Below are 52696 nucleotides of genomic sequence, written 5' to 3'. Positions count from 1 at the left end.
GGTCCGGGCAGCCTGGGCTTTTGACCTCCCGCGCTCCACGGCAGTGGCTATCTTGCTTCGCAGGTCTTCTGAGTAACCGTTCATGCAGCGATGTTCTCACCAGTCCATCTCTACCGCAACATGCTGTAAGGATGGGTTTACAAACACCCTTGCTCCGGGAACCGCCGATTTATGGAACTGGTCTTCAGGAGTCCGCGAAACGGTCGTTTTGTGGAAATTGTTGTAGGCCCAGCAATCTAATAGAGGCCGGCATCGTACTGGCGGCGCTCATGCCGGGCTTCTTACTGCTTGCCACAAAGTTACACTACTCCTTAAATAACGCGCCGTTATCAAAGGTATTAGGGTGGCGGGATGGAGGAAGCAGCGGGACCGCTTCTCGTAGGCCGCAAAGGGGATAAGCCTTAGAAGATAGTAGTGCCGGAGGCATAAGCCGCAGGACCTTTCTTGGAACCGGCGGGAAAGTGGCCGCCGGATTCTTGCTCGTACCCGTGGCTACGCTGCCGAAGCTGTGCGGCGGCTCTTCTCTATCCGGGCCTCCTTTTACGCTGGGCTTGGCTTCCGGGGACCCCAGGCCAGATGGCGTGGTGCTGTGGACCCGGCTGGCTCCCGAGCCCTTGAACGCCTCGGGCGGCGGAGGGATGCCACAGGTGGAGGTCCCTGTGAGATGGGAGATCGCCCACGACGAGGGTTTCCAGCGGATCGCCCGGCGGGGGACGGCTAGCGCCGCTCCGGATCTCGCCCACTCCGTACACGCCGAGGTGGAGGGACTCGAACCTGCAAGGTGGTACTACTACCGGTTCAAGGCCGGCGAGGAGATCAGCCCGACCGGCCGCACAAAAACGGCTCCCGCCCCAGGCTCCGGCGACTCCGGTCTCTCCTTTGCCTACGCCTCCTGCCAGGACTGGCAAGACGGGCACTACCCCTCATACGGCGGGATGGTTAGGGAGGATCTGGACTTCGTGGTTCACCTGGGCGACTATATCTACGAACGAAAAGATACGCGCACCCTAGAAGACTTCCGCAACCTGCACGCCCTGTACAAGAGCGCCCCGGAACTTAGGGAGGCCCACGCCTCGTTCCCATTCATCGCCGTGTTTGACGACCACGAGGTAGACAATGACTGGGCCGGAGAGACCTCCGAAAAAGACGAGCCCTCAGACGAGTTTCTCAAGCTCAGAGAAGCTGCCCTACAGGCCTACTACGAGCACATGCCCTTGCGGCCCTCCGCGATGCCCCGCGGCCCCCGGATGCGCATACACCGCCGCCACGCCTTCGGAGAGCTAGCGGAGTTCAACGTGCTAGACACCCGCCAGCACAGGACCGATCAGGCAGACGGCCGGCTCATCGCCCTGCGCCAGCCGGCGAGCCGGGACGAGACCCGGACCATGACCGGCTCCCGGCAAGAGAAGTGGCTCTTCGACGGCCTCGCCCGCTCGGAGAAACGCTGGAACGTGATCGCCCAGCAGACTATGATGGCCCGGTATGACTACCAGCCCGGAGAAGGAGAACGCATAAACCACGACCAGTGGGACGGCTACACCGCCGCCCGCGACCGGCTGCTGGATTTCGTGGGCCGGAGCCGTCCGTCAAACCCGTTAGTCATCTCCGGCGACTGGCACGCGAGCTTCGTAAACGACCTCAAAGCTGACTTCGACAACCCGGACTCCGAGACGCTCGCCGCCGAGTTCGTCGGGACGTCTATAAGCTCCGGTTGTCCGTGGGCCGGCCAGGTCCAAGCAGCCCTTTCGGAGAACCCGCATGTCAGGTTCTTTGACGGGGATCACCGCGGCTACGTGCGCTGCACCGTGGATAAGAGACTCTGGCGAACCGACTACCGTATCGTAGAGAATCCTGAGGCCCCGGCTACCACCCTGACCTCCTGGATGGTCGAAGACGGTCACCCCGGGGCCCAACCTGCCTAGAGATTGTTATGAACACCATAGACTTACTAAGAAATTCCTTACTAATAGAAAATGATGAAAGAAGGCTGCCAGCAGTTGCTAACAAGAGTTGCTAATGAGAAGCGCAAGTTCTAACTAGCAGGGGCGAAGACAACGCAGGGCCTACCGACACCTACTTTCAGCGCTTCGCTTTTTGAGAATGAACGCTCTGGGCGTCTCATACGTATTACGGGTACACGACCTGAACCTTCGTCATCGACCGGAGAGAGAACGTGACCGAGAAAACGCACCATGCCGTATTGGAGGAGCGGTATGTGTTGTTGGAGCGCCTGGGCTCTGGGGCTACGGCAGAGGTTTACCGGGCAACTGACCGGCTTCTGGGCCGGCAGGTAGCGCTAAAGATTCTGCGGGAGGAGTACTCTAGCGAATCCGACTGTGCGCAACGCTTTAAGGACGAGGCGCGCAGCGCGGCCTCGCTGTCGCACCCGAACATCGTACAGATCTACGAGCTCGGCTCCTCGCAAGCAGGGCGTCCCTTCTTCGCCATGGAGTACGCCGGGGGCGGAACGTTGAAGGACAGGCTGCGTGAAGGCGGCGCGCTGGTTCCGAAAGACGCGGCGGCGACGGCGGCCGGGATCGCCCGCGCTTTGCAGGCGGCGCACGCCCAAGGCGTCATCCACCGCGACATCAAGCCCCAGAACACGCTACTGACGAGTACGGGAGGCGTGAAGGTAGCGGACTTCGGCATAGCCTGCTCTCCCGCCTCCACGACGGAGGCCCGGGGCATACACGGAACTGTGAGATACATGTCCCCTGAGCAGGCAAAGGGTGAGGCGGTTAGTAAAAGTAGCGACCTGTACTCTCTGGGCGCGGTCCTCTACGAGATGCTCACCGACACGCCCCCCTTTTGTGGCGATTCACAGACCGCCGTCGCGCTCGGGCACATAAACGAGCCGCCTGTGGCCCCGAGCGAGCTTAACCCTAGCGTCCCGGATGCCTTGAACGACCTGACCCTGAGACTGCTCGCCAAATCCGTCACGGAGCGTCCTGCAGAGGCCGCAGCGGTCGCGGAAGAGCTGGAAGCTCGGGGAGCCGCAATCGAAGCGGCCGCCGTATCCGGGTCCCGACCCGCCTCGGGGCTGTCCCGGGTCTATCGCGCCGGCTCCCGACTATTTACAGCAATCCCGGAGAAGATAGTGGGGACTTTACTGGCTCGGAAGGAGCCACCCGCCCCGAACGCCGTCCGGCTTAGGGCCCGCCGAGTCAGACGCAGGCGGTTTCTCGCCGCAATCTCGCTCACCGCACTACTTGCTGCAGCAGGTTGGGGCCTTTACGGGGGTGATCTGAGGGCGATGTACGCGGAGGCCGACTCCCAAAATAGTCCAAATAGCGGCGCTTCGGGCTCTACGAACCCCACGACTTCATCTGGCGAGGGTATTGACTCTGCGCAGTCCACCCGGGTGCTGGTCCACAGCGCAGATACCGGAAATATCTCGGCGAACAGCACTTACCTGGACATCCCGGTGGCAAACGGCAACCCCGAGGCCTCCATTACGATCACGCAGAACTGGAACCCCGACGGCGATGGTGCCGGAGGCGGCGTCTACAACGATCACCCGGTGGGGGTCTGGTACGACGCTGGCAGAGAGCGGTGGGCGATCTTCAACCAGGACCGTGCGGCGATGCCCGAAGGAGCCTCATTCAACGTGGTCGTCTACACCGACGCCGCGAAGACCGAATAGAGTCAACAACGCATAAGGGCATACCGGAGAGTACAAGACCACAGAGCCCTCCTGCAGATGCCTCTGGATAGAAGAGAGTGGAAAATTAACCCGTTCCGACCACAGCGTTGAACACGACCCTCTCACAGTACGTAACCCCTCTATAGAAGTCTATGCGAAGGGGGAGTCAGAGTCCAGCATAATTAAAAGGGAAGTAAACAACAGGGGTTGGCTGCTCGTGTCCGGAACCGCCCCCGGCGGATCGCTCGAGGCGGGCTCTATGATTCGAGGGCCGGAAAAGAAAAAGAAACGCTGCACAACAACATGGAAAGGATCTCTATAGTGAACGCACTAAGCGTACGCTCCAGGCTATCCGGCATGTCGAGGCCGGTCCTGGCGCTAATGGCTATCGTCCTCGTAGCAGGATTGCTCCTTGGGGCCACCTCGAACGCGGCTGCACAAAGCGGCTACGGAAGCGCTTCGGGTGGCACCACCTACGCCCTGAACACCTCGGGCGAGCTTGTGGGCTTCGACCGTAGCACCTCGTCCCAGATCGACTCGCGCGTGGCGGTCTCTGGTCTCGCGCAGGGCGAGAGCCTGGTAGGCATAGACTTCCGTCCGGCTACCGGGGAGCTCTACGGGGTCGGCTCCACCAGCCAGCTATACACCATAGACCCGGCCTCCGGGGCCGCGACCGCCGTCGCGCCCTTGAGTGTCGCGCTCCAGGGCAACGTCTTTGGCGTGGACTTCAACCCCTCGGCGGATGCCCTCAGGATCGTAAGCGACACCTCGCAGAACCTGCGCGTTGACGTAGAGACCGGAGAGACCACCGTAGACGGGACCCTAGCCTATGCTCCGGGCGACCCGAACGCCGGTGTGAGCCCGAACGTGGTTGACGGCGCCTACGCCAACAACCTCCCGGATGTCGAGAATACCGCCCTCTACGACTTCGACCTCGCAACGGGCAACTATGTCCAGCAGGACCCGCCAAACGACGGGGTGCTAAACACCATCGGTCCCCTGAGCCCCGGCTTCACCACGCTCACGGGCTTTGACATCACCTCGCTCGGTGGCTCGGACAGGGGCTTCGCCGCAATACAGAGCGCCGAGGGCCAGCCTTCCGTGCTCTACAGCGTCGACGTCGTGTCTGGTGCGACCAGCCAGATCGGCACCATCGGCGGGGGCGAATACGTCTCCGATCTCGCCATCCCAACGACGCAGATGGACGAGATGGACGCTCTACCGGACACGGGAGGTCCTTCTGTGGGGGCTCTGGCTACAGTGGCTCTCTTTGGCGGACTCGCGTTGCTAGCCGCCGGGTTCTCCGCCCGCGCGCTGGTGCGGCGTAACAGCGCCTAAACGCACTAAAGGGCAGAAAACCCGACGAGAGGCTGACAAGTCAGCGACGGTCGGTCAATGATGGGCGGGGACTCCGGCTCCCGCCCATCTGTCCTCTACGGCTCTTCCACTGCCGGAGGATGTGTTGAAGTCTAGCTTTATAATCTTTATAGCTTTCTTGAAGCTCGCAAAGTCTGAGCATGGCCCACCCAGTCGGTTAACATGGGTCCGACCGTTGCTCTTCGGGACAGAGGATATCTTCAAGGCTAGCGCCGCATCAGCAAAAATGGTAAGGCGAGGCCCGTTTTGGATGCTGGGAGGGTCAGGAGATTTACCCTTGGGAGGTCGGTGCATGGTCAGAGTCCCCACAATCTGCAGTCCCCGGTGTGTATGGTGGTAGATGAGCGATCCAGGTGCCGGTGGGGGGTCCATAGGTTCCATACGCCGTCTCGGTTCGCGGCTACGGCGGCGAAACGGGGACCAGGACGAGGACGAAACACGATTGCGCGAAGCCTACAGGGAGCACTCACGGGAGCTCTTTCGCCTGGCGCTACGCTCGCTCGCCGACCGAAGTCTTGCCGAAGAGATTGTTCAGGAGACCTTCATCCGGTACTGGCGAAACAGGGAGCGCTTCGACGCCCGAAGAGGCTCTCTAAGGACGTGGCTGTTTGCCATAGCGCGCAACCTGATCGTGGACGCCGCCCGTGCGAGAGCGGTGCGCCCTTCTGGTCCGGGAGACGAACCGCAGGAATTGCAGTCGGCCGCCGGCGGACCAAATGCAGAGTTGGAAAGCGCGAGTTCGGAAGGTGAGGATCAGGTGGAGACCGTAGTTCTCAGGCTGCGTCTTGAGGAAGCACTATCCAAGCTCAGCGAGGACCACCGGACGGTCATAGTGGAGGTCCATTACCGGGGCCGCGGCTACGCGGAGCTCGCCGAGGAGCTTGGGGTACCGGCCGGGACCCTGCGCAGCCGGATGTACTATGCCCTGAAGATCCTGCGTCTGGCCCTCGAAGAGACAGAACAGCCGGAGAGCTCTCAATGACGGATAACTACCATCGGTACTACAAGGAGCTACTGGGGGCCTACGCACTAGGGCATCTGGAAGGCGAGGAGGAGCGGGAGCTACAAAGCCACCTCGCCCACTGCGAGAGCTGCCGGAAAGAGGCCGAGGAACTAGGGCAGGTCGCCGCCACGCTCGTCCAAGATCGTGACTCGGCACACCCCGAAGTCGAGCATACTCTGGATCAGACTCCCCCGCCCGCTCTCGAAGACAGGGTCGTAGCCGTCGCGACGGGCAAGCGGGCGGGAGAGAACGATCACCCGCGCCATAGGCACCATGGACGTCGTAGACGGCTTAGCGCCCCGAGTCTCATCGCCGCCTCCGTAGCCGTAGTATTGCTTGCAGTAGCAGGTATATGGGCCATACCCACGGCACCGGAAGAGCCAGGCCTCGGCGACGTGGAGCCCATCTCCTTCACCACGGAGCCCCAGGGAATCTCGGCTGACGGAGAGGTAGTGGCCCACACCTGGGGTACCGAGGTGATACTGGAGATGGAGGGCTTAGAAGAAGACGAGAGGTACACGGTAGAGGTGCTTGGCGAGGACGGCACGCGCGCCTCAGCCGGCACGCTGATTGGCGATGCTGAGCAGCCTGTGGAGTGCAACCTAAACGGGGCGGTGCTCCGGGAGAACGCCGAGGCGGTCTCCGTGAGGGACTCCGGAGGAGCCTTGGTACTCCGCTCGGATCTTGACGGACCTTAACTCTGGATTGTCTTCTCGACCATACCTACAGTGCTCACTTCAATAAGATTATAGCGTTTTGCGTTGCTATGCCTGTATGTCTGTACAGGAAACCAGAGACGGCAGCATGGGCCTAATCCAGAGATTATTGATCGGCCCATTTGAGCTGAAACTCGATCTCCTCTTCGCCGCCCTCCCTCTCATGCTCGATGTTGAACTCGGCTCGGGCGGGAACGTAGATCCTTTCTCCGGCTACCTGGATCTCGAACTGCTCGCCGGATTCTAGTGAGTCGGCCAACCTACGCAGCTTCGCTACGAACTCGGAGGTAGAGTAGATCTTCTCAATATCCCTATCCTGCTTCTCACCCATCAAGCCTCCCTAGTTCGTTAAACAATTGCTACGTAAGGCCTTACTCTTACGGGACCTCAGCCAGTCGGTCCGCGTACGAGTAGCCTCTTTACCATGAGCGTACCCATAAACATACAGCAGCCTAGCAGTATCAGGCTCGCGGCAGCCACAGGCAGTAGTGGCACCCCTCCTGTAGCCGGAGTCTGTACTCTTCCATCCTCTGAGTCGTACTGTTGCCCGGTGACAGTCTGGTCATCGTTATCGAAGTCGCCGCCACCGCCATTGTCGGAATCATCGTCGTTGTCGGTATCCGAGCCATTATCTGTAGAGCTGAAAGAGCCATTGTCGGAATCGTTATCGGAGTCGTCCTGCGCCAGCACCGCCGGAGCGGCGAACACTATGAATGCCAGCGAAACGAGCGCTGGAATAAATAGAAACCTTGATGGCACCACCCGGCTCTTCCGCTTCTACTACGGTCGCTATGGTCGGTAGTGGTATCCGGCATGTCGTAAAAGGACCTCATGCCAACCTCACCTCCTCCTAAACTTCACCGCTGCTTGCTCGCTAAGCTACCAAGTATCCAGCACATTGCTCGTGGTGTCTATATCTCATGTATCACTATTGACCACGGTGTACACCCTGCATACCATGAAACCGGCCGAGGTTGGACGCGGTGAGATCGCAGAGAGCTATAGACTTGCAGGGGCAGCGGAGGGGGAGCCATGATCGAGAGCCGGCAGCAGTTCTTAAGGCGTTTCGTCAGGATGGGGAGTGCGGGGCTTCTAGCACTCGTGCTCATCGGCGCCGTGGGGTGCGGCGGCGAAGAAGATGATGACGATGAGGAAGAGGACGACTAGGAGGATTTTAGAGGAGCTCCTCTATCTGGACGGGTCATTCCCGGTGGAAGAGCGCACCGCGTAGCAACTAGTTAGCCTCCGGCGCTACGTGCTTCTTGAGCTTCCAAGACGTCTTATCGCGTAGACGGCAGCCGGTATGGAGAGTCCCGCTAGCATCAGGCAGAAGGCTAGAAGAACGGAAGACACTCCGCCGGTCTCCGGAAGATCCGATTCACCCACGCTACTCTGCGCCTGCTCGGGGAGTGGCATATTGGAGACGTTGAACGGCAGCTCCGAGTTGCCGCTCTCCTGGGCTCCAAACTGCGAGTTTACGGCGAGAAGGCGGTCGTCGTAGGTGGCGATGGTAGTCGGGTACATGAAGGCGTCCTCTGTGAAGGCGTCGCCAGCCGTACCGCTCAAGTAGTCGGAAGAGAGCTCTATGGGAACGATCAGCTCCTGCTCGTTTTGGACCACGTACAGGGTACGGCCATCGAGCAAGATGCCATCACCACTGGTGAGGTCGGCTCCTCCGGTATCTATCTGGATAACCTCTTTGGTGGCCGTGTCTATGCGGTACAAGTTATGGTGCTCGACTGCACAGTGATGAGATACCGCCGGTCCGGGGTCGCGGCGATGCCGTTTAGGACATGATTCGTAGTTTGCTTAACGCTTTCTTTCGTTGTCTAATGTTTGGTGGGGAATGGAAACCATCGCGTATTAGGGGGCCTGATGGCCGATGTTACCGAGGGTTCGACAGGGGGGACTACTGACGTAGCTCGCGAGAACCCGCCGACTACTCTAAGAGGCAAGCTCAAGATCGTGGGCCCAGGGCTTATCCTCGCAGCTGGTGGTGTGGGGGCTGGAGACATGGTTACCTCTTTGGTTGCAGGCACACGCTACGGGACAGCGCTTCTCTGGACGATCATTCTCGGAGCGCTTATCAAGCTTTCGCTGGTCGAGGGGCTCGGTCGCTGGTACATGGCGACGGGCACTACCATCCTCGAAGGCTGGCACTCAATCAGCCGCTGGGCGAGTGGTTACTTCGTTGTTTATCTCTTCCTGGTCATATTTTTCTATGGCGCTGCCGTTACCTCGGCGGCCGCGCTCGCCGCCGATGCGATGATACCCGGCGTGTTGCCTATCTATGGCTGGGCCATAATCCATGGTGTGGCGGGTTTTCTGATTCTCTTAATAGGTCGCTACGGACTCTTCGAGCGTCTAATGGAGACCTTTATCGTGCTGATGTTCATAACCGTAGTAGGGCTCGCGGTATTCTTACTCCCGGGGCTCCCACAAAATCTCGCAGCAGGTTTTGTGCCCACACTACCGGAGGGCTCTCTGGTCTACGCCTTGGGCGTCGTGGGCGGCGTGAGCGGGACGTACTCGATTGCTGCCTACACGTACTGGGTACGCGAGCGCAGCTGGAGAAGCTCATCGTGGATACCGGTGATGAGGGTAGACTCGGGCGTTGGCTACATAGTGACTGCTTTGTTCATGATCTCCATGCTAATCATAGGCGCGAGCTTTCTCTTTGGAACCGGTACTAACATCAGCGGTGAAGAGGGTCTTGTGGCTGTCTCCGATCCGCTAGAGGCGCAGTTCGGCGCACTAGCGAAATGGCTCTTTCTCATCGGGTTCTGGGCAGCCGTGAGCAGTTCGATACTCGGGGGCTGGAACGCCGCGGCCTACCTCTTCGCCGACTACGTCAGGACCGTGCGCCGGGTCCCCGAGGATCAGGCACAGGAGTACCTCTCTGAGAAGAGCATCTACTTCCGCGGCTTCCTCTTGTGGTGCACCTTCCCGCCCATGCTGTTGTTCGCCTTTGGAGAACCTGTACTTTTGGTAATCATCTACGCCGCCCTGGGCGCTCTACTATTGCCGTTTATGGCCGTCACGCTGCTCTGGCTCTTGAACCGCGGCAATATAGCGCGCGAGTATCGGAACAAGATCGTCTCGAACGCCCTAATGACACTCGCGGTGTTGCTATTCATCGTGCTCGCGGTAAGGGAGATAGTGGGTCTATTCTGAGAAGCTCCCCAAGGATGTATTCGTGATCCACGGGTTGATGCGAGCAAGCTCTGGAGAAAGCGAGTAACGTAATTTATGGAGCAGTATGATGGTCAACGTCCGGATTTTGGAGGCCGTTCAACAGTACTGGGGACGAAAGGTGCGGTAGCCTGCGAGCACCCGCGAGCCGCCCTCGCCGGTATCCGCGTTCTAGATGCTGGGGGTAACGCTGCCGACGCCTGTGTGGCGATGGCAGCCACGATGGCGGTGGTCGCGCCTATGACCACCGGGATGGGCGGAGACGCCTTCCTCCTTTTCCACGAGTCGGAGACCGGGCGGGTCATCGGGGCAAACGGCTCCGGTCGGGCCCCACGATCAGCGACGGTCGAGAAGCTCAAGAGCCGGGGCGTGGAACATATGCCCGAGCGCGGCGCCCTCACCGTGACCGTGCCGGGCGCCGTGAGGCTGTGGGGGGATGCAGCATCTTCCCTTGGACGCCTATCCCTTTCTAAGCTACTAGAGCCTGCCCGGGAGGCGGCCGAGGAAGGAAATCCGGTCTCGGAGGTAGTCGCCCGCTACTGGAAAGAGGACGAGGAGCTGCTAGGACGCGACGAAGCCGCAGTGAAGACGTTCCTTCCCCGGGGCCGGGCGCCAGAGAGCGGCGAGATGTTCCATCAGCCTGATCTGGCCCGCACGATCCGGGCCGTGATGGAAGGCGGAGCCGACGCCTTCTACGAGGGCGAAGTCGCCGCAAACATCGCACGCTCCGTGCAGAGAGCTGGAGGCTATCTGGCTGAGGAGGACCTCGCCTCCCACGAGACCACCTGGGTGGAACCCATCTCCACCGACTACCGGGGCGTGAAGGTGCACGAGATACCGCCACCCGGGCAGGGGATAGCGGCTCTTGAGATGCTGAACATCCTGGAGGGATACGAACTACGGGAGCTCCACCCGCTCTCCGCCGAACGCATTCACTTGGAAGCGGAAGCCAAAAAACTCGCCTACGCCGACCTGCACGGGCTGATCGGGGACCCGGAGTTCTCGGAGGTACCGACCGAGGAGCTTCTCTCCAAGAAGTACGCAGCGAGGCTCCGGGAGCGGATCTCCCTGGGTAAAGCCGCTACTCAGGCCGAACCCGTCTCCGGTACCGATACTACCTACCTGTGCGCGGTGGACGCCGAGGGTAACGGTTGCTCGTTCATAAACAGCCTCTTCATGAAATTCGGGAGCGGTGTGGTGGCCGAAGGGACCGGGGTGTGTCTGCAAAACAGAGGATACTCCTTCCATCTCGACGAAGGCCACCCGAACGCCCTGGCGCCCGCCAAACGCCCCCTGCATACCATCATCCCCGGGCTGGCCACCAAGGACGATAATCTGTGGGCCACCTTCGGCGTGATGGGCGGCCACATGCAGCCCCAGGGACACGTACAGTTGCTCGCCAACCTGATCGACTACGACATGAGCCCCCAGCAGGCCGTGGATCACCCCCGCCACTTCCACGATAGAGGCACCTTGCTCCTGGAAGACCGGGGTTCAGAGGAAGCTGCCGAAAAGCTGCGGAGGTTAGGTCACGACGTCCGGATCGGCGCCCCTTACGAGATCCCTACCGGCGGCGCACAGCTAATCCGGGTCTATGAGGACGGCGTACGGGCCTGCGGTAGCGATCCTCGCAAAGACGGCTGCGCGCTAGCTCAGTGAAGGCTAGTAGGCTTGAGGGTAATACGGAGTTAGGCAAAACTTTTGCCTAACGTACCTTCTCTCTGCTCGCTTCGTAGGAGGTACGTTGTTGGGAGAGGAAGGGTATGAGATAAAGGTGATCTTGTAAACATGGATTCCTCTCAGCTAATACTTCTGGCGGTGCTCGGGGTCTGCGGCGGCGCTCTCTCGGGCCTGGTGGGGGTCGGCGGCGGCATCGTGTTCGTGCCCGCGCTGTTGTACGTTGCGGGCTGGAACATAACCGAGGCGGTCGCCGCGAGCCTGGCGATCATCGTGTTCTCCTCGCTCTCGGGCACCATCCGCAACGCCCGCAGCGAGAACCCGGTACAGTGGCGTACGGCCGGGGTGCTGTCGCTCGCCGTCGCGCCCTCGACCCTCATAGGGGTCGCCGTAAGCCGCATCTCCCCGGATGCGGTGGTCGAGCTTGCCTTCGCCGCCCTGCTGCTGGCCCTCGCCTATCCCACGGCCAAAGGCCGCTCGGAGAGTACGGGAGAGGGCAAGCGGATACCCGTGGCGCTGGTGCTCGCCGCCGGGGTGGGAATCGGGGCGCTCTCGGGGCTGGTGGGGGTCGGCGGCGGAGTGCTGATGGTGCCGTTGATGGTGCTCGGGATGGGCCTCACCACCAAGACCGCCGTCTCGACCAGCCTGGCGGTGGTGCTCTCCGCGGGAGCCGTGGGGGCACTAGGATACATCCTCGTCGGGGTAGTGGATCTCACGGAGCTGCCGCCCCTGATCCTGGGCGCGATCGTCGGGGCCTGGCTCGGGGTGAGGCTGCGCGACCCGCTGCCGGAGCGGGCGCTACGCCTGGGCTTCGCCGGGTTCATGGTCGTAACCGCCGTCTACACGGCTATCGGGGTATTGTAAGCTACTTTGGCTTTTACGCTACAAACTGACTTGTATCAAAACTGGCCGTTATCCTGATGACATATTTTGGAGAAAGACCGCGGCGCCTAGAAGGAAGGAGGGCTGTCGACGTATATGACCGTCGCTTGCTCTTCCTCGGTCCACCAAGTATGGGGTACTGAAGAGGGAAAGTACAAACAATCCTCGCTCCCCAAACGATAAACTTTCGTCTCACGACCGGGCTCATCCAGCTCGACGAAAAGTCTGCCAGAGAGCACGTAGATAAACTCTTCGCCGGAGTGGGAGAAATGCTCACCGCTACCGGTATTTGGAGGAAAGTGCATGACGGCCGGGTCCATCAGGGAGCCGGTGGTGGTGAGGCCCTCTGAACGGAGGCCGTTCGGCCATCGGGTCAGAGGCCTGTCCTGGGGCCCGACGAGTCGGGAGCGGTGCTCGACCGGGTCTCCGAATACCTCCCTCCAATGCAGTCCGTAGAACCCGAGCACGTTACGCAGGGTCGCGATAGAAGCGCCGGAGTGCCCGCGTTCCAGGGCCGAGATAAAGGATACGGAGAGTCCGGTCGCCTCGGAGACTTGCTTTAAGGTTTTGCTCTCGCCGAGACGCACGCTGCGGAGACGCTCCCCGAGCCGCCTGGCCTGGAGCTCACTTTGGGGCTCCTCGGCAGAGCCATTATCTTCTACAGAGCCGAGCTCTCTTCGGATGGCGGCGAAGTTCAAGCCATGAATCTCCCTGAGTTGCTGGATCCCACGCAACCGCTCGAGGTCTTGTCGGCTGTAATACCTGGTCCCGCCTTGACTACGCCGGGGTTTGATCAGGCCCTCGTTCTCCCAGCCTCTAAGTGCCTGCGTTGAGACCCCGATATATCGTGCAGTCTCACCAATCGAGATCCCGTGCGCGCCGTCGCCCGGGCTGTCCAAGGTATCCTTAGGCTCGGCATCTTCCTCGCGCCATGAATGGTGTTTGGTCTCCGCAGCCAAGATAATCGAATTGTACATTAACAAAACCGCAGACCATCCTGGCCAAATCGAAGCTGGCGATACCCGCATACCGCTTGAGAGGTCATAGATGGATGAAAGCACGGAGTTTGCCAGCTTGCTAAGAAACTAGACAACGGCTGACGGCCGGTCAGAATCCGTGTTTGCCTCAATTCTGACCGGGGCTCGTCACCCGGGGCTGGAGCCCCCTAGAAAACATTCATTTGCATTTTCTACTGTACATCATTAGGATTACAGTAGATCTTTGGTTGAAGGGAGACGAGTTTGAGGCAACCCGGTGTTGAGAAAAGGATATTTTGGCTTTCCTTATTGTTGGTGGCTGCCATTTGCGCACCGCTTTTGCTGGGTCCGGAACGGGGCACGGCGATTCTGGATGGCATGTTATCGTTTATCACGGGTAGCTTTGGCTGGCTCTACATGTGGTTCGCGATAGCGGTATTCGGCCTGCTGGTGTATCTGGCGTTCGGCAAGTATGGGCGCTTGAAGTTCGGCGACCCGGATACCCGACCACAGTTCTCCACTACGAGCTGGATAGCGATGCTGTTCACGACCGGCATAGGCTCGGGGATCATGTACTGGGGAGTTATAGAGTGGGCATACTACTATACGTCCCCGCCGTTCGGGCTGGAGCCGGGCAGCGTGGAGGCCGGAAACTGGGCGGCCACGTACGGGATGTTTCACTGGGGTTTCACCGCGTGGGCCATCTACTGCCTGCCAGCATTGCCGATCGCGTACGCCTTCTACGTGCGCAAGCAGCCGATACTCCGTTTGAGCGCGGCCTGTAGGGGGATACTCGGGGATCACGCGGACGGCTGGATCGGCAAGATCATAGACGTTTTCTTCGTGTTCGGGCTCATAGGTGCCGTGGGCACCTCGCTCGGGCTTGCCACGCCCATGATCTCCGAAGGACTCGGCGAGCTGACCGGCGTTTCGCAGGGGATCACGCTAGACGCCGGGATAATCGTGATCTGGACCGCAATCTTCGGGCTCAGCGCGTATCTCGGCCTGCAGAAGGGCCTCAAGCGGCTGTCGGACCTCAACGTCTACCTGGCTCTGGCGCTAGGTGTATTCATCATAGTAGCCGGGCCGACCGTGTTCATCCTGACGACTTTTACCAACAGCGTCGGCCTCCTGCTCCAGAACTTCGTCCAGATGAGCTTCTACATGGACCCCATCCGAGATTCGGGATTCACCGAGACCTGGACCGTCTTCTACTGGGGCTGGTGGATCGCCTACGCCCCGTTCGTGGGGCTGTTCGCCGCGCGGATCTCCCGGGGCAGGACCATGCGGGAGGTGATCCTCGCCATGTGCCTGGCGGGCAGCCTGGGCACCTGGTCCGCCTTCGCAATCCTCGGCAATACGAGCCTGTACTTCGAGCTTAACAACGTGGTCCCGGTAACAGACATCCTGGAGAACGAGGGAGCCCCGGCGGCTATCATAGCGACCGTGCTCGGCTTGCCGCTTGGCGGCCTCGTCCTGGTGGTGTTCCTCGTGCTGGCGATGGTCTTCCTGGCGACCATGCTCGACTCGGCGTCGTTCGCCCTGGCCTCCGTGGCCTCGAGCGAGCTCGGACCCGAGGAGGAGCCGCCCCGCTGGCACAGGCTCTTCTGGGCGGCTATGCTCGGTGCCGTGGCGATCGTGATGATGTACGGCGGCGGCCTGGAGCCGCTGCAGACGCTGACCGTTATAAGCGCCTTCCCCTTACTATTCATCCTCCTCCTGATGGTTTTGTCTTTCAGGAAGTGGCTGATAAACGACAAGGCCGAGTCCGGCGGAACTCCCGCCACAGAAGCGGACAACGCGAATACTCCAGAGCCTGTAGCCATGGGCGAGGAACAAGAGAAGGTCTCCGCCGGCCAGGAGCAGCGCCGCTAACGGAGGCCACAGCTGACACTGACGTCCAACGGACTCCCCCGGCGAGCTCTAGCCTGCCGGGGGCGTCTTACGTGTAGTTTTCTCAGCCAGCAACAAGGCTAGCCGGAATATCCATTACGAGGAGAGACCCATAGAGGCCCCCATAGTAGGCTACCGGCGTTCTATGCCGATTGCGCGACCGGCCTGCTCGGGTAGGGGCAGGGAGTCGTGAGAGGCCTTGATTCCCTTCAAGGTGGAGGAGATCTCCTCCGAGAACGGCGCCGAGCGTGGTCCCGCGGGTTCAGTGTTGTCCACGTTGAGCATCATGACCTCCCCGGTGGCGAGCAGCCTCCTGTCCGTGGCGTGGTACATCGAGTGGAAGAGGTGGGCGCGCTTATGATCGTGGTCAAGGAGCTGGGTCGTCACGTGCAGGGGCTCAGCCTCACGGGCTTCCCGCACATAGCTAACGTGGGCCTCTAGCGTGTACAGCGAGCACCGACTACGCTCCCGGTACTCCGCATCCATGCCAATGTAGTTGAGCAGTGCGTCGGTGCTGTGGCCGAAGACGAGCACGTAGAACGCCTCGCTCATGTGCCCGTTGTAGTCCACCCACTCGGGAAGTACCTCCGCCTCGTGCAGGCGCAGCGGAGCGTTGTAGGGGAGCCCGGTGTTCTCAGGCTCCGGCATTGCGCTCTCCGTCCTTAGGGTTACCGGAGATCTCGTTCTCCGGCCAGTACTCCCGGAGCAGCTCCATGAGTCGGATCAAGAACTCGTCGCGGCGACGCTCAAGCTCGGCGACTGAGCGCCCCGCGGCTTGTTCGGTGGTGCCTGTAACCATCCTCTCTTTCAGCTCCTCTGTTAGCTCAGGAGCCTGTAGCTTGGTCCAGGGAGCTTCCAGTGCGGGCCCGAACTGAGCCAGCATGTGCGACATGCCTTCCTTGCCTCCGGCCATGTGAAAGGTCAGGTTGACCCCCATGAGGGCCCACCTGAGACCGGGACCGTAGACTATGGCCTCGTCCAGCTCCTTGGTGGTGGCGGCGCCCTCGGCTACGAGGTGCAGGTTCTCGCGCCACAGCGCCTCCTGGAGGCGGTCGGAGAGGTGCCCGTCTATCTCCTTCTTTACGTGAAGGGGCTTCATGCCAATGGAGCGGTAGAAGCCCATCATCCTCTGTATGTTCTCTGGGGAGGTCTTCTCGCCTCCGACCACCTCTACAAGGGGCAACAGATACACGGGATTGAAAGGATGGCCAACCATCACCCGCTCGGGGTGCTGGCACTTTTTCTGTAGCGTGGAGGGTAGAAAACCCGAGGTGCTTGAGGCGATGATTGCCCGCGTTGGCGCGGCGGCGTCTATGCGGGCGAGCACGTCCTGCTTGAGCTCCTCCCGCTCCGGGACGCTCTCCTGCACGAAATCCGCCCCGGCGACCGCCTCTTCCAGATCGGCTGTGAAAGATAGCCTCTCCTTGCCCGCACCTTCCGCGAGGCCAACCCGCTCAAGCGCGGGCCAGGCATTCTCCACTCCGGCCCTGATGCTCTCCTCGGCGCCCGGTGCGGGATCGGTGGCGACCACGTCCAGGCCGGCCGCCAGGCACCGCGCCGCCCAGCCGTAGCCTATGACGCCCGCCCCTACGAGGCAGACCGTGCTGGCTCTACCCTGATATTCGTCGGTCACTCTCGCTCCTCCCGGCATTTTTCGGCTTCTTCAAGATGGGTTATGGGTGCTTACTAACGTTGCTCAGACCCTGGCCTCCTGTACCTTCAGCCCGAGCTTCTCGCGGGCCTCGGTAGGGGTAACTGGCCTGGCGCCGAGGCTCTCTATGACGCCGACGGCCCTGTCTACAAGAGCACCGTTGGTCGCCGGGACGCCCTTTTCGAGGTACAGGTTATCTTCGAGGCCGACCCGCACGTTGCCGCCTAAGAGCACCGACTGTGCGGCCATCGGTATCTGCATCCGGCCGACGCCGAAGCCGCACCAGCTACCCGCATCCCGGGCTTCCGCCGGCAGAGCGTCGCGCATGGCGTGCATGGTCTCTGTGTTGGCCTCCGCAGCCCACGGGATGCCGAGGCATATCTGGAAAAATGGCGGATGATCCACCAGCCCATCCTCTACTAGCTGGCGGGCCAGCCTAACATGGCCGAGCTCGAAGCACTCTATCTCGGGCTTTACCCCCGCCGCCTGTATAAGACTCGCCTGGCGCCGGATCCAGGGCTCCGCATTCAAATATACGAAGTCCGCGAAGTTGTACGAGCCACAGTCCAGCGTACACATTTCCGGTAATAGCGCCCCTACGTGGGCGTGGCGCTCCTCGGGACTTTGCACGTCCGTACCCGCGGCTCCCACACCCGGATCGTCGTCGTTTGGCAGGAAGTCACCCCCGCCCCCGGCGGTGAGGTTTATGATCACGTCCGTGTCCGACTCCCGGATGCGCTCCACCACCTTCCGGAACAGGGCCGGGTCGTTGGAGCCTTCGCCCGTCTCCGGGTCACGGACGTGGATGTGGGCCACCGCCGCCCCGGCCTGTGCCGCCTCTATGGCAGAGTCGGCTACCTCCTGCGGAGTTACCGGCACGTTGGGGTTCTTACCGGCGGTGTCGCCCGCCCCCGTAACGGCGCAACTCACTATTACCTCTCTGTTCATGCTGCCCCCTGAGGATGTTCGTCGTCTTTGTCAAGCTCTACGAGATCTTATAAATCTACTGTAATGCTAGCGATATAGCGTAATGAGCGCAAGTCTGTCCGACCTTTACATATTTCTACTGTATAGTTTAAGATTCACAATAATAGCTATTGATGACACCTATGTAGACGAGCCCTGGACTAGGGTAGTTGAGGAGGAATCTGGTGGACTCTGTCTCGTCGAAGAGCATTATGAACGGTACTAACTTCTCGCTCTCGGAGGAGCATCGGCGGCTTCAGTCGCGGGCGCGGGCCTTCGTGGACGAGGTGCTAGTGTCCGCCGAACTGGAGTGCGAGGAGGGGGGAGGGCTCTCCGCCGGGAGGATTTCGGAGCTTACCCGGTCGGTGGTGGACTGGGAGTTCAACGCCGTGAACCACTCACCCGAGGACGGTGGCCAGGGCTACGACAACTTCGAGCAGATGCTCTTAAACGAGCAGCTCGGACGGGCCACGGGGGCGCTGTGGAACGTGGTGATGCAGCCGGCCTCTTCCATGCGGTTCGCCACGCCGGAGCAGAAGCGGGAGTACCTGGCGCCGACCTGCCGGGGCGAGCGCCGCGAGGCGTACGTGATCACGGAGCCCGGCGCCGGCTCCGACGTGCGGGCCGTGCAGACCCGGGCGGACCGCATAGATGGCGGGTTCAAGATCAACGGCGAGAAATGGTTCACCGACGGCGGTGGGGCGGATTATCTGCTCGTCCACGCCCACGTTGACGGCGACCCCGACAGGCCCACCGTCTTCTTCGTGGACAAGGATGTGCCTGGGGTGAGGGTGGAGAAGACCCCGAGCTTCACCCACAACTACGTGTGGGGCCATCCGCAGTTCGTGCTGGAGGATGTCGAGGTCGGCGAGGACAAGATACTTGGCGACGTGGGCGAAGGGTTCGAGCTCACCAAGGACTGGTTCGTCGAGGCGCGGCTCGCGATCGGCGCCCGGTGCGTGGGCGCGGCGACCCGGGCGACGGAGATCGCCAACGAGTTCGCCGCCGGTAGGGTGCAGTTCGGCCAGCCGGTAAGGGACTTCCAGGCCATAGAGTTCATGCTTGCGGATATGGCGGTCGAGATCATGGCTTCGAAGAGCATGCTCTACCGGGTGTGCTGGGAGACCGCCAACGAGTCCGACCCCAAGCTGGCTCACGCCCGCGCCTCGGCGGTCAAGCTACAATGCTCGGAGATGGCCAGCAGGGTCTGCGACAAGGCGGTCCAGATCATGGGCGGCAGGGGCTACCAGCGGGAGAATCCCGTCGAGCGGCTGTGGCGCGACGTGCGGGTGGACCGCATCTGGGAGGGCACCTCCGAGGTGCAGCGCATGATAATCGGCGGCCAGATCAAGAAACGTGGCCTCGACGTGTACACGGGCTGGTAGACCTTATGAGCTCACTGATGGAGGACACCTTGACACCGCGAGGTAACGTGCAGCGTCTGCTCGCGCCCCGGAGCATCGTCTTCGTCGGGGGGCGGGATCTAGCGGGGGCCATCCATAACTGCGAGGACCTCGGCTACGAGGGGCGCATCCTGGTGGTGAACCCCAAGTACGAGGAGCTGGCCGGTTACCCTTGCTATCCGTCCATCGCCGAGCTGCCGGAGGCGCCGGACGCCGCCTTCGTCGGTATCCGGCGGGAGGCTACCATCGAGGCAGTGGGGGAGCTCGCGGCCCTCGGGGTCGGCGGCTGCGTGTGCTACGCGGCGGGCTTCGCCGAGCTGGGCCACGAGGGCGAGGCGTTGCAGGAGGAGCTAGTCGCAGCGGCGGGAGAGATGGCGCTGGTCGGGCCCAACTGCTACGGGATGTTGAACTATCTGGAAGGACCGGCCCTGTGGCCGGACCTTCACGGCGGAGAACGCACGGAGAGAGGCGTGGCGGTGGTCAGCCAGAGTGGCAATATTAGCCTGAACGTGACGATGGCCGATCGCTCTCTCCCTCTGAGTCACGTCATAAGCATCGGCAACCAGGCCGTGCTCGGCCTCGCCGACTACGTGGACGCCCTGATCGAGGACCCCCGCGTACAGGCCATCGGGCTGTACGTGGAGGGCATAAAGGACGTCGGCGCCTTCAGTCGCGCCGCGCTGCGGGCCCAGGAAAGGGGCGTGCCCGTGGTCGCCCTGAAGTCCGGGTCCTCAAGTCTTGGCACCAGGATCACGCGCAGCCACACCAGCTCGCTCTCGGATCCGGACGAGCTGTACGACGCCCTCTTCGAGAGGCTCGGCATCGTGCGCGCCGGCACGCTGGCCAAGTTCCTGGAGACGCTCAAGCTCCTGGCCTACACCGGGCCTCTGAAAGGGAGGAAGATCGGGGTGCTGGCGGGCTCCGGCGGCGACTCGGCGATGTTCGCCGACCTCGCCGCCCCGCTGGGACTCTCGCTACCGGAGCTGGACGACTCCCAGGAGGCCGCCTTCGCGGAGCAGCTGGGAGATTTCGTCAGCATCTCCAATCCACTGGACTACAACACGGCGGTGTGGGGCGACCGCGAGAAGCTGCAGAGGTGTTTTACGACGATGATGCGGGGCGAGTTCGACGTCACGGTCCTCACCCTGGACTACCCGCGTGGCGGCGAATGGGACGTGGACGCCTGGAACGCCGCCGCAGACGCCCTGATCTCCTCCCAGAAGGAGACCTGCAAGGTCGCGGCGGTGGCTTGCACGATCCCGGAGCTGTTACCGTCGGATGCCCGGCAGAGGCTGCTAGATGGTGGCGTGGTGCCGTTGCAGGGTCTTCCGGAAGCTACCGCGGCCCTCGCCGGAGCGGCCTGGTACGCGGAGCGGCGGCGGGAGATCTCGGACGAGGACTCGGCGGAGTCTCTGGTGCCCGCCGCGCCAGGCAGGGCGCCACGGAAACCGCGGCTACTGGATGAGTGGGAGAGCAAGCGGCTGCTCGCCGCCTCCGGTGTCCGAGTACCGGAGGCCCGTACCAGCTCCGCCGGAGAGGCGGCCGGGGTGGCGGCCGGCATCGGGTATCCGGTGGTCGTCAAGCCCGTGGCGGCGGAGCTTGCGCACAAGAGCGACCACGACGCCGTCGCGCTCGACCTGCGCGACGACAGTGAGGTCCGTACGGCGGTGGAGCGTGTGGCGGCCGCCGGCCTCTCCAACGGCTCGAACGGGGAGGATGGGTTCCTCATCGAGCGGATGGTCCGGGGCGCCGTCGCGGAGCTGATAATCGGCCTCAGGCGGGACGAGCGCTTCGGGCTGGCCCTGGTGGTAGGCTCCGGCGGAACGCTGACGGAGCTGGTGCGGGACAGCGCCACGGTGCTGCTCCCGGCGGGCAGGGCGGAGATCTCACGCGCGCTGGACTCGTTGAAGGTCTCGGCCCTGATCTCCGGCTTCCGGGGTGGTCCAGCGGGCGACCGTGAGGCAGCGGTTCAGGCGGTGCTCGACATCTCCGCTTTCGCGGACGAGCGCAGGGACGAGATCGAGGAGCTTGAGGTGAACCCGCTGCTCGTCCTGCCTCGCGGCGAGGGGGCCGTCGCCGCCGATGCCCTGATCCGGATGCAATCCGAATAGCCGAGTAGTTGTGAGCCCCCGAAACGACGGAGGTTGGAGATGACAGACGCTGCGGAAGCCGTGCGCGCCGAGCGGAGCGGCGGGGTGCTTGAGATAACGCTCGACCGTCCCAAGGCGAACGCCATCGACTCTGCGACAAGCTGCAAACTGGCCGAGGCTTTCCTCGCCTTCCGCGACGATCCGGAACTCAGAGTCGCGATCGTGACCGGCGCTGGCGAGCGGTTCTTCTCCGCCGGCTGGGATCTCAAGGCCGCTGCGGGAGGCGAGGCTGTGGATGCCGACCACGGTCCCGGCGGCTTCGCGGGTCTCACCGAGCTCTTTGGCCTCGACAAGCCCGTGATCGCCGCAGTGAACGGGCTCGCGGTCGGCGGTGGCTTCGAGCTTGCGCTGGCCTGTGACCTCGTGGTTGCAGCAGACCACGCCCAGTTCTCTCTGCCCGAGACAACCCTGGGAATCATCCCGGACGCCGGTGGCGCGTTCCGGCTGCCCAGGCGGCTACCCCGAGTCATAGCAATGGAGATGATGCTCACAGGACGGAGCATGGACTCAGAGGAGGCCGCGCGGTGGGGTCTCGTCAACTCCTCGGTGCCGGCGGAGACGCTGATGGATGAGGCCAGGCGGCTGGCGCAGAGGGTCGCCAGCGCAGCCCCACTCGCTATCTCCGCCCTCAAGGAGATAACGGCCGCCACCGAGAATCTGGGCGTCGAAGAAGCCTACGCGTATATAAGGAGCGGGAGTATGCGCACTTATGAGAGCATGCTGGTATCCGAGGATGCTCGGGAAGGTCCTCGCGCATTCGCAGAAGGTCGTAAGCCAACTTGGCGCGGACTGTAGAGGGAGAACCAGTACGAGAGCAGCCCGACACGGTGAACGAGTGCCTTACGGAGCAATTTGCCGCAGAGGAGGCAGTACTCCGTCAGATCCTGGAACAGAGTGCGCACACGTCACGCTAGATCCGGCTTTACCTTCGTCTCTTAAATGAGAAGGTTAAGGCTTCCATACTGCAGGTCAGTTCTCTGCTTAGCGGGATCATACTTTGCCGATTAGCGGAGTATGATCCCGCTAAGCAGGCAGCCAAGAGGGCACAAAAGAGGCGAGAGCGTTTCAGCCCTTGACTGCTCCGCTTGCCAAAGCACCCACGATGTAACGTTGCAGTATTACGAACAGTACCAGGACGGGTCCTATGGCGACTACGCTGGCAGCCGAAAGGTAGTGCAGAGTTATCGCGTCGGAGTTTGACTGCAGGTTCACGAGCCCGACAGATACTGGGTACATGGTGCGATCATCCAGGAGGATGAACGGCACAACAAACTGTGACCAGCTCAATACCGCCACGATAATGGCTGACGAAGCTATGCCGGGGGCACAAACCGGCAGCAGCACCCTCCATAGGAGTTGTATGCGGCTACAACCATCTATAGACGCTGCGTCATCTAGGTCGTGTGGGATCGTGTCGAAGTAGCCTTTCAAGAACCAGGTGGTGAATGGCAGGACCACGGCCACATACACCACAATCAGACCGGCAAAGTTATTCAATAGGCCGAGCGCTACCAGAGTCCGATACAGAGGAATCGCTATAACGACCGGCGAGACCATCTGGAAGACCAACACAGCCATCAAAGAGAGCTTTTTGCCGCGGAAAATGAACCGGGAGAACCCGTATGCCGCGAGGGTTGCGATTATAAGTGTCAGCACGACACTAAAGGCCACTATTAACGCCGAGTTCAGTAGATACCCGACTATAGAGGTATTCTGGATCACGTAGGCATAATTCCCGAATTGCGGGTTCAAAGGGAACCAGACTGGCGGGGTCGCGAAGAGTTGTGGCACGGACTTCAAGGACATCGAGAGCACCCAGAAAACCGGGAACAAGAAGAACAATGTAACTATCCCGAAACAGAGGTACAGCGCGGCATTGATCAGCGACTCCCGGCGCGCCTTACTGGCGAGTATTCTGTTCACGCTACTCCAACCCCTGACTACGCTCTATGAACGCTATGTACACAGTCGTCATGGCGGCGCTTATTACCAGCAGCAGCATGGCCGTTGCGGCCCCAACTCCAAGGTCGAACTGCTGGAATATCTTATTGTAGATGCTGAGCGCGATGACCTCCGTGCTTTGGCCCGGGCCACCACCGGTTAACGCTAGTACCATATCAAAGGTGTTAAAAGTTTCGATGGTTACTATCACGAGGTTAATAAAAAGCATTGGTGCGAGAATTGGGATAACCACCCGGAACAGTCTCTGGAGGGCATTTGCCCCGTCTATTCTAGCGGCCTCCAGTACATCCCGCGGCAGGGTCTGGAGGCCGGCATAGATCAAGATCATGCTGAAGGCCGTACCGCGCCAGATGTTAGCCGCGGTCACCGAAGCGAGCGCGAGATCCGGATCCGAGAGGAATGGTAAGGCCTCTGCAACCAACCCAACCGAGCTAAAGATGTAATTGAGAATTCCCGAAGCGGACTGCTCGTACAGGATGCTCCAGATGATCCCGATTATCACCCCGGGTATGGCCCAAGCGGTGAGCACCGCTGTCCGGGTGACGATCGTAGCTTTGAGGCCTCGCTGAACGCCCTGATCTATGAGCAGCGCTATAACGAAACCTAAGAGCATCTGGAAGGCTACGCTAGCCGAGACGAAGATCGCCGTCACGGTCAGCATGTTCCAAAAGCCCGGCGAACCGAACAGTGACATGTAGGACTCTAGAGTGTAAGAGTAGTCTGTCCCTACCAAGCTGGCGTCGGTGAAGCTCAGGCGGGCAATCTCGAACACGGGATAGAGAAAAGTTACCCCGAGTACGAGGGCAAGCGGCAAGAGCCATGGCAGAGGGGATTCCTTGATACGTGATAGCCTGTTCCTCTTTTGACTAGGCGGTTTGCCAGGCCCGTTGGCTGGCGGGTGCCGCTCCGCCGCTGGCGCCGTTGTGCCAGAACTCATGATTGCACCGAGTTAACCGCGGCCTCAAGGGCATCTTCCGGGCTCCGTTCCCCGGAGATCGTGTTCGAAACGGCGATCTGTAGCTGGGTGGAGATGTCCTGGTAGCTCTCTGCGGCGGGACGATTGCGAGCGTACATCTCGAGGTGCTCCCGGAAAGTGTCAGTGTATTTATTTCCCTCGTAGTCCGAGACTTCGAAGACCGGCTGACGGGGTGGAAGGTAGCCGCCCACGTTGCACCACCCAGCCATACCTTGATTGCCTACGAAGGCGGACTTCAAGAAATCAACGCCGGCCCGCTGCTTGTCCTCGTTCTCCGTGAAGACCCCCCACATCTGGCCGCCCGCTGTGGTTGCATGGTTGTCGCCGCCCTCCATCGAAGGTATGGGGGCGACTGCCCACTGGGAATTGAACTCCTCGACTCCCATTATCTCCTGGAGGAGGCCGACCTGGAAGTTGGCGCCCAGGAACATCGCCGTGTTCCCTGACGAAACGTCACCATTCAGGTCCGGCTCCGTCCCATACTCAGTGACCCGCTGGGGCGTTATCCCCGCTTCGACGCACTGCCTTATGAAATTCAAGGAATTAAGCATACTCTCACGGTTTTCACCCTCGCCAAAGATGGGATTGCCCTCATCGTCGACGAGCTCCCCTCCCTGAGCCCAGAAGTATGGCAGTAGGGAGGTGGTTACGGTCGCCTCGTCTCGGCCGCCGGGAAAGAGAAAGGGATCGAGCCCCTCTCGGTCCCGGAGGCCCCGACCCACCTCGAGTAACTCATCCCAGGAGGACGGCGGCTCCTCTACGAGATCCGTACGATAGAACATCACGCGGACGTCGGTGGTGAACTGGAGGCCAAGGACGTCGCCGCCATTAGTCATGGTCTCACGGGCAAACGGGAAATAGTCCTCTTGGGAAACGTCACCCATATACTCGCCTAGCGGTCGCACGAAGTCGTAGAAGCGGGGGAATAGATAGGAGTCAACCATTGCGATATCCGGGGCCCGGCCTTGGGAGGCCTGCTCCAAGAGTCTTGCGTTCGCCGCCGTGATGTTTGAAGAGCTTACCTGTGGGTTGATCGAGAACTCGCTAGACTCTTCCCAGTCGGAGATGGAACTCTCTATGTAGTCGACGCGGGATTGGTCTGTAGCCTGTGGCGAGTAAGGCGGTATCACCTGCCACCCGATGCTGTTTGCGTCCCCTCCCTGTTCCTCTTCGCCTCCACCGGCGCACCCGGCGGTGCCGAGCATCGCGGCGCCCGCGACCCCGGCGCCACCTACCTTAAGGAACTTCTTCCGGCTTATCGCTCTACCCGGTATCTGCATGTTCTTCATCCTTTCCCTCGCTGGAGACCGGACCAGCCGGTGCTTGTGCAAATCCATCGGTCTCCGTGACGCTATTGTCCGTCGGCCTGCGTCTTGACCATCAAGGTTTCTATCGCCGAACCGCCGACAGTAAGGTGGAGCTCGCTCTCCGAGTCGTCATCGGGAGCTATCTGCTCGAAGATTTCCTCGTTCAGGTTTGTCCGGTAAGCCGAGACAATCGGCAAGCCAAAACGCAGTACGACTTGCTCCTCCTTTCCGGAGGCGTTGAAGAGCCTCACCACCAGGCCGTCCATGTTCTCCGCCTTTTTTAGGGCGCTGAGGACGACATTCTCATTGTCCACGCGCATGTAAGACCCTCTGGCGTACTCCGGGCGGCTTTCGAAATCGTCCTGCAGTCGCTGGCCCGCTCTAGCCTGCAAAGGCAGCCAGAATTCCTCAGCCTCTCTGTATATGCTGCCTTCAGGCCAACTATCCGTGTACGGAACGACTGCATACTCGAACATTTGCCGCCCTTGAGATTGCGCCTCTGGCGTGGCGAGCTCTGGACCCGCATGCCCAATACGAGTAGATAGATCGTTGCGCGAAAGCCATCCGACCGAGCGCAACAGCGTCAGCGCCACCTCTCCGTCCGGGGAAGCCTCATACTCGCTGAGACCCTTATTCAGCACCGCGATCCCGCTTCCGCCTTCCTCGACGCGCACGAAGCGCTGCTGGGCGAAGGTCATTGAGTCCTCTTCTCTGTAGCCCGAGCTGTCTTCTACAGTAGTTGGACGCCTCACCGTCCCGAAGGCGCTCTCGGCGATTGACTCCTCCGCCTCGAAGCCACTGGGGATAATTGCCCGCAGGCGGTGGTCCTTTACCCGGTTGTAGAACTCCGTCGAGATCCTTACCTGCCGCGCGTTAGACGGCAGATGTACGTGTACCACTACCGGGCAGCGCGCAAGATCCTCCGAGCGCCCGGAGCGGTCTTCGGTCAATCCTCTCGGCAACTCTAGCTCCGCCCTGAGAACCAGGTGCCGCTCGTCATCTCCCTGCTCGACCCGCCAATCCGCCTGTGTGGAAACTATCCGGTGCTGGAGTTCTGGCGGGGAGAAATTGTATTCGTCTCCGGCGTCCGCGTCGTCCACGAGACGATTCAAACCAGGATACTCACGCCCGGTAGACTTGTCGGTAATGGTCAATGTGCCATCGTCTTCGGGCAGCACTCGCACATACTCGTTCTCCAGGACTAGAGCCTGGCTCTGCTGCTGGAGGCTTTTGTCGCGTTCCCGGTCTGCAGCGCGCACAAGCTGATAGGCCTTATGTCCGAGCGCCGGGAGCCGGAGAGCCTCGAACTCGATGGTCTGCCTGCGGACCGCTTTCCTGCGGTAGAGCGCATCCTCGATGCGCAACTTGCTGTCTCTAATGACGAACGGAACCTCTTCGCCGTCCGGGTCCAGCAAGACGAACTGCTCCAAGTCCAGGTCAGTGGCGCTGCTATAACCGAAGATCCTCTGGCGTAGCGGAGCATCGGCATCCAGAGAAACGTCCACGCGTACCGCGCCACTACGCTTCCATGAGCTGGGATTGAACGCGACGACCGGTACCGCGCCGATCCCGAGCGCTGCCGAGGCCCTGGTGGTGAGAAAGTTGAGGGCTTCGTCTATGACCTTCTGTCCTACGCGGTTGGCGGTATCAAAGCGGTGCATCATCTGTCGATGCACCGTGTCCGTAGAGCAGCCGCCTACGGAATCATGGGCGTGATTTTTGACCAAATCTCGCCAGGCGTATCTCAGGAAAGGCTGGTAGTCCTTGCCCCCGAGCGCGTAGGCGACGGCCGCCGCTCTCTCGGCCAGCCCCTCTAGAAGGTGCTGGGTATGGGCGTTTTCCTGCTTTATGTACGTCCGCGAAGAGAGCGTCCCGCGCAGGACCGGCTGGTACCGGGGAGACCTAAGCTCTCCCCAATAGGTGTTCAGTTCGGCACCCGACGCGAGGACGCGCCGCTCGAAGTCTTCTAGCCTGCCGTTGAATATACGGTCGGGCATGGAGCGGTTGAGGTCGAAGACGTGCCGGGAAAAGTCTGGCTGCACGGTGACGTGATCGCTGCCATTTAGGAGCAGGATAGTCCTACTGACCGTCCGCGCCGCCAACCGGTCACGAAGCTCGTAGAGGCTATCGTAGCTGACCATGTAGCTACTGGGAGCCGAGATCATCTCGTGCCTAAACGACATACTCTCCGGGTCCGAGCCCAGCACTGCGGCGTTTGAGTACGTCTCCGAGAGGAAGTGCGCCATTACCCTTGAACCGTCGGGCGCCTCCCACCAGAATTCCGAGCCAAGCTCGTCGACGTCCTCCCCCAGGCCCCGCATGAAGTAGAAGGCGCCGATGTCGAAGCCCTGCAATATTTGCGGGAGCTGTCCCACGTGGCCGAAGGTGTCGGGGACGTAACCCTGTTTCATCACGGGGCCGTAGTCCCTCGCCTGACGATCTCCTATGAGAAGATTGCGCACCAAGGACTCCCCGGAGATCAAGAACTCGTCGGGCTGGACGTACCAGGGACCGATCTCTATCCGGCCGTCCTGGATAAGCCGTCGCAGCCTCTCTCCATTCTCAGAGCGGACCTCCAGGTAATCCTCGATAAGCGACACCTGACCATCCAGCATGAAGTGCCGCATGCCCTCGTCGGTCTCGAGTTGCTCGATGAGCTCGTCCATGAAATGGACCAGGTTGAACCTGAACTCCTCGAAGGTCTGGTACCACTCCCGGTCCCAGTGAGAGTGAGGGATTACGATAACATCCATCGGAGCTTGCTCAGGACTGCTTTTCTCTTGCTGACGTGTGGTGTGGTCCATGCGGACAGCTATCACTCCTTGATACTAATGCTCTTTCTGTCCTCCACCTGCGGCCACGTTACCATTTGACTATTATTAAAGCAAATTGAGTGATTTATTCGATAACGGTATAGTGGCAGTCACAGGCTCCGAAGAAGGAGAATGCGTGGGTAATGGTACGAACCTGTTGGGGGTTAGGGACTACAACGAGCAGGTGGTTCTAGAACTCATCCGGGTGAACGGAGGCATCAGCCGGGTCGAGATTGCAAAGAGAGTTGGCTTAACGGCTCAGACGGTCTCCAACATAGTCCGGCGAACTTTGGAGAAGGGTCTGGTCGTTGAGAGTGAGAAGGTCTCGCCGGTTAGCGTGGGCAAGCCCAGAGTGGGGCTTCAAATAAATCCGCAAGCTGGATACGCGCTGGGAGTGCAGATCGACTGCGACGAGATAACGCTGGTTGTGCTTGATCTGGCGGGCGGGGTCGTATACACCACGGAGAGGGAAACACCTGAAGAGCATGGCCCCGATGCCGTTGTCAGTGAAGTGGCGGAACTCGTGGAGGACTCGCTGATAGGTTCCGAGCTAGAAAGGGGAAAGGTTCTTGGGCTGGGTGTGTGTTGTCCTGGGCCGCTGGATCACGACACCGGCGTAGTCTACAATCCGCCGAACTTGAGGGGCTGGACCGAGGTGCCCCTCAAGGATAGCCTGGAGCAGAAGGTCGGCCTACCCGTGCTGGTGGATAACGACGCGACGGCGTCGGCCGTGGGGGAGAGATGGTCCGGGGGCGCGCAGGGAGCGCGAGACTTCGCCTTCATCTACGTCGGCGTCGGTATCGGAGCCGGCTTGTTCCTGGACAACCGTCTGCTGCGCGGCTCCTCATCCAACGCTGGGGAATTCGGCCACACCACTCTCAACATAGAAGGCCCCGAGTGCTTCTGCGGCAGGAGAGGCTGCGTGGAGATGTACTGCGCTCCGGCGGCGGTCGCCCGTCGAGTACAGCAGCGGCTAGACGCGGGAGTGCAGAGCATAATGACACAGTGGGAGAGAGGCGAGCTTCTCTTCGAAGACGTGAGTGCGGCGGCCGTGGAGGGCGATGCGCTCGCGCGCGACGAGTTAGTACGCTCCTCGAGGATGCTCGGGCAGGGGGTGGTCGACCTGGTGAACACGCTCGACCTGGAGCTGGTTGTGCTGGGAGGCAAGGGCCTGGGCGAGGCTGCCGGGATCTACGTGCAGGAGATAGAGGAGATCCTCCGGCAGACGACGCTTGCCCGTAACCTGCAACACACTAGGGTGGAGCTTTCGCACGGCGGGACGTACTCCGGCTCGGTCGGAGGGGCGGCCTCGGTGCTACATACGACTTACCACCCGCAGTTGCGGGGAGTGGAGACCGTCTAGGATGGCGCTGCGGGCCGCAGTTGATGTGGGCGGTACCAAGACCAGGATAGAGGTTTTCCGGGAGATCTCCGTGGAGAGGCCCGAACTCTGCCGAGTGCTCGACACCCCCACGGAAGGAGAGGTGCTCGAAAAGTTGGCGGAGGCTGTCGTCGAGCTGGCGGGAGGCAAGCCCATAGAGTCGGTAGCAGTAGCGTCTCCGGGACCTCTGGACCCGGTAAACGGGGTGGTCCTGAACCCGCCAAACCTCTCGAGGCCGTGGTGGGAGCTCGAAATTTCGGCCGAGCTCGGGGCCCGCCTTTCATCCCCGGTAGTGTTGGAAAACGACTGCAACCTGGGTGCCCTAGGCGAGGCTGCCTTCGGCGCGGGCCACGACCATGACTCGATACTCTACGTCACGGTCTCCACTGGCGTCGGCGCTGGGCTGATCGTCAACGGACAGATATTCTCCGGTTCGCGAGGGCTTGCCGGGGAACTGGGCCACACTACGGTAACCGACCGGGAGTTTCCTTGCGGCTGCGGGCGTAACGGTTGTGTGGAAGCGGTAGCCTCGGGGACCGCGATCGCCCGGCAGGCGTTACGCAGAGGCTGGAAGCCTCTCCCCGGAAACGGTTCCGTCATGGACGGCTCCGTCACGGCGCGAGACGTTGCCCGGGCGGCCAGCGCCGGCGAGGTGGAAGCTAGAGAGATTCTGCGAGAGGCTGCGGGGCATCTCGGGCGCGCCTTGGTGAACTTCATCTACGCCTACGATCCAGACATCGTAATACTCGGGGGCGGAGTAGCTCAGTCGCAGATCTTCTTTGAGATGGTGCAGCGGGCTTTGAGCACGGAACCCATAATGCCGGCGTTCAGCCATATTCCCGTGCGCCGCGCGACTCTCGGGGAGAGAAGCGTAATCTGTGGAGCACGTACGCTGGCTGAGAGGCTTGTCCGCTGAAGAAAATGGTGCAACAGGTAGCGGCCTTCGAATCAGGCCGGTGCAGATACAACCACTAAAAGTCTATACCCTATTATGGTCGTCTTCGAGCCTCTCTATGTCATCCTCGTCGAAGTCGCCGAAGCTAATCTCGAGCATTCTGGCATCGTGATCGGAAACGTTGCTCATCCTATGCGCAGCGCCGCATGGGATCTTAATCTTCTCTTCTATTTCCAGGCTACTAACATCACCATCGATCTCGACCTCCAACCCCGGATCCAGCGCAACCCATAGTTCTTCTCTCTTACCATGGCGCTGCAGAGACAACCTGTTTCCGGGCTCTACTCGTATGATCTTGACCGTAGTAGCCTCGTTGAACGTATACTGATTAAATGCGCCCCAGGGCTTGTCCTCATGTAGCATCTCGCCCAAAATGTACACTCCTTTACTGTTTGCAAGTTTAATACTTTATTGACCACAGTTAGTAACTCAATTTGTTTTACTTTATCAGATCATAGGGTTAAACTTGAAATAGCGAAGTACTTAGAGGGGCTTGAGTAAGCCTGTAAAAGGTCGATTACAGGTTGGGGCTGCTACTCTCAGCTCACACCCGGGAAAGGGGCAGGCTAATGGCAGAGGTATTGCTAGAGGATGTGTGTAAGGTCTACGGCGAGGGCGTGGTAGCGGTAAGAGACATGAACCTCGACATCCCAGATGGAGAGTTCGTCGTGTTCGTCGGGCCCTCGGGGTGCGGCAAGTCGACCGCGCTTCGCATGATCGCGGGCCTAGAGGATATTACCTCCGGACAGATCCACATCGGCGAGCAGGTGGTTAACGACCTCCCGCCCCGTGACCGGGACATAGCCATGGTCTTCCAGAACTACGCTCTGTACCCTCACATGAACGTGCGCGAGAACATGGGCTTCGCCCTGAAGCTCAAGAAAGAGGACAAAGAGGAGATAAACCGCCGCGTCGAGGAAGCTGCAAATATCCTGGGTATACAGAGCTTTCTGGACCGTAAGCCGAAAGCACTCTCGGGTGGCCAGAGGCAGAGGGTTGCCCTCGGCAGGGCGATAGTGAGAGAGCCCAAGGCATTCCTCATGGACGAGCCGCTATCCAACCTGGACGCAAAGCTCCGGGTAAACATGCGAACCGAGATCAGTAAGCTGCACAACAGGCTCGGGACGACGACCATCTACGTCACCCACGATCAGACCGAAGCCATGACGATGGCTGACCGGATAGTGGTCTTAAAGGATGGCGAGGTACAGCAGGTGGCGAGCCCACAACAGATGTACGAGCGGCCACGCAACGTGTTCGTCGCTGGGTTTATCGGTAGCCCGGCCATGAACTTTATAAACGCCCACCTCGAGCGTGATTCAGAGAGCCCCTCTGGTTACTCCGGTTACGCGGTCGTATTCGGAGAAGGTGCGAGGCAGACTAGGATACCGCTAGCTAAAGAGCCGGTATCCGGGCACCCCGAAATCGGGGAGTACGCGGGCTCCGGGGTGATCCTAGGTATCCGGCCCGAGCACATGGAGGATGCGAGTTTAGCGAGCTTGGACGGCTCCGGAGACTTGAATGCCTCGCAGAGCGTTTTAGAGGTGGAGCCGGAGGTCATAGAGAGCATGGGTAGTGAGAAGTATGTGTACTTCGCACCTGGAAGGGAGCAGGTAGCGCACTCAAAGAGCCTCGATGAGATGACCAGCGTCAGTGATGGCGCCAGCCCCGGTGATTCCGAGAATGGGGGCTCTGGGAGCTCTGCGGAGATCGAGGAGATGATGGTGGCCCGGGTTTCGGCGGAAAGTCAGGCGAGTAAGACCAGTAGCCTGAGGCTCGGGATAGAGGCTGACAAGGTACGCCTGTTCGATCCAAAGACCGAGAGAGCCATAACCTAGCCTCGATCGAGCTAGGGTTTGCTATACACCTTCGTGAACTCTGGATGGTTACTTGTCACACTCAGACTCCGAGCAACTCGCCACGCTTATATTCGTACATTCGTATAGAATCTCCCGGGTCGCCTGGAAGACTCACGATTGCCCGGGGCCACTGTGCCTGTTCTCGAAGTAGGGCACGTGCAGGTGGCTCGCAGCCTTCCTCTTTGCCCGCTCCCCGCGCCGGTCGTAGCGCGCGGTGGTGGAGGGATCTGCGTGCCCGGCGAGCTGCTGCGCCGCAGAGAGATCTCCTATCGCATCCAGTAGATCCCCTATGAATGTCTTTCTAAAGTCGTGTGGCGAGAGGTGCTTCACCCCGGCCTCTCTCTGGCGGCGCCGCACCACGTCGTAGATCGCCTGGTCGGTCATCCTAGCCGGATGAACCTCTCCACAGTTGTCTCCGCCACCATCCCGGCGCTCATGGACGATCCTGTCGCCCTTGTTGATGGGCAGTAGCAACGCACCTTCCGTATCTCCTCTAATAGAGAGCCACTGGTTTATCGCCCTGTCAGCGCCGCCTTCGGCATAGCCGAGCCTCTCCTTGTTTCCCTTGCCCCTTATCCTTACTTCCAAGCTTTCGGGATCGTAGTCCGAGACATCCAAAGAGACCAGCTCGCTGCGCCGGAGACCACACACGTACAGAAGTGCAAGAGCAGCGGCGTCCCGTGCCCCCCGGGCCTTTTTGTTATCCGTGTAGCATATTCGGAATAACTCGAACAGCTCGCCCCGGTCTATGGAGCGGCCGGGGGGGAGGCGGCTGCCACGCACCGCGCCCACGTCCGCCGCGCGCCCGTAGTCGTCGGCGGACATGTAGCCGAGCCTGAAGCAGGCCCGCAACACCCCTCGCAGCGCCGAGAGCATCAGGTTCGCCGTGGAAGGAGCGTAGGTCTCGGCCAGAGTGGAGCGGATGAGCGAAGTGTGCTGAAAGCGCAGGTTCCACCAGGCGAGCTGCATCGCCGAAGCCCGGCCACCGGAGACGAAATGTGCAATATTCTCAAGATTGGTGCGCATCGGCCTGCACGAGCTCTCGGAAAGACCGGCGAGATACGCCGAGACCGGGTTCGCATCCGGAGCCAGGCTCTCTGAAACGATGAGCTCCTGCTTTGAGCCGGCCATCGAGAACCGCTCCAGGCGGTGAGCCACCTTGCGATCTGACTGAGCAGGCTCGGGCAGCTCATCGTCCACAGAGTCCAGAGGCTGCACTGAAACATGCTCCGGCAGTACCTCGATGACCTGCTCGTTAGACTCAGCAGTAGCATCATTGTCGGAGTCGGTGGCACTTATACTAATAGAGTGATCATCAGAGTAGTCCTCGGCTTCTATGTGCCCTGACCGTGTATCGCCTCTATCATTGCTATCCAAACTTCCAAACACCCCCGATATAGCTACCTGGATGGCTTACTCAGCTCTTACTTTGTTCTTTCTCTGCGGAGCAGTATATCATTTGCGAAAAGTGTAATTTACATAAGCTATTTTTGGGATGTCGATAGCCCCGAACGTAGCTGATAGCTGAGCTATTTGGCGATAATTCGAGGATTGTCTATAATAAACTTATTGACACTATTTGGCTAAATTGGCTCATTAAGAGGACACATGGACCAAAAAGTAAAGATAGGCAAAAATGGTCGAATGATTATTCCGGCAGAGTTTCGCCGAGCTTTAGGTTTTGAGGATGGAGACGAGGCAATATTGCACGCCGACGAGGATGGGCTCAGGATCTCTACGCCTGCCCAGGCCATCTCTCGAGCTCAGACTCTGGTGCGTCGTTACGTCCCTGAGGGTAGTGACCTCTCCGGAGAGCTCTTGGCGGATCGGCGTGCGGAGGTCGAGTCCGAGGTCACGCGGGACTCGGAGCGGTCGTGAGCAAGGCTGGAAGGCCCGACGCTGGCCGGGGCGTGGTACTAGACGCTTCAGCCCTCCTTGCTTTGCTTGACGGTGAGCCCGGTCAGGAGGTCGTGGCTCCCCTACTATCGGGAGCGATTATCGGGTCGATGAACCTCGCCGAGGTGGTGGGTAAGCTCGCCGAGCGCGGGATGCCGGAGGCCGAAACACGCGAGGCTCTGGAGGGTCTTGCGCTTGAGGTGCATTCTGTAGACGAGGAGTTCGCCTACGCCACAGGTGTGCTGCGTCTGGCCAACCGCGAGCATGGCCTTTCGCTGGGAGACTGCGCGTGCCTGGCTTTGGCAGCGAAGCTCGGGCTACCGGCGTACACGGCGGACCGGGTCTGGGCCGAGCTCGATCTCGATGTAGAGGTGCGCCTGATACGAGAGTGAACGGCCCGCCTGTGCCATGGCAGTCGGTCCCGGTAGCTAGAATGGCCTCGGGCCGTGCCAGATAATCACTCCAACGTCCTCTACAGGCGCAAAGCCCTATATCTAGGCTAAATTTGCACCACCCATCATGCCAGATAATATAGATTATCCTGTCTGAATATCGTCTAACTGGATCTGCCGTATATACAGACGTTCTTTACGCGTGGGTGCTCTGGACGTTGTCTGAAAGATACGTAAGCTACAAGTGCTGGTGCAAGATCTCTACCGACTCCTCTACCAGGCATCGTCGTTGGAGACCGCAACTACCATTCGCCGCGCACGGTCCGAGAGCTGCAAGAAGGAGGCCTTGAGTTTGCTGCTCCATACGCGAGCAGGTCCAAAGACCCCAATTCTCGTAGTAGTGCCTTCTTGAGCGAACTCCGCTACCATATAGACACCGTCTTTGGGCAACTCACCGAGCGCTATACGATACAGCATTTGTGGGCGCGAGACCTCTGGCATCTGGCGAGCAGACTGCTCAGGAAGGTCTTGATCCATACACTGGCGTTCTTTCTAGGCGAACAGAGTGGGCACAGTCCTTTGCAACTGACTCGGCTCCTTGACTAAAAAACCTGCACATCGGGTTAGCTAAACGGATCTTACCTATGTGCCGCGGCCGTCTCCGGGAGTGACCTGGCGATGTTTGCGCCGATGATGCGTCCGAAGGTATTCGCCCGCAGCACCGACGTTGCCGGTGGCTGCTTGTGGTGGAAAAGCCCTGTGATCTCGCCTGCGGCGTAGAGACCGGGGATCGGCTCCTCGTTTGCGTTTAGCGCACGCCCGTCCATGTCAGCCTTCAGCCCGCCGAAGTTGAACATGAAGTGCGCCGTCATCGGGAACCCGAAGAAGGGCGCTTCAACGATAGGATTTGCCCAGTTCGATTTCGGCGGCGTGATCCCCGAGGTCTTTTTTCCGTCCATCTTGACCGGGTTCCAGTCGCCGGGGCCGCAGGCCGCGTTGAACTCACTTACTGTCGCCTCGAGCTTCGCCGGGTCGAGGCCGAGCTTCTCGGCCAGACCGGAGATCGTGTCGGACTGTTCCGGCGGTTTGTCGGTTCTCTCGTAGACCCAGCTACCCTCGAAACGATCCATCACGGTCTTGTCGGTGATGAAGTACGACTTCTGGTTCTGATGACGCCAGGTGTCATAGGCAATCAATTCGGAGGTGGCGAAGAGGTAGTCCTCGCCCTCGTCGTGGAAACGTTCGCAGTTCTCATTGACCACGATCCCGTAGTTCAAGCCCCAGATGACCGCGTGGTACGCTCTCGCCCGCGTATCAACGAGCTCGGCGTGGAACATGTCGAACTGCCCGGCCGTGCCAGCCCCGGCATCCATCGCCATACGGATGCCGGCGCCACGGTTGTAGCGTATACCGGGGGCGATAGTCGGAAGGTCCTCTGTATCCTGGCCGGTATGTTCACGGAGCATCTCCGGATTCCCCCCGAAGCCTCCACAAGCCAGGATAACCGTATGGGCTGTGATGGTGCGCTGTTGACCGTCGGGCTTACGCACTACGATGCCGCCCACTCGCCCCTCGTCGTCGACGGTCAACTCTATCGCCTCGTGCTCCCAGAGTACGTCGACGGTCTCATACTTCGCGATGTGCTCCAGGTAAAAATCTATAATTTCCTTGCCGCCACTTCTCAGAAAGACGAAGTGCTGCTCCTCGAAGTCCATGGCGGCGTTCTCCTCGTCGTGATGGTCCAGCTTGACGCCGTGGTCCTCCATGAACTTGACCGTGCTCGGCACCTCATCCTCGAGTTTGCGCCAGTAGTCGAGATCCGACATGCTCCGACGATCATGCTCTACGCCGACAACCCGGTCGCGCAAGAGCTTGTTGTCGCGATTGAGTCGCAGAAAAGGCCTCGCCCAGCGCGAAGCTCCCGGCCACACGCCTCTCTTCCCCGCCTCAATCAACGCTACACGGCCAGCTTGGCCGGCCTTTTCCGTCGTCTCCAAGAAGCTCAGCGTAGCTGTCGAGCCTGCAAAACCGCTACCGATGACCACCATATCGTAGTCTGGCACGATCTCCTCCTTTCATCTAATGGCGGAGGCTTTTAGCCCCGCCGCGCAGTGATCTGCTAGTTTCTGACTGCAACCTTCTTGGCTAGCGCCTCCAGCAACTCGGCCATGGACCTCCGGCCGGTCTCGTCGGTAAATCGTCCCTCTTCGTCAAATCTCTCCCGGGCCTGGGCGACCAGCACCTCGGGACGGAAGACCATGTCGGCCTGCAGGTAGTTGAGGGTGTGCCGGAGCTGGAGGTGGGAGCGGGCGGTACCAATGGGGCTGGGGCTCGCTCCCATTATCGCGACCGGCTTGCCCTTCATCACTGACCTACCCGCCGGCCTGGAAGCCCAGTCCAGCGCGTTCTTCAACACACCGCTCATGCCGTGCTGGTATTCAGGGGTGGAGATTAAAACCCCATCGCAGCGACTTATAGCCTCCTTGAACTCCGCTACCGGCTCGGGGTCGCCCTGGTCCTCTACGTCCTGATTGTAGAGTGGGATATCTGCGAGGTCGAAGGTCTCTATGGACATTCCTTCCGGAGCCTCTTCGGCCGCTGCTCTCAAAAGCGCGCGATTGTAAGAGCCGGAGCGCAGGCTGCCGGCAAAGCCCAGAATCCTCTGTCCGGCCACACGTGGTTCTTCGGTCAACATCTGTACTCCCCTCCCCAAAAGCGCTTACGCGCACTCTTTCCAACCCATCTTGTTACATAATATCGAAAGTCGCATCTTGAGGAGTGTGCATGGGAGACCGGATAAACGAAGCAGACCACCTGGCACGGGAAGGTAGGCAAGGTAAGGCGTCAGAGATACTGCGCAGCGTGCTAGAGGACGATCCCGGCGACGCGGCGGCCAGCCTCTCTTACGCCCGTATCCTCGGTAGTCTGGGCCACGAGCGAGAAGCCATTCCCAGGTACGAGCAAGCGATCGCGGGCGGTCTATCGGATAAGGAAACGGAGGAGGCTGCCCTCGACCTCGGCAGCTCGTACCGCACCGTGGGCGAGCCGGCGAAGGCAGCAGAGGTTCTGAAACGCGGCCTGGCGCGATTCCCGGAGAACCAGGCTTTGCGAGCGTTTCTGGCTATGAGTCTCCACGATCTCGGAGAGTACCGTGAGGCGACGGCAACCCTGCTGCGGTGTCTTACGGAGTTCTCCTCTGATGCCTGGATCGTCCGTTACCAGCGACCCATAAACCACTACGCGGATGATATGCACGAAGAATCCCCTGACCTCGCGGCTGACGCGTTAGTGAAAGGCCCGTCCGGGTTTTCCGCACGGGGAGCCGTGGCGCACCACGAGACCCTGCGAGGCGCGATACGACGCGGGATCCTCGTTCGAGACCTGATCCAGCACCTGCCACCGCCGCCGGCCGCTATTGTAGACGTGGGCGGCGGGGCCGGGCGTGTCGCCATCCCGTTGGCTAAGAAGGGTTACGAGGTGACAATCCTGGACCCCTCTGAAGAGGCGCTTGCCCGGGCGCGACAGGCGCTTGAGAGGGAAGATGCAGCGACCGGTAGCCGCGTGCGGCTGGTGCAGGGTCGTGGTGAGGAAGCGCCGGGCCTGCTCGGCGAGACGATCTTCGATGCGACTACCTGTCACGGGGTCTTACCCTCCGTCGAAGACCCGGGGCCGCTCGTGCGAGCTCTGGTCAGACTCGTCCGGCCCGGCAGCTTGATCTCGGTGCTGGCAAAGAATGCCGATGCGCTTGCCATGCGCCCGGCCCTCCAGGGCCACTACCGGAAAGCACTAGGCTCTTTGGAAGCGAATTGGGACGAAGGACCCTTTGGAACACTTACGCGAGCCGACACGGTAGCTGGGCTCCGGGATATCCTTGAGTCCGCCGGTGCCGAGGTTATAGCTTGGCACGGGGTAAGGAGCTTCACGGAACACCTCGGCGACACTCCCGCAGTCCCCGATGTGCTGGAGGATGCCCTGGAGCTCGAATGGGCAGCGGGACGAAAGGACCCCTACAGGGGTGTGGCCCGCTGGATCCACCTGCTCGGCAGGAGAGCCGAGAGGTAGGCGTTTCAGATGTTTCGCGTCATGCACACCGCCACGAGTTAGCGGTAGAGTGTATCGTCAAGAAGGGAGATTCTCGTATGAGTCGAGATGTATTTCCGATCGTGTTCGATGGACACAACGATGTGCTTGAAAGGCTCATTGAGCCGGATGGGGGCGGACCTAGTGCATTTTTCGAGCGCGGTGAGCGGGGCCACCTGGATCTGCCCCGGGCACGGGAGGGCGGCTTTGGGGGCGGCTTCTTCGCGGTCTGGGTGCCCTCACCAAGAGGTCAGAATTCCGAATCCGCGCTAGATCCTGCGTACGCGCTGCGCTACTCGATGGCTGCTGCCGCCATGCTGTTCAAGATCGAAGATCGCTCGGACGGGCAGTTCAAGATCGTCCACACTGCCGCTGACCTTCAGCGGTGCCTGGATGAAGAAGTGATGCCGGCGGTACTCCACCTAGAGGGTGCGGATGCGATCGACACCGACCTCGATGCGCTGCACGTGCTCTACCGAGCAGGGCTGCGTTCGCTGGGCCTCGTCTGGAGCCGTCCGAACGCCTTTGCCGAGGGTGTCGCCTGGCAGTTTCAGCGCTCGGCGGATACAGGTCCGGGCCTAACCGAAGCCGGTAAGGAGTTGGTTCGCGCCTGCAACGACCTCGGCATCATGCTAGATGTGTCGCATCTGAACGAACGAGGCTTCTGGGATGTGGCGGCGCTCTCGGATGCCCCGCTCGTGGCGACCCACTCCAACGCATACACCATCTGCGCCGCCACCCGGAACCTCACGGACCCGCAGCTCGACGCCATAGCCGCCTCGGACGGAATGGTGGGCCTCAATTTCGCCCCCCACAACCTCCGCGAGGACGGGGTCAGCGATAAGGACACCTCTCTGAAGGTAATGGTGCGGCAGATCGACTACCTGGTAGGGCGAGTCGGTATCGGCAGGGTCGGCTTCGGTTCTGACTTCGATGGGGTTCCAGTGTCACAAGAGATAGGCGATGTATCAGGGCTACCGAGGTTCGTGTCGGCGCTCAGAGACCGGGGCTACAATGCCCAGGCACTCCGAAAGCTCGCCCACAAGAATTGGGTCCGCGTCCTGCGTAAGACCTGGGGTGAATAGAAGGTGTCTCCGGAATTACTCAACTCAGGACTATCCTCACCACCGCGTAGATGGAGAGTATAGCCAGGGTCAACCAGAGGATAACGATGACGGTGGCAGGCCAGCTCACGGGCCTCACCCCTCTCCACCATCTCCCGCGCCCTATTCCGACTGCCGAATAAGAGGACCTCTTTGGGGGATCATTCGCATCGCGAGGGCCACGCCCAGAGAGGTCAGGAGGAGGTTATCCAGGTAGCCGAGGATCGGGATGAAGTCCGGGATCAGATCTAAGGGGCTGAAAGCATAGGCAACCAAGAGGGTGGCAAACAGCTTGGCGTAGAGTGCCATCCGAGGGTCCTCGTAAGCCAGATACACGGCGTAGGCCTCGGCCTTCAAGCGCTCGGCCCGACGCCTCCACTCTTCTAAGGTTACTCGCACCCCGTCCCCCGAGAACGCGAGGCAGCGCCATTCTCCGTCGACGGCTGGAGCTCTCACAACTAATCAGCCGATCCGTGGTCGGCGCCCTCATAGACGGCAGCTGCAAACGCCTTGAAGTGTTCCCGGCACGCCTTTACGATCCACCCAGAACACTCCCGAGCACGACGAAATTCATAGCTTAGTAGGCGATTTGTACACTAAGTCCCATGTAACCAGATTACTGCTTCAGACAGCCTTTATAATTCTCGCGTACGACGGCTCGGTAGAGATAGGAAAATTCTTGTAAAGGCTACATGTTTGTTGACTAGCATCTGATAAGTTGCTACTATTACTGCAGCTAACATGGAGTATGTTATGCGGGTGTTAGGGGTACCTGCAAGGTTACAAGGAGGAAAGGGAGAGTATTGATATGGGGTTCCTGCTTTTAGGTCTTGACAGCCTGATCGCTTGCATAGTAGTCAGCCCGCTTCTAAGCAAATGGTCGCACCGTCTGCTGCTCGCCGCGTTTTTCGGCCTTGCCGACGCCATCGGATTCCTTATAGGAGTAGGGCTCGGGGCGGCTACGCCTTTGATGATGTCGGGCGAGATGGGCGAAATCCTGGAGATCGGGCTCCCGGCTATCCTGGGTATCTATTTGATTGGCATGGCTTTTCTTGGTTTCACGGCGCGTCAAGCAGGAGCAGCTTCTGTGGGATGGCCGGTATGGGTGCTGCCGATTATTCTGGCTCTCGACAACTTCAGCTTTGGTCTGGTCGGTAACCCGGCGGGGGGTTCGCTTATGCAACAAGCCTTCGGTGAGCAAGCGTGGTCAAGCGCGCTACTCGCTCTCACCGGCCTTGTCGTAGGTGTCGCCCTCCTGCGCGTGATCCCGGCGATGCAGAGGCGCGCAGTCGCCGCTGCGACCTCTGGAGTCGGTCTGATTGTCTTTTCTGTAGTCTTGATAATGATGGAGACTATAGAGTAATCGGCTAGATCAAAGTATCTTGACGGTAACTTGGCCCTTGACCAGGCAGATTTGGTCAAGGGCCAAGTTATCTGGAGTGAAGCTGCTAGATGATGCTGGAGTATCGTCCCTATCGTTAGCGGGCCACCGAGAAAAATCCTGAACTCAACGGTGGACCTTGTCGGCGAACGAACTCATCGCAAGACGGTCGGGAAGCTTGTCTACAACGTCAGCCACCAGAGGCGGAGCCGGGAACGAGAGACTTGCCTTGCGAGCTAGTGAGAGTACAGCATGGGATCGCCGCTGTAGCTCGTCACGCTCGTCACGCTCGTCACGGAGACTGCTTGCTCTACTTGCACGAACGATTGCGCTTTCGAGCACAGTAACTCACAGTGGACGGATAGCCGCCCACCAACTACCGTACACGCGCGGGTCCGATTCCCCCAAGTCGCAGACCAAGCCGCACTAATCCTTACGCCCGCCGGGCAGCATTCGCACGGTGGATGAGCTCTGCTTCGTCTGGCTGGGCGTCTTCGTTGGCCTCTCGTACCGCCTTAGCCACGATCTCGTGGTCTGGCGAGAGGTGGCAGACTGGATCGGTTCGTGCGGCGTCACCGGTGAGCTGGAACGCCTGGCAGCGACAACCACCGAAATCTATCTCGCGGCGATCACAACTCTGGCAAGGCTCCGGCATCCACTCCGTGCCCCGGAAGCGATTGAAGATGGTCGACTCCTCCCAGATCCACTCCAGCGAGTGCTCGCGCACGCTGGCCCGGGGAAGGTCGAGTTGATGCGCCGCGGGGCAGGGCAGGGCGTTTCCGTTTGGTGTCACCGTTAGCTGCTGTTTGCCCCAGCCGCCCATACAGGGTTTGGGGTACTTGCTGTAGTAATCGGGGATAACGTAGATGATCTCCATCTTCCCCTTCAGGCGCCGACGTGCGGCGCGTACTATCTCCTCGGCATCCTCGAGCTGCGTCCTGCTGGGCAGTAGAGCCGCGCGGTTGCGCATGGCCCAGCCATGGTACTGGGTATTGGCAAGCTCAATTTGGTCGGCCCCCAACTCCTCGGCTAACTCGAGGATGTGGCCCACCCTGTCGATGTTGTGGCGGTGGAGGACCACATTCAAAGTGAGCGGCCAATCCAGCTCCTTGACCATGTGGGCCGCCTCGATCTTGCGGTCATAGGCAGGAGTACCGGCTATACGGTCGGAGAGGCCTTGCTCGTCGGCTTGGATGCTGATCTGTATGTGGTCTAGGCCGGCGTCCTTTAGCTGTTCCGCCCGTCCACGCGATAGGCCCACAGTGCTCGTAATGAGGTTGGTATACAGACCTATGTCGCGGGCGCTGGAGACGAGTTCTACAAGATCGCGGCGCCGGAGAGGCTCGCCACCCGACAGGTGAAGCTGCAAAACTCCGAGCTCCCGAGCCTGGCTCATCACCCGTTGCCAATCTTCCGTGCTCAGTTCCTCGTTGTATTCCGCAAGATTGAGCGGGTTTGAGCAGTACGGGCAGTGGAGCGGGCATTCGTAAGTAAGCTCGGCCAGCATGCCATACGGTCTATTCATCACCGAGCTCCACCCATCGCTTGGCGGCGAGTCGTGCGAGGAACTCCCGCACCTCATCGTCGGCCACGGTCTTATACTGTCCGCGCAGCTCCTCTACGATCTCTACTACCGTTCTATCTCCATCGCACAGGCCCAGGATGATTGCGCCTGTTTGATTCAGGACAAGGATTTCCTCCGGTGCCAGCAGAACTTGCTGTTCCCGCACTGGGTCCCACTCCATTCGGACCCGCCGCGGCAAATGAGGACGATTCGTAGATAGTACTGCCGTGCTCATATACCCTCCTGTATCGTAGTATGGTCCGCAGACACCAAGCGCGGCGCGCTCCCAATAACTGGCTCATTAAGCTGAATGCAATCTGAAATTGAGCGACAGATCCAAAGCCCCGTATAAGATGGTCCAGTAGATGCGATCAAGAATCACCCTCCTGAGTGCCGCCCGGATAAGCTCTATCAATGGCGTCCAACATGCTCCAAAGAACGTCATTTTTAAAGGATAGTGCCTCCACAGCCCGCGCCTGTTCCTCTGGTGTCTGGCAGTGTTCCTTTACCACCTCGAGAGCGTGCTCGGAGTCGCGGGGGGCCTGCGTAAGGCGGGCACGGAAATAAGCGAGCCCGTCGGGGTCTATCCAGGTGTAAAAGCGCTCGAATGCGGCCAGACGCTCCGACATGAGATCCGGCGCAAACAACTCGGTCAGCGAGGAAGCCACCGCCTCGACCCAGGGGCGGGTGCTGGCAAAGGTGACGTAAGCATCCACGGCGAACCGCACCCCGGGCACGATGTGCCGCTCGTCTAGCATCTCATCTCGCGTCAGTCCCGCAGCCTCTCCAAGGCGCAGCCAGGCCTCGATGCCCCCCTCTTCGTCCGCCGTTCCATCGTGATCCTGGATGCGCCGGATCCAGCGCCGCCGTACCTCACGGTCGGGGCAGTTGGCAAGAATGGCGGCGTCCTTACGCGGGATGTTCTCCTGATAGTAGAAGCGGTTTGCCACCCAGCCCTGGATCTGGCTGCGGTTTAAGCGCCCCTCATTCATCAACGCATGGAACGGATGCTCACTGTGGTAGCGCTGAGATTGAGCACGCAAAGCCTCGATAAAGCTGCCAGTATCGGCTGTTATCAACTTCAGATCTCCAGTTCTAGCCCATCTGCGGCCACTTCCAGGCCGTGCTCCTCGACGCTGCTTCGCTCGGGCGAGTCCTCGAGCAAGATAGGATTTGTATTGTTGATGTGGATGTACATCTTGCGCTCGATGGGGAGCTGGGACAATTGCTTCAAGCTCCCATCGGTGCCCCCGATCGGCAGGTGTCCCATCTCACGCGACGTCTTGCCGGCGATGCCGAGCCGGATCAGCTCGTCGTCCTGCCAGCAGGTCCCGTCGAAGAGCAGGCATGTACAGTCTTCCAACTGAGCCCGCACCGAGGCCGTCAACTCCTGTGCGCCCGGTAGGTACACCAAAGTCCGTCCAGTGTTTGAGTCGGTGATCCGGTACCCCACAACGCCTTCCTCCTCACCGTCCCCAAAGCGTGCCCGCTTGTTCGTGGGAACGCGAAAGGCCCGATAAGACAGACCATCCCCCAGCGGTACCTCCGTCCCCGTAGAGACCGGACGCCAGTTGACGCTGGTGTAGGCGCCGAGCGTCTGGAGCAGCGATGTGCCTTCATATAGCTTCTCGTGAACCTCCTCGGTGGCATGCAACTCGAGGCTGTCAACCTCTCGCAACAGCAGCAGACCGAGGCTGTGATCCAACTCGGCATCGGTAAGCAATACGGTCCGCAGTGGAGAATTCCTGACCCCTTGTGGGTGCAGAGCCGGAAAGGACTCGATCTGAGCCCGAATATCGGGCGAGGCGTTGAGCAGGAACCATCGCCGATAGTCGGCGCTTACGGCAACCGACGACTGGGTGCGCGAGCGGCATGGCCGCGAGCCGTAGCGCACGGCCCGACACTGTGGGCAGTTGCAGTTCCACTGCGGAAACCCTCCTCCGGCCGCTGCTCCGAGAACACGCACCCACACGCAAGTCCTCCATCCAGATCATCTCACAGAAAGAGGGCGCCGGGCGAATTGCCCAACGCCCACTCCATTTGCTATCTCAGTCCCAGTCGGGCCAGGTTGCGGCGTATGCGGTAACCTCGGCTCTGATCTCGATTTCCTCGAACTCGGGGGTCTTCCACTCCATGTCTAGCGTCTCCTTTCCTATGCTCTTTCTTTAGTATGGTGAGTAGCATATGCTACTCACCATATCAGACCTCTGCGCTTATTCCTCCGGCAGCGCGAAAACGAAGATACCGGAGCCATGAGGTCCACCCATCATTCCGGGTAGGAACCCTTCGACCCAGGCGCCCCAGCCGACCGGCACGGCTATATACTGCCTGCCGTCTATGCTGTAGGTCGTTGGGCTGCTGTGGTGGCCGCTTCCGCACTGGAATTTCCACAAATGTTCCCCGGTGCGCGCATCTAATGCGTTTAGATAACCCGAGGGTTCGCCCGCGAACACGAGGTCGCCAGCCGTGGCGAGCACCGACGCGCACATCGGCATCTCAGTCTCCCACCTCCAGGCTTCCTCGCCGTCCGTGTTGAAGGCGCTTACGGACCCCTTCATGTCCTCGGAGTCCACGATGACATGCGCTCCCCAGTAAGGCATGCCCTCCTTGAACTCCCTGCGCCTACGCGCGATCGTCGAACCGGTATCCTGTACCGGGCAGTAGAACATCTCTGTCCTCGGGCTGAAGGCCGCGTGCGTCCATTCCTTGCCCCCGGCCGGCCCCGGGTAAAAGTGGACCTCTTCTCCCTCCTTCTCGGGGTATATGCTGGGCGTTACTTTACCGTCGGAGTCGATCTCGCCCCAATTGATGCGGTCAACGAAGGGTGTTACCGAAACGAGTTCGCCGTTCGTGCGGTCCAGGATGAAGAAGTATCCGTTCTTGTCGAAGTGTCCGAGTAGCTTGCGCCCGTCCTTCTCGAAGAGGATGCTCTCCATGTTTGAGTCATAGTCCCACAGGTCGTGCGGGGTGAACTGATAGTGCCACACCTTCTCGCCGTTGTCGGGGTTCACGGCGACGACGCTGTCGGTGTAGAGGTTGTCGCCCGGACGGACTTCTCCGTCGAAGTCAGGCGCCGGGTTGCCGGTCCCCCAGTACAGGAGGTTAAGCTCCGGGTCGTAGGTGCCCGTGACCCAGCAGTTTCCACCACCCCGTTGCCAGGTCTCGCCATCGTCCGGCCAGGTCTCCGACCCCGGCTCGCCGGGCTTCGGCACCATGTAGCACCGCCAGACGCGCTCTCCGGTCTCGATATTGTAGGCGTCGAGATGGCCGCGCACCCCGAACTCCCCGCCGGAGCTGCCCACGATGACCGTATCCTTCACGACGAGGGGAGCGACCGTGGCGCTCTCACCGGCCCGCACGTCACCGTGTACGGTGTCCCAGATCTTCTCGCCGTTTTCGGCGTCGAGCGCGATTATATGGGCATTCAGGGTGGCGACGAAGACCTTACCCTGCGCCACGGCGACCCCGCGGTTCACATTGCCGCAGCACAGCGAGGTATCGAACGGGATCGCGTGCTTATATTGCCACAGTGACTGTCCCGTCTTGGCGTCGAGAGCCCAGACAAAGCCATCCCAGCCCGAGACGAACATGACGCCGTCCACGACGAGCGGGGCGGCCTCGAACGAGTATGTCGAGGGACCCGCGTGAAGGCCCTGCGAGCCGGACTGGAACACAAACGCGGGAGTGAGCCGCTTGACGTTCTCCGTGTTGATCTGGTCCAGCGGACTGTAGCGCTGCCCGTCGTAAGCACCGTAGTAGGTAATCCAGTTATGCGGCTCCGAGCGGGCATCGAGGATGCGCTCGTACGTGAGGTCCTTCGCTACCGGCGGCGCATCCCCGGTCGTGGTGCTCAAATTCCCGAGAGAGACCGGCGACGGTGCGTCTATGTATTCCTGCGTCAACTGATGCTCCTCTCTATTCCTCTCTATGGGCGCTTTACGGACGTGGCTGGGCCGGACGGTCGAGGCGAGCCTCCTCGGGAACCTCCCCCATCACGACGATTGCCCCCATCAGTCCCCGGCCTTCATCGTTGCCTACATTGGAGCTATACCAGTAATAGCCCGGACCATCGAGTTGGACGGTGACCTTTCCGGTTGAATGGTTCGGCAACCATATCCACTGGTAGTCACCATTACTCGGCACCTGCGCGCAGTGAGTGTTCGTGTCATCGTTGAAGAACTCGATCTCGAGTTCACCCGCATGGGGCATGACGGTGATCGAAGGCGAATAGGTCAACTCGTCTTCGGGAATCCGGATCTGGATCTTCATGCGGCCGTCGGATCCCTCCTCGGCGTGCGCGAGCCCTCCGTGGTTGAGCAGGCGACCTATCGCACCGCCGTTTTGCTTGTCCAGACCAAGCTCGCTCACCATCTGGGATAGCTGCTTCTCCCTGGCCTTTGCCACTAGCTCTCCTCCTTTCCTAACATCCCCAACGCCTCAAAAGTATCATAAAAACCTCGTCAAGGCCACCATCGTTTCAAAGTCGAGTTAATGGCTGTTACTATGAGAACCTAATGAAGGACGCCACAAACCGTGGGCAGGAGTGGTTCGTTCTGGTGTACAAGCTCCCGTCGGAGCCGAGCCGCTACCGGGCGAGCGTCTGGCGCAAGCTCAAAACCGCAGGCGCTATATATCTGCAAAGTGGGGTGGCGGCGCTTCCGGCCGATCCGGGGGCCGAGCGGGTGATGCGCGGTATCTCCCAGGAGATCCGCGAGTCGGAAGGTGTGGCCTGCCTCCTGAGAGGAGACGCGGTTGTCGATGAGGTGGGCCTGAGCGAGGCTTTCGACCAGGCCCGCGACGCTGAGTACTCTGAGGTTATAGAGAGGTGCCGAGCGTTTCACGCCGAGTTGGGTAAGGAGCGCGGTGAGGAGAATTTCACCTTCGCCGAGCTGGAGGAGAACGAGGAGGACCTTGCCAAGCTAGAGGCTTGGTTTGGCAAGATCCGGGCTCGCGACCGATTCGGCGCTCCGCTTTTACAGGAGGCCGAGCAGGCTCTCGTTTCGTGCCGGGAGGATCTGGAGGTCTTTGCCGCCTCGGTGTACGAGGCGACCAGCCATGAATCGGCCAACCACTGATCTTGCCTGCGGAGCGTTTTGAGCGAAAGAAGGTTCGAGGCGCCGCGCGAGCGGGGCCTCTCCCCTCGCTATCTCACCGCAGGCCTATTCCCTCCTAGTCGGCCGCTCCGTGGATCACCTCGAATCCAGGTCCGTCTTCGCCAGCGCCGACGGCTACCTTGTCTCCCGGTTTTAGCGAACCGCCCAGGACCAAGCGCGAGAGTTCATTGTCCACCCTCCGCTGGATGGCGCGCCGCAAAGGACGGGCTCCGAACTCGGGGTCGTAGCCTTCTTCGGCGATCAGTGCCACGGCGGCCTCGGTGAACTCGATCGCGACTCCCTGACTTTTCAGGCGTCTCGAAGTGTGGTCGAGGAGGAGGCCCGCTATCTCCTCTATCTGATCCTTGCCCAGGGCGCGGAACAGGATCACCTCGTCTATGCGGTTCACGAACTCCGGGCGCAGGGTACTCCTGAGCAGCCGGTTCATGTCCTCCTTGAGGTCCTCGAACGTCTCGTTTAGCTGGGCGTGCGCCTTGATGCGCTCCGCCCCGAAGTTGCTTGTCATGATTACCACCGCGTTCTTGAAATCCACGGTCCTACCCTGGGAGTCTGTAAGCCGTCCGTCGTCCAGGATCTGGAGCAGTACGTTGAAGACGTCCGGGTGCGCTTTCTCGATCTCGTCGAGCAGCAACACCGAATACGGGCGGCGTCTCACCGCTTCCGTCAACTGCCCGGCCTCCTCGTACCCGACGTAGCCCGGAGGCGCACCGACGAGCCGCGACACCGAGTGCTTCTCCTGAAACTCCGACATGTCTATCCTGACTATCGCCGCCTCATTCCCGAAGAGAGCGTCGGCGAGCGTGCGCGCTAGCTCGGTCTTGCCAACACCGGTGGGACCGAGGAATAGAAAGCTACCTATAGGCCTATTCGGGTCGGAGAGTCCAGCGCGGGCGCGTCTTATGGCTTCGGCCACCGCCTCGACGGCTTCTTCCTGGCCCACGATGCGCTCGTGAAGCTGTCCTTCCAAGCGAAGCAGACGCTCACGCTCCTCCTCGGTGAGCTGACTCACCGGGATGCCCGTTGCCCGAGAGACGACCTCGGCGATGTCCTCGACCGTCACCTCCGCCACCGTCGGGCGATGATCGCCGCCGGATTCCGCGATCTGCTCGCGCAGGCGAGCCACTTTCTCCTTGAGCTCTTTCGTCCTCCTGAAGTCCTCGGAGATGACCGCGTGATCCTTCTCCCTCTGAAGACTCCTCAGTTCCTCTTCCAGAGCTTTCGTGTCCACAGGTCCGGTCTTCGCGCGCAGGCACACCCTAGCCGACGCCTGGTCCATCAGATCTATAGCCTTATCCGGGAGGAAACGACCGGTGACGTAGCGGTCGGAGAACTCGACGGCGGCGACCATAGCCTCTTCGGTAATCTTGACGAGGTGGTGCGCCTCGTAGCGGTCCTTGAGGCCGCGCAGGATCTCGATAGCATGGTCAACGGAGGGCTCGCCGACGAGGATCGGCTGCAAGCGACGTTCCAACGCCGCGTCCTTCTCGATGTTCTTGCGGTATTCGTCTACCGTGGTTGCGCCCACGAGATGCATCTCGCCGTATGCCAGGGCGGGTTTGAGCATGTTGGAGGCATCCATCGAGCCCTCTACCGCGCCGGCTCCAACCACGGTATGCAGCTCATCGAGGAAGATTATCTGATCATCCGGGCTCTCCCGGATCTCCTCCAGGACTTTCTTGAGACGCTCCTCGAACTCTCCGCGATACTGCGTCCCCGCAACCATTCCCGAGAGGTCCAGTGCGAGGACGCGCTTATCAGCGAGCCTATCCGGGACCTCGCCGCCCACGATCCATTGAGCAAGTCCCTCGACGATTGCCGTCTTGCCGACACCTGGATCCCCTATCAGCACGGGGTTATTCTTGGTTCTCCGGCAGAGAATCTCGATGGTGGTCTCGACTTCTTCGGCTCGCCCGATGACGGGGTCGAGTTTCCCGTCCTTCGCCATCCGCGTCAGGTCGCGGCTGTACTCGTCCACCATCGGCGTCGCGTTGGTCCGGGACCCGTCGCCCCTGGCAGGGTCCACCTTGTCATTACCCAAATCTTCGCTGAGGGGTTAGAGTAGTCGGACGATTGATACAGTTGATACGCTTCATGCTCAATATCCTACTACACACGACCACAACTGCACTTCGCCGTACCTGGAGGATGGACTCCTTGACACGCCTCTAAGAAAACCTTTCGCCAAAGGCCCAGTCATCATCTTAGCGGTGAAGAGCCCGAGCAGTAGATGGTGATTGCGGTATCTTCCATTTCGTCCTCGCTCTGCACTCGGCCAAGAGTAGTTCCGAATCGCTCGCATCGCTGCCGATACTAGAAACTCCGCCAGCAAGAAATATGCTCGTTCCTTTGAAGCTCTAGGTAGCAGACATGCTACTCTCTACTTGGCTCCGGGATGTGGTCCATCAGCGTACTCTACTCCAGGCTTCGGGCATAGGCCCTCCTGAATTCGAGGTGACGGACTCTGGGGTGACCATCGCGTAGTACTGGTCACTACCCTCGAACCCTCTTAGTAGAGAAACGGTAAAGTTACCGAGTTCAGCGGCCGACTCTCCAACGGGGAACAGAAGGGTCGCCTGGGCACCAAGCTTCTCACAGAGATGTTCCCATTTCCGGTACACCCCGAGATCTATCGTGCCATCCTCGCGGGACAGCACGTAGAGGGTGATCACATTGGAGGGATCGTAGGAAGCCGAATCCTCGGGCAGATCCCCATCCTTGAAAACGAGCTCGGCCTCGTAACGCCAATGCAGCATACGCAGGCACGCCTCGTAGGATCCGGTCTCACGTAACTCCGGGGGCGCCGTGAGGATTATCAAGCGTCGCTCCTTCCACTCTGTACCGTATCGTGTCGCAGTACAATACTACGTCGCTCCTTAGTACTATAGCGCCAGTTACTGCAATCTTGTGGTATTTATCGGCGTAAGTGCTTTAGGAACCTTACGATCGTCGAACAAAGCCCCACCGACATATGCTGTACAGTCTACCTTCAAAACTTCCACGAACGCATAGCAGACCGATTGGCTAGGTACGAGGCTAGAGATCGTGCCAAGTTGGGACGCTACCAAGTTTGAACCCAATAGAATAGTCTAGCGTCAGTACGACAAGCGGCTCAAAGAGGGGCTCCGGGCTCCGATAGTGCGGGTGCTCGGGAGATGGCGCTACTTAACTGGCACTGTGGCATTAACTACCCGGTTTCTGCTCCGGATCTGCTGATCGAGGCACTCTACGTAAGCCGTCGAGCGTATGCGCCTCGACTCTGGCCCGGCTTATCGACTGAAAACCCGCACATCCCGCGGAACAACTGCTACTATTTTTGTGTGAGGATTTGCGGGAAGGTGTGTCAGGTGGTTATGACAATGTATTACACTCGAAACATTTTCTGGCCGGGCTATTGCGTGTTGATTTGCAGACGCCGTGCGCGTAAGCGTACTCGCGTGGAGATGCGAGACTCGGGTCGCCCCGAAGAGGCTTGCTCGCCGTGAAGGTCTTGGCGGTTAGCTGGGGCAGCGAAGATCCAACATCAACCCTCCAAACGGCGGCTACCATATCGGAGAAGATGGACGCGGAGCTACACGTGGCTCACATCTGGACTTTGCTGTTACCGTCGGCCCCGGAGTTTATAGAGTCAACCCATTGTGAAAGGCAAGAGGAGAATGCTCGGCGGATCGTGGAAGCCGCGGTCGAGACGGTCGAGGCCGCAGGTAGGACCATCGCAGAGACACACATAAGATTGGGATTCCCGGAAAGCGAGATAATTAGGCTGATCGGAGAGATAGGAGCGGGAATGGTAATCGTGGGCAAACGGAGAGGTAGCCTCATCAAGCGCTTGCTAGCGGGTTGTGAGGTAGAGAGAATTGCACGCTATGCGCCTTGCCCGGTTGTGTTGGTGGGACCCGAGAGCCCGCTCGTCTCTCCGGCTTAACGCTAATAGGACAGAGTGTACGGTAGGGTCCGGCTCCTCAGCTGGCCAGTTCCCATTGGAGTGTGGCTGCCAACTCGACTATAGCTCGCGATGAAGCCTTCCCCTTGAGAGTGGCAGGGTCGAGATGCACTCAAAGGCCCGAGGATTCCTATCGGAAACGGGAACATAGCGTCGAGAAACTCCCTCTGACAGCTTACCTTACGCTTCCCCGTTTGCACTCGGTGAACCGTATAGGGAGTTCTTATACTTGCCCCGTCACCGAGACACTCCGAGGGCTTTGGCATGGTGCTGTAGGTGGTCCGCCATGAAGGTAGAGATGAAGTAGTAGCCGTGGTCGTACCCTTCCTGACGGCGCAGCTTCAGGGGCTGGCCCGCCGCCTCGCACGCCTCCTCGAAGATGTGCGGGTAGAGCTGCTCATCTAAGAACACGTCTTCGGTGCCCTGGTCTATGAGGATCTCCC

General features: G+C 60.3%; 49 protein-coding genes. 23 read left to right on the top strand and 26 right to left on the bottom strand.

Annotated elements, in window-relative coordinates; all coding sequences use genetic code 11:
- Positions 1-461: 461 nt before the first annotated feature.
- The 5 genes from ABD53_RS13745 to ABD53_RS13725 all read left to right on the top strand — a co-directional run bounded on the left by ABD53_RS13745 (position 462) and on the right by ABD53_RS13725 (position 6721).
- Positions 462-1922, top strand: coding sequence for an alkaline phosphatase D family protein (locus tag ABD53_RS13745; RefSeq protein ID WP_200900397.1), 1461 nt, complete (start codon positions 462-464; stop codon positions 1920-1922).
- Between the two features lie 251 nt (positions 1923-2173).
- A complete protein-coding gene (locus ABD53_RS16185) occupies positions 2174-3643 on the top strand; it encodes a protein kinase domain-containing protein (RefSeq protein ID WP_053058094.1) in 1470 nt (489 codons plus the stop codon).
- A gap of 321 nt (positions 3644-3964) precedes the next feature.
- On the top strand, positions 3965-4981 hold the full coding sequence (locus ABD53_RS13735) for a DUF4394 domain-containing protein (RefSeq protein WP_053058093.1): 1017 nt from the start codon (positions 3965-3967) through the stop codon (positions 4979-4981).
- Between the two features lie 379 nt (positions 4982-5360).
- On the top strand, positions 5361-6002 hold the full coding sequence (locus tag ABD53_RS13730) for a sigma-70 family RNA polymerase sigma factor (RefSeq protein ID WP_047866376.1): 642 nt from the start codon (positions 5361-5363) through the stop codon (positions 6000-6002).
- Positions 5999-6721, top strand: coding sequence for an anti-sigma factor family protein (locus ABD53_RS13725; RefSeq protein WP_047866375.1), 723 nt, complete (start codon positions 5999-6001; stop codon positions 6719-6721). The genes ABD53_RS13730 and ABD53_RS13725 overlap by 4 nt, the downstream gene beginning before the upstream one ends.
- A gap of 124 nt (positions 6722-6845) precedes the next feature.
- Here the strand turns inward: ABD53_RS13725 and ABD53_RS13720 are convergent, their stop codons facing one another.
- Both ABD53_RS13720 and ABD53_RS13715 read right to left on the bottom strand, forming a co-directional pair.
- Positions 6846-7070 (bottom strand): amphi-Trp domain-containing protein, encoded by a 225-nt coding sequence (locus ABD53_RS13720; RefSeq protein WP_047866374.1) that lies wholly within the window; start codon positions 7068-7070, stop codon positions 6846-6848.
- A gap of 56 nt (positions 7071-7126) precedes the next feature.
- The gene (locus tag ABD53_RS13715; protein ID WP_160309701.1) at positions 7127-7501 is read right to left on the bottom strand and encodes a hypothetical protein; all 375 of its coding nucleotides are present in this window, start codon (positions 7499-7501) and stop codon (positions 7127-7129) included.
- Positions 7502-7771: 270 nt separating this feature from the next.
- On the opposite strand from ABD53_RS13715, the gene ABD53_RS17840 reads away from it, so the two are divergent.
- Positions 7772-7906, top strand: coding sequence for a hypothetical protein (locus tag ABD53_RS17840; RefSeq protein ID WP_268778293.1), 135 nt, complete (start codon positions 7772-7774; stop codon positions 7904-7906).
- A gap of 84 nt (positions 7907-7990) precedes the next feature.
- Here the strand turns inward: ABD53_RS17840 and ABD53_RS13710 are convergent, their stop codons facing one another.
- Positions 7991-8464: a hypothetical protein gene (locus ABD53_RS13710; RefSeq protein WP_047866372.1), complete on the bottom strand. Its 474-nt coding sequence runs from the start codon at positions 8462-8464 to the stop codon at positions 7991-7993.
- A 150-nt stretch (positions 8465-8614) separates the two neighbouring features.
- Here ABD53_RS13710 and ABD53_RS13705 point away from each other — a divergent pair, with 150 nt between their 5' ends.
- The 3 genes from ABD53_RS13705 (at position 8615) to ABD53_RS13695 (ending at position 12472) form a co-directional block, all read left to right on the top strand.
- A complete protein-coding gene (locus tag ABD53_RS13705; RefSeq protein ID WP_084709689.1) occupies positions 8615-9913 on the top strand; it encodes an Nramp family divalent metal transporter in 1299 nt (432 codons plus the stop codon).
- 75 nt (positions 9914-9988) lie between these two features.
- Positions 9989-11590: a gamma-glutamyltransferase gene (ggt, locus tag ABD53_RS13700; RefSeq protein WP_047866371.1), complete on the top strand. Its 1602-nt coding sequence runs from the start codon at positions 9989-9991 to the stop codon at positions 11588-11590.
- Positions 11591-11719: 129 nt separating this feature from the next.
- Complete coding sequence (locus tag ABD53_RS13695) at positions 11720-12472, top strand: sulfite exporter TauE/SafE family protein (protein WP_053058092.1); 753 nt, start codon at positions 11720-11722, stop codon at positions 12470-12472.
- 86 nt (positions 12473-12558) lie between these two features.
- Here ABD53_RS13695 and ABD53_RS13690 read toward each other — a convergent pair whose 3' ends face one another.
- Positions 12559-13467: a MerR family transcriptional regulator gene (locus tag ABD53_RS13690; protein WP_235401645.1), complete on the bottom strand. Its 909-nt coding sequence runs from the start codon at positions 13465-13467 to the stop codon at positions 12559-12561.
- Positions 13468-13782: 315 nt separating this feature from the next.
- Here ABD53_RS13690 and ABD53_RS13685 point away from each other — a divergent pair, with 315 nt between their 5' ends.
- Positions 13783-15342 carry a BCCT family transporter gene (locus ABD53_RS13685; RefSeq protein ID WP_200900396.1) on the top strand — a complete coding sequence of 520 codons (1560 nt, stop codon included), beginning with the start codon at positions 13783-13785 and terminating at the stop codon, positions 15340-15342.
- Positions 15343-15492: 150 nt separating this feature from the next.
- Here ABD53_RS13685 and ABD53_RS13680 read toward each other — a convergent pair whose 3' ends face one another.
- The 3 genes from ABD53_RS13680 to ABD53_RS13670 all read right to left on the bottom strand — a co-directional run bounded on the left by ABD53_RS13680 (position 15493) and on the right by ABD53_RS13670 (position 17959).
- Complete coding sequence (locus tag ABD53_RS13680) at positions 15493-16008, bottom strand: thioesterase family protein (protein WP_047866369.1); 516 nt, start codon at positions 16006-16008, stop codon at positions 15493-15495.
- Positions 15995-16993, bottom strand: coding sequence for an L-carnitine dehydrogenase (locus tag ABD53_RS13675; protein ID WP_235401639.1), 999 nt, complete (start codon positions 16991-16993; stop codon positions 15995-15997). The genes ABD53_RS13680 and ABD53_RS13675 overlap by 14 nt, the downstream gene beginning before the upstream one ends.
- Before the next feature lie 63 nt (positions 16994-17056).
- On the bottom strand, positions 17057-17959 hold the full coding sequence (locus ABD53_RS13670) for a BKACE family enzyme (protein WP_047866367.1): 903 nt from the start codon (positions 17957-17959) through the stop codon (positions 17057-17059).
- A gap of 203 nt (positions 17960-18162) precedes the next feature.
- Between ABD53_RS13670 and ABD53_RS13665 the strand changes: the two genes are divergently transcribed.
- From ABD53_RS13665 to ABD53_RS13655, 3 genes are read left to right on the top strand one after another with little or no spacing between them, the layout of a single operon-like run.
- Positions 18163-19362, top strand: coding sequence for an acyl-CoA dehydrogenase family protein (locus ABD53_RS13665; RefSeq protein WP_200900395.1), 1200 nt, complete (start codon positions 18163-18165; stop codon positions 19360-19362).
- Positions 19363-19391: 29 nt separating this feature from the next.
- Positions 19392-21491, top strand: coding sequence for an acetate--CoA ligase family protein (locus ABD53_RS13660; RefSeq protein WP_160309700.1), 2100 nt, complete (start codon positions 19392-19394; stop codon positions 21489-21491).
- Between the two features lie 39 nt (positions 21492-21530).
- Positions 21531-22325, top strand: coding sequence for a carnitinyl-CoA dehydratase (locus ABD53_RS13655; protein ID WP_047866390.1), 795 nt, complete (start codon positions 21531-21533; stop codon positions 22323-22325).
- 270 nt (positions 22326-22595) lie between these two features.
- Here the strand turns inward: ABD53_RS13655 and ABD53_RS13650 are convergent, their stop codons facing one another.
- The 4 genes from ABD53_RS13650 to ABD53_RS13635 form a co-directional block, all read right to left on the bottom strand.
- Positions 22596-23453 carry a carbohydrate ABC transporter permease gene (locus ABD53_RS13650; protein WP_235401636.1) on the bottom strand — a complete coding sequence of 286 codons (858 nt, stop codon included), beginning with the start codon at positions 23451-23453 and terminating at the stop codon, positions 22596-22598.
- Position 23454: 1 nt separating this feature from the next.
- Entirely contained in the window at positions 23455-24186 is a 732-nt protein-coding gene (locus tag ABD53_RS13645) for a carbohydrate ABC transporter permease (protein ID WP_235401632.1), read from the bottom strand.
- A 239-nt stretch (positions 24187-24425) separates the two neighbouring features.
- Positions 24426-25757 carry an extracellular solute-binding protein gene (locus ABD53_RS13640; protein WP_160309699.1) on the bottom strand — a complete coding sequence of 444 codons (1332 nt, stop codon included), beginning with the start codon at positions 25755-25757 and terminating at the stop codon, positions 24426-24428.
- A gap of 62 nt (positions 25758-25819) precedes the next feature.
- On the bottom strand, positions 25820-28594 hold the full coding sequence (locus tag ABD53_RS13635; RefSeq protein WP_152670785.1) for an alpha-mannosidase: 2775 nt from the start codon (positions 28592-28594) through the stop codon (positions 25820-25822).
- A 130-nt stretch (positions 28595-28724) separates the two neighbouring features.
- Between ABD53_RS13635 and ABD53_RS13630 the strand changes: the two genes are divergently transcribed.
- Both ABD53_RS13630 and ABD53_RS13625 read left to right on the top strand, forming a co-directional pair.
- Positions 28725-29951, top strand: coding sequence for an ROK family transcriptional regulator (locus tag ABD53_RS13630; RefSeq protein WP_047866364.1), 1227 nt, complete (start codon positions 28725-28727; stop codon positions 29949-29951).
- A 1-nt stretch (position 29952) separates the two neighbouring features.
- Complete coding sequence (locus ABD53_RS13625) at positions 29953-30885, top strand: ROK family protein (RefSeq protein ID WP_053058089.1); 933 nt, start codon at positions 29953-29955, stop codon at positions 30883-30885.
- A 63-nt stretch (positions 30886-30948) separates the two neighbouring features.
- Here the strand turns inward: ABD53_RS13625 and ABD53_RS13620 are convergent, their stop codons facing one another.
- Complete coding sequence (locus ABD53_RS13620; RefSeq protein ID WP_047866386.1) at positions 30949-31287, bottom strand: phosphomannose isomerase type II C-terminal cupin domain; 339 nt, start codon at positions 31285-31287, stop codon at positions 30949-30951.
- Positions 31288-31493: 206 nt separating this feature from the next.
- On the opposite strand from ABD53_RS13620, the gene ABD53_RS13615 reads away from it, so the two are divergent.
- Positions 31494-32762: an ABC transporter ATP-binding protein gene (locus ABD53_RS13615; protein ID WP_047866363.1), complete on the top strand. Its 1269-nt coding sequence runs from the start codon at positions 31494-31496 to the stop codon at positions 32760-32762.
- 132 nt (positions 32763-32894) lie between these two features.
- Here the strand turns inward: ABD53_RS13615 and ABD53_RS13610 are convergent, their stop codons facing one another.
- Positions 32895-34160: a tyrosine-type recombinase/integrase gene (locus tag ABD53_RS13610; protein WP_152670784.1), complete on the bottom strand. Its 1266-nt coding sequence runs from the start codon at positions 34158-34160 to the stop codon at positions 32895-32897.
- A 231-nt stretch (positions 34161-34391) separates the two neighbouring features.
- Here ABD53_RS13610 and ABD53_RS18035 point away from each other — a divergent pair, with 231 nt between their 5' ends.
- A complete protein-coding gene (locus ABD53_RS18035; protein WP_047866362.1) occupies positions 34392-34661 on the top strand; it encodes an AbrB/MazE/SpoVT family DNA-binding domain-containing protein in 270 nt (89 codons plus the stop codon).
- Positions 34658-35071 (top strand): type II toxin-antitoxin system VapC family toxin, encoded by a 414-nt coding sequence (locus ABD53_RS13600; protein WP_200900394.1) that lies wholly within the window; start codon positions 34658-34660, stop codon positions 35069-35071. Before ABD53_RS18035 ends, ABD53_RS13600 begins: the two co-directional genes overlap by 4 nt.
- A 638-nt stretch (positions 35072-35709) precedes the next feature.
- On the opposite strand, the gene ABD53_RS13590 is transcribed toward ABD53_RS13600, so the two are convergent.
- Positions 35710-37134, bottom strand: coding sequence for an FAD-binding protein (locus ABD53_RS13590; RefSeq protein WP_047866361.1), 1425 nt, complete (start codon positions 37132-37134; stop codon positions 35710-35712).
- Between the two features lie 56 nt (positions 37135-37190).
- Entirely contained in the window at positions 37191-37766 is a 576-nt protein-coding gene (locus ABD53_RS13585; RefSeq protein WP_047866360.1) for an NADPH-dependent FMN reductase, read from the bottom strand.
- An 89-nt stretch (positions 37767-37855) separates the two neighbouring features.
- On the opposite strand from ABD53_RS13585, the gene ABD53_RS16175 reads away from it, so the two are divergent.
- Both ABD53_RS16175 and ABD53_RS13575 read left to right on the top strand, forming a co-directional pair.
- Positions 37856-39133, top strand: coding sequence for a tetratricopeptide repeat protein (locus ABD53_RS16175; RefSeq protein WP_053058086.1), 1278 nt, complete (start codon positions 37856-37858; stop codon positions 39131-39133).
- Between the two features lie 77 nt (positions 39134-39210).
- Positions 39211-40236: a dipeptidase gene (locus tag ABD53_RS13575; RefSeq protein WP_047866359.1), complete on the top strand. Its 1026-nt coding sequence runs from the start codon at positions 39211-39213 to the stop codon at positions 40234-40236.
- Between the two features lie 141 nt (positions 40237-40377).
- On the opposite strand, the gene ABD53_RS16170 is transcribed toward ABD53_RS13575, so the two are convergent.
- Positions 40378-40611 carry a YkvA family protein gene (locus ABD53_RS16170; protein WP_053058085.1) on the bottom strand — a complete coding sequence of 78 codons (234 nt, stop codon included), beginning with the start codon at positions 40609-40611 and terminating at the stop codon, positions 40378-40380.
- A 451-nt stretch (positions 40612-41062) separates the two neighbouring features.
- Here ABD53_RS16170 and ABD53_RS13565 point away from each other — a divergent pair, with 451 nt between their 5' ends.
- Complete coding sequence (locus tag ABD53_RS13565; RefSeq protein WP_047866358.1) at positions 41063-41617, top strand: hypothetical protein; 555 nt, start codon at positions 41063-41065, stop codon at positions 41615-41617.
- A 451-nt stretch (positions 41618-42068) separates the two neighbouring features.
- Here ABD53_RS13565 and pqqE read toward each other — a convergent pair whose 3' ends face one another.
- The 7 genes from pqqE to ABD53_RS13535 form a co-directional block, all read right to left on the bottom strand.
- Positions 42069-43160 carry a pyrroloquinoline quinone biosynthesis protein PqqE gene (pqqE, locus tag ABD53_RS13560; protein WP_047866357.1) on the bottom strand — a complete coding sequence of 364 codons (1092 nt, stop codon included), beginning with the start codon at positions 43158-43160 and terminating at the stop codon, positions 42069-42071.
- On the bottom strand, positions 43153-43380 hold the full coding sequence (gene pqqD / locus ABD53_RS13555) for a pyrroloquinoline quinone biosynthesis peptide chaperone PqqD (RefSeq protein WP_200900391.1): 228 nt from the start codon (positions 43378-43380) through the stop codon (positions 43153-43155). The genes pqqE and pqqD overlap by 8 nt, the downstream gene beginning before the upstream one ends.
- A 190-nt stretch (positions 43381-43570) precedes the next feature.
- Positions 43571-44284: a pyrroloquinoline-quinone synthase PqqC gene (pqqC, locus tag ABD53_RS13550; RefSeq protein WP_407690115.1), complete on the bottom strand. Its 714-nt coding sequence runs from the start codon at positions 44282-44284 to the stop codon at positions 43571-43573.
- Entirely contained in the window at positions 44281-45165 is an 885-nt protein-coding gene (gene pqqB / locus ABD53_RS13545) for a pyrroloquinoline quinone biosynthesis protein PqqB (protein WP_235401643.1), read from the bottom strand. The genes pqqC and pqqB overlap by 4 nt, the downstream gene beginning before the upstream one ends.
- Before the next feature lie 82 nt (positions 45166-45247).
- The gene (gene pqqA / locus ABD53_RS18030) at positions 45248-45334 is read right to left on the bottom strand and encodes a pyrroloquinoline quinone precursor peptide PqqA (protein ID WP_084709682.1); all 87 of its coding nucleotides are present in this window, start codon (positions 45332-45334) and stop codon (positions 45248-45250) included.
- 78 nt (positions 45335-45412) lie between these two features.
- On the bottom strand, positions 45413-47101 hold the full coding sequence (locus ABD53_RS13540; protein ID WP_047866354.1) for a PQQ-dependent dehydrogenase, methanol/ethanol family: 1689 nt from the start codon (positions 47099-47101) through the stop codon (positions 45413-45415).
- A gap of 34 nt (positions 47102-47135) precedes the next feature.
- Positions 47136-47603 (bottom strand): MSMEG_3727 family PQQ-associated protein, encoded by a 468-nt coding sequence (locus tag ABD53_RS13535; RefSeq protein WP_200900389.1) that lies wholly within the window; start codon positions 47601-47603, stop codon positions 47136-47138.
- Positions 47604-47713: 110 nt separating this feature from the next.
- On the opposite strand from ABD53_RS13535, the gene ABD53_RS13530 reads away from it, so the two are divergent.
- Positions 47714-48274, top strand: coding sequence for a Chromate resistance protein ChrB (locus ABD53_RS13530; protein ID WP_047866353.1), 561 nt, complete (start codon positions 47714-47716; stop codon positions 48272-48274).
- A gap of 94 nt (positions 48275-48368) precedes the next feature.
- Here the strand turns inward: ABD53_RS13530 and ABD53_RS13525 are convergent, their stop codons facing one another.
- Both ABD53_RS13525 and ABD53_RS13520 read right to left on the bottom strand, forming a co-directional pair.
- Entirely contained in the window at positions 48369-50351 is a 1983-nt protein-coding gene (locus ABD53_RS13525; protein WP_327287106.1) for an ATP-dependent Clp protease ATP-binding subunit, read from the bottom strand.
- Between the two features lie 364 nt (positions 50352-50715).
- On the bottom strand, positions 50716-51129 hold the full coding sequence (locus ABD53_RS13520; RefSeq protein ID WP_047866352.1) for a hypothetical protein: 414 nt from the start codon (positions 51127-51129) through the stop codon (positions 50716-50718).
- A gap of 662 nt (positions 51130-51791) precedes the next feature.
- Here ABD53_RS13520 and ABD53_RS16165 point away from each other — a divergent pair.
- The gene (locus tag ABD53_RS16165; RefSeq protein WP_235401641.1) at positions 51792-52235 is read left to right on the top strand and encodes a universal stress protein; all 444 of its coding nucleotides are present in this window, start codon (positions 51792-51794) and stop codon (positions 52233-52235) included.
- A 255-nt stretch (positions 52236-52490) separates the two neighbouring features.
- On the opposite strand, the gene ABD53_RS13510 is transcribed toward ABD53_RS16165, so the two are convergent.
- Positions 52491-52696 (bottom strand): alpha/beta hydrolase-fold protein (locus ABD53_RS13510; protein WP_047866351.1); only part of this gene is annotated, 206 nt, incomplete at its 5' end.

Origin of the sequence: Rubrobacter aplysinae (genome assembly GCF_001029505.1) — a bacterium.
In the GTDB taxonomy this organism is placed as follows: Bacteria; Actinomycetota; Rubrobacteria; order Rubrobacterales; family Rubrobacteraceae; genus Rubrobacter_A; species Rubrobacter_A aplysinae.
Note: the sequence above shows the minus strand (reverse complement) of the source record. Positions and strands in the feature narration are given on the sequence as shown.

Bases quoted from the DNA above. Each gene is read 5' to 3' on its own strand.
- ABD53_RS13530 (WP_047866353.1), top strand. From the start codon at position 47,714: ATGAAGGACGCCACAAACCGTGGGCAGGAGTGGTTCGTTCTGGTGTAC.
- pqqE (WP_047866357.1), bottom strand. From the start codon at position 43,160: ATGAATAGACCGTATGGCATGCTGGCCGAGCTTACTTACGAATGCCCG.
- ABD53_RS16175 (WP_053058086.1), top strand. From the start codon at position 37,856: ATGGGAGACCGGATAAACGAAGCAGACCACCTGGCACGGGAAGGTAGG.
- ABD53_RS13695 (WP_053058092.1), top strand. From the start codon at position 11,720: ATGGATTCCTCTCAGCTAATACTTCTGGCGGTGCTCGGGGTCTGCGGC.
- ABD53_RS13670 (WP_047866367.1), bottom strand. From the start codon at position 17,959: ATGAACAGAGAGGTAATAGTGAGTTGCGCCGTTACGGGGGCGGGCGAC.
- ABD53_RS13730 (WP_047866376.1), top strand. From the start codon at position 5,361: ATGAGCGATCCAGGTGCCGGTGGGGGGTCCATAGGTTCCATACGCCGT.
- ABD53_RS18035 (WP_047866362.1), top strand. From the start codon at position 34,392: ATGGACCAAAAAGTAAAGATAGGCAAAAATGGTCGAATGATTATTCCG.
- ABD53_RS13620 (WP_047866386.1), bottom strand. From the start codon at position 31,287: ATGCTACATGAGGACAAGCCCTGGGGCGCATTTAATCAGTATACGTTC.
- ABD53_RS13690 (WP_235401645.1), bottom strand. From the start codon at position 13,467: ATGTACAATTCGATTATCTTGGCTGCGGAGACCAAACACCATTCATGG.
- ABD53_RS13705 (WP_084709689.1), top strand. From the start codon at position 8,615: ATGGCCGATGTTACCGAGGGTTCGACAGGGGGGACTACTGACGTAGCT.
- ABD53_RS13680 (WP_047866369.1), bottom strand. From the start codon at position 16,008: ATGCCGGAGCCTGAGAACACCGGGCTCCCCTACAACGCTCCGCTGCGC.
- ABD53_RS17840 (WP_268778293.1), top strand. From the start codon at position 7,772: ATGATCGAGAGCCGGCAGCAGTTCTTAAGGCGTTTCGTCAGGATGGGG.
- ABD53_RS13655 (WP_047866390.1), top strand. From the start codon at position 21,531: ATGACAGACGCTGCGGAAGCCGTGCGCGCCGAGCGGAGCGGCGGGGTG.
- ABD53_RS13615 (WP_047866363.1), top strand. From the start codon at position 31,494: ATGGCAGAGGTATTGCTAGAGGATGTGTGTAAGGTCTACGGCGAGGGC.
- ABD53_RS13585 (WP_047866360.1), bottom strand. From the start codon at position 37,766: ATGTTGACCGAAGAACCACGTGTGGCCGGACAGAGGATTCTGGGCTTT.
- ABD53_RS13645 (WP_235401632.1), bottom strand. From the start codon at position 24,186: ATGTCACTGTTCGGTTCGCCGGGCTTTTGGAACATGCTGACCGTGACG.
- ABD53_RS13725 (WP_047866375.1), top strand. From the start codon at position 5,999: ATGACGGATAACTACCATCGGTACTACAAGGAGCTACTGGGGGCCTAC.
- ABD53_RS13625 (WP_053058089.1), top strand. From the start codon at position 29,953: ATGGCGCTGCGGGCCGCAGTTGATGTGGGCGGTACCAAGACCAGGATA.
- ABD53_RS13575 (WP_047866359.1), top strand. From the start codon at position 39,211: ATGAGTCGAGATGTATTTCCGATCGTGTTCGATGGACACAACGATGTG.
- ggt (WP_047866371.1), top strand. From the start codon at position 9,989: ATGGAGCAGTATGATGGTCAACGTCCGGATTTTGGAGGCCGTTCAACA.
- pqqD (WP_200900391.1), bottom strand. From the start codon at position 43,380: ATGGAGTGGGACCCAGTGCGGGAACAGCAAGTTCTGCTGGCACCGGAG.
- ABD53_RS13720 (WP_047866374.1), bottom strand. From the start codon at position 7,070: ATGGGTGAGAAGCAGGATAGGGATATTGAGAAGATCTACTCTACCTCC.
- ABD53_RS13565 (WP_047866358.1), top strand. From the start codon at position 41,063: ATGGGGTTCCTGCTTTTAGGTCTTGACAGCCTGATCGCTTGCATAGTA.
- pqqA (WP_084709682.1), bottom strand. From the start codon at position 45,334: ATGGAGTGGAAGACCCCCGAGTTCGAGGAAATCGAGATCAGAGCCGAG.
- ABD53_RS13640 (WP_160309699.1), bottom strand. From the start codon at position 25,757: ATGAAGAACATGCAGATACCGGGTAGAGCGATAAGCCGGAAGAAGTTC.